General features: G+C 41.2%; 48 protein-coding genes. 37 read left to right on the top strand and 11 right to left on the bottom strand.

Annotation, left to right across the window (positions count from 1 at the left end; all coding sequences use genetic code 11):
- The first annotated feature begins 718 nt into the window (after positions 1-718).
- The 24 genes from ABLA85_RS01320 (at position 719) to ABLA85_RS01205 (ending at position 23,411) form a co-directional block, all read left to right on the top strand.
- On the top strand, positions 719-2,116 hold the full coding sequence (locus tag ABLA85_RS01320) for a cobyrinate a,c-diamide synthase (protein WP_367960681.1): 1,398 nt from the start codon (positions 719-721) through the stop codon (positions 2,114-2,116).
- On the top strand, positions 2,113-3,087 hold the full coding sequence (gene cbiB / locus ABLA85_RS01315; protein WP_367960680.1) for an adenosylcobinamide-phosphate synthase CbiB: 975 nt from the start codon (positions 2,113-2,115) through the stop codon (positions 3,085-3,087). The genes ABLA85_RS01320 and cbiB overlap by 4 nt, the downstream gene beginning before the upstream one ends.
- A 12-nt stretch (positions 3,088-3,099) precedes the next feature.
- Complete coding sequence (locus ABLA85_RS01310; protein WP_367960678.1) at positions 3,100-3,741, top strand: cobalt-precorrin-8 methylmutase; 642 nt, start codon at positions 3,100-3,102, stop codon at positions 3,739-3,741.
- Positions 3,734-4,909: a cobalt-precorrin-5B (C(1))-methyltransferase CbiD gene (cbiD, locus tag ABLA85_RS01305; RefSeq protein ID WP_367960676.1), complete on the top strand. Its 1,176-nt coding sequence runs from the start codon at positions 3,734-3,736 to the stop codon at positions 4,907-4,909. Before ABLA85_RS01310 ends, cbiD begins: the two co-directional genes overlap by 8 nt.
- Positions 4,909-5,580 (top strand): cobalt-precorrin-7 (C(5))-methyltransferase, encoded by a 672-nt coding sequence (locus ABLA85_RS01300; RefSeq protein WP_367960674.1) that lies wholly within the window; start codon positions 4,909-4,911, stop codon positions 5,578-5,580. The genes cbiD and ABLA85_RS01300 overlap by 1 nt, the downstream gene beginning before the upstream one ends.
- Positions 5,570-6,175: a decarboxylating cobalt-precorrin-6B (C(15))-methyltransferase gene (locus ABLA85_RS01295; RefSeq protein ID WP_367960672.1), complete on the top strand. Its 606-nt coding sequence runs from the start codon at positions 5,570-5,572 to the stop codon at positions 6,173-6,175. The genes ABLA85_RS01300 and ABLA85_RS01295 overlap by 11 nt, the downstream gene beginning before the upstream one ends.
- Positions 6,168-6,956 carry a cobalt-precorrin-4 methyltransferase gene (locus ABLA85_RS01290; RefSeq protein ID WP_367960671.1) on the top strand — a complete coding sequence of 263 codons (789 nt, stop codon included), beginning with the start codon at positions 6,168-6,170 and terminating at the stop codon, positions 6,954-6,956. Before ABLA85_RS01295 ends, ABLA85_RS01290 begins: the two co-directional genes overlap by 8 nt.
- Positions 6,957-7,032: 76 nt before the next feature.
- Positions 7,033-8,115, top strand: coding sequence for a cobalt-precorrin 5A hydrolase (gene cbiG, locus ABLA85_RS01285; RefSeq protein ID WP_367960704.1), 1,083 nt, complete (start codon positions 7,033-7,035; stop codon positions 8,113-8,115).
- Positions 8,109-8,834 (top strand): precorrin-3B C(17)-methyltransferase, encoded by a 726-nt coding sequence (locus tag ABLA85_RS01280; protein ID WP_047683756.1) that lies wholly within the window; start codon positions 8,109-8,111, stop codon positions 8,832-8,834. The genes cbiG and ABLA85_RS01280 overlap by 7 nt, the downstream gene beginning before the upstream one ends.
- Complete coding sequence (locus ABLA85_RS01275; protein WP_367960669.1) at positions 8,831-9,616, top strand: cobalt-precorrin-6A reductase; 786 nt, start codon at positions 8,831-8,833, stop codon at positions 9,614-9,616. The genes ABLA85_RS01280 and ABLA85_RS01275 overlap by 4 nt, the downstream gene beginning before the upstream one ends.
- A 39-nt stretch (positions 9,617-9,655) precedes the next feature.
- Positions 9,656-10,447: a sirohydrochlorin cobaltochelatase gene (locus tag ABLA85_RS01270; RefSeq protein WP_367960668.1), complete on the top strand. Its 792-nt coding sequence runs from the start codon at positions 9,656-9,658 to the stop codon at positions 10,445-10,447.
- Positions 10,444-11,232: a cobalt-factor II C(20)-methyltransferase gene (locus ABLA85_RS01265; protein ID WP_367960666.1), complete on the top strand. Its 789-nt coding sequence runs from the start codon at positions 10,444-10,446 to the stop codon at positions 11,230-11,232. Before ABLA85_RS01270 ends, ABLA85_RS01265 begins: the two co-directional genes overlap by 4 nt.
- Positions 11,233-11,235: 3 nt before the next feature.
- Positions 11,236-11,967: a cobalt ECF transporter S component CbiM gene (gene cbiM, locus ABLA85_RS01260; RefSeq protein ID WP_367960664.1), complete on the top strand. Its 732-nt coding sequence runs from the start codon at positions 11,236-11,238 to the stop codon at positions 11,965-11,967.
- A 28-nt stretch (positions 11,968-11,995) separates the two neighbouring features.
- On the top strand, positions 11,996-12,280 hold the full coding sequence (locus tag ABLA85_RS01255) for an energy-coupling factor ABC transporter substrate-binding protein (RefSeq protein WP_367960663.1): 285 nt from the start codon (positions 11,996-11,998) through the stop codon (positions 12,278-12,280).
- The gene (locus ABLA85_RS01250) at positions 12,264-12,941 is read left to right on the top strand and encodes an energy-coupling factor ABC transporter transmembrane protein (protein WP_367960662.1); all 678 of its coding nucleotides are present in this window, start codon (positions 12,264-12,266) and stop codon (positions 12,939-12,941) included. The genes ABLA85_RS01255 and ABLA85_RS01250 overlap by 17 nt, the downstream gene beginning before the upstream one ends.
- Before the next feature lie 112 nt (positions 12,942-13,053).
- Complete coding sequence (locus tag ABLA85_RS01245) at positions 13,054-13,848, top strand: ATP-binding cassette domain-containing protein (RefSeq protein WP_367960661.1); 795 nt, start codon at positions 13,054-13,056, stop codon at positions 13,846-13,848.
- A gap of 72 nt (positions 13,849-13,920) precedes the next feature.
- Positions 13,921-15,471, top strand: a complete 1,551-nt coding sequence (locus ABLA85_RS01240) for a cobyric acid synthase (protein WP_367960659.1) — start codon at positions 13,921-13,923, stop codon at positions 15,469-15,471.
- A 79-nt stretch (positions 15,472-15,550) separates the two neighbouring features.
- Entirely contained in the window at positions 15,551-16,204 is a 654-nt protein-coding gene (locus ABLA85_RS01235) for an adenosylcobalamin/alpha-ribazole phosphatase (protein ID WP_367960658.1), read from the top strand.
- A 127-nt stretch (positions 16,205-16,331) separates the two neighbouring features.
- Positions 16,332-17,246, top strand: coding sequence for an Rpn family recombination-promoting nuclease/putative transposase (locus ABLA85_RS01230; protein WP_367960656.1), 915 nt, complete (start codon positions 16,332-16,334; stop codon positions 17,244-17,246).
- A gap of 250 nt (positions 17,247-17,496) precedes the next feature.
- Complete coding sequence (locus ABLA85_RS01225) at positions 17,497-18,219, top strand: Slam-dependent surface lipoprotein (protein WP_367960655.1); 723 nt, start codon at positions 17,497-17,499, stop codon at positions 18,217-18,219.
- Positions 18,220-18,354: 135 nt separating this feature from the next.
- Entirely contained in the window at positions 18,355-19,776 is a 1,422-nt protein-coding gene (locus ABLA85_RS01220) for a surface lipoprotein assembly modifier (protein ID WP_367960653.1), read from the top strand.
- A gap of 81 nt (positions 19,777-19,857) precedes the next feature.
- A complete protein-coding gene (locus ABLA85_RS01215) occupies positions 19,858-20,637 on the top strand; it encodes a lysoplasmalogenase (RefSeq protein ID WP_367960651.1) in 780 nt (259 codons plus the stop codon).
- Positions 20,634-22,037, top strand: a complete 1,404-nt coding sequence (locus ABLA85_RS01210) for a coniferyl aldehyde dehydrogenase (RefSeq protein ID WP_367960650.1) — start codon at positions 20,634-20,636, stop codon at positions 22,035-22,037. The genes ABLA85_RS01215 and ABLA85_RS01210 overlap by 4 nt, the downstream gene beginning before the upstream one ends.
- 453 nt (positions 22,038-22,490) lie before the next feature.
- Entirely contained in the window at positions 22,491-23,411 is a 921-nt protein-coding gene (locus ABLA85_RS01205; protein WP_367960702.1) for a tyrosine-type recombinase/integrase, read from the top strand.
- 101 nt (positions 23,412-23,512) lie between these two features.
- On the opposite strand, the gene uspE is transcribed toward ABLA85_RS01205, so the two are convergent.
- A complete protein-coding gene (uspE, locus tag ABLA85_RS01200) occupies positions 23,513-24,454 on the bottom strand; it encodes a universal stress protein UspE (RefSeq protein ID WP_367960648.1) in 942 nt (313 codons plus the stop codon).
- A 130-nt stretch (positions 24,455-24,584) separates the two neighbouring features.
- A complete protein-coding gene (locus ABLA85_RS01195) occupies positions 24,585-25,340 on the bottom strand; it encodes an FNR family transcription factor (protein ID WP_367960647.1) in 756 nt (251 codons plus the stop codon).
- A gap of 270 nt (positions 25,341-25,610) precedes the next feature.
- On the opposite strand from ABLA85_RS01195, the gene ABLA85_RS01190 reads away from it, so the two are divergent.
- The 3 genes from ABLA85_RS01190 (at position 25,611) to tyrP (ending at position 30,001) form a co-directional block, all read left to right on the top strand.
- Positions 25,611-26,513, top strand: coding sequence for a dimethyl sulfoxide reductase anchor subunit family protein (locus ABLA85_RS01190; protein ID WP_367960645.1), 903 nt, complete (start codon positions 25,611-25,613; stop codon positions 26,511-26,513).
- A gap of 311 nt (positions 26,514-26,824) precedes the next feature.
- Positions 26,825-28,774 (top strand): aspartate aminotransferase family protein, encoded by a 1,950-nt coding sequence (locus ABLA85_RS01185; protein ID WP_367960643.1) that lies wholly within the window; start codon positions 26,825-26,827, stop codon positions 28,772-28,774.
- 18 nt (positions 28,775-28,792) lie between these two features.
- Positions 28,793-30,001, top strand: coding sequence for a tyrosine transporter TyrP (tyrP, locus tag ABLA85_RS01180; protein ID WP_367960641.1), 1,209 nt, complete (start codon positions 28,793-28,795; stop codon positions 29,999-30,001).
- A gap of 254 nt (positions 30,002-30,255) precedes the next feature.
- Here the strand turns inward: tyrP and ABLA85_RS01175 are convergent, their stop codons facing one another.
- The 3 genes from ABLA85_RS01175 to ABLA85_RS01165 all read right to left on the bottom strand — a co-directional run bounded on the left by ABLA85_RS01175 (position 30,256) and on the right by ABLA85_RS01165 (position 36,380).
- Positions 30,256-31,449 carry an MFS transporter gene (locus tag ABLA85_RS01175; protein WP_367960639.1) on the bottom strand — a complete coding sequence of 398 codons (1,194 nt, stop codon included), beginning with the start codon at positions 31,447-31,449 and terminating at the stop codon, positions 30,256-30,258.
- A 169-nt stretch (positions 31,450-31,618) separates the two neighbouring features.
- Positions 31,619-33,139 (bottom strand): serine protease, encoded by a 1,521-nt coding sequence (locus ABLA85_RS01170; RefSeq protein ID WP_367960637.1) that lies wholly within the window; start codon positions 33,137-33,139, stop codon positions 31,619-31,621.
- 175 nt (positions 33,140-33,314) lie between these two features.
- Entirely contained in the window at positions 33,315-36,380 is a 3,066-nt protein-coding gene (locus ABLA85_RS01165) for an autotransporter domain-containing protein (RefSeq protein WP_367960636.1), read from the bottom strand.
- Between the two features lie 672 nt (positions 36,381-37,052).
- Here ABLA85_RS01165 and ABLA85_RS01160 point away from each other — a divergent pair.
- Positions 37,053-37,745 (top strand): class I SAM-dependent methyltransferase, encoded by a 693-nt coding sequence (locus ABLA85_RS01160; protein WP_367960635.1) that lies wholly within the window; start codon positions 37,053-37,055, stop codon positions 37,743-37,745.
- A gap of 233 nt (positions 37,746-37,978) precedes the next feature.
- On the opposite strand, the gene ABLA85_RS01155 is transcribed toward ABLA85_RS01160, so the two are convergent.
- Positions 37,979-38,575, bottom strand: a complete 597-nt coding sequence (locus tag ABLA85_RS01155; RefSeq protein WP_367960633.1) for an NADPH-dependent FMN reductase — start codon at positions 38,573-38,575, stop codon at positions 37,979-37,981.
- A 317-nt stretch (positions 38,576-38,892) separates the two neighbouring features.
- Between ABLA85_RS01155 and ABLA85_RS01150 the strand changes: the two genes are divergently transcribed.
- Positions 38,893-39,384: a MarR family winged helix-turn-helix transcriptional regulator gene (locus ABLA85_RS01150; protein WP_047681498.1), complete on the top strand. Its 492-nt coding sequence runs from the start codon at positions 38,893-38,895 to the stop codon at positions 39,382-39,384.
- A 153-nt stretch (positions 39,385-39,537) separates the two neighbouring features.
- Here ABLA85_RS01150 and ABLA85_RS01145 read toward each other — a convergent pair whose 3' ends face one another.
- Together ABLA85_RS01145 and ABLA85_RS01140 are read right to left on the bottom strand one after the other, a co-directional pair.
- Positions 39,538-41,583, bottom strand: coding sequence for a TonB-dependent copper receptor (locus tag ABLA85_RS01145; RefSeq protein ID WP_367960631.1), 2,046 nt, complete (start codon positions 41,581-41,583; stop codon positions 39,538-39,540).
- A 124-nt stretch (positions 41,584-41,707) separates the two neighbouring features.
- Complete coding sequence (locus ABLA85_RS01140) at positions 41,708-42,133, bottom strand: DUF2946 domain-containing protein (protein ID WP_367960630.1); 426 nt, start codon at positions 42,131-42,133, stop codon at positions 41,708-41,710.
- A gap of 291 nt (positions 42,134-42,424) precedes the next feature.
- Here ABLA85_RS01140 and ABLA85_RS01135 point away from each other — a divergent pair, with 291 nt between their 5' ends.
- The 4 genes from ABLA85_RS01135 to ABLA85_RS01120 all read left to right on the top strand — a co-directional run bounded on the left by ABLA85_RS01135 (position 42,425) and on the right by ABLA85_RS01120 (position 50,885).
- Positions 42,425-43,708 carry an aspartate aminotransferase family protein gene (locus ABLA85_RS01135; RefSeq protein WP_367960700.1) on the top strand — a complete coding sequence of 428 codons (1,284 nt, stop codon included), beginning with the start codon at positions 42,425-42,427 and terminating at the stop codon, positions 43,706-43,708.
- A gap of 228 nt (positions 43,709-43,936) precedes the next feature.
- Positions 43,937-44,140 (top strand): hypothetical protein, encoded by a 204-nt coding sequence (locus tag ABLA85_RS01130; RefSeq protein ID WP_340622406.1) that lies wholly within the window; start codon positions 43,937-43,939, stop codon positions 44,138-44,140.
- A 56-nt stretch (positions 44,141-44,196) separates the two neighbouring features.
- The gene (locus tag ABLA85_RS01125) at positions 44,197-45,843 is read left to right on the top strand and encodes an ATP-binding cassette domain-containing protein (protein ID WP_367960628.1); all 1,647 of its coding nucleotides are present in this window, start codon (positions 44,197-44,199) and stop codon (positions 45,841-45,843) included.
- A 401-nt stretch (positions 45,844-46,244) separates the two neighbouring features.
- Positions 46,245-50,885, top strand: coding sequence for an amino acid adenylation domain-containing protein (locus ABLA85_RS01120; RefSeq protein ID WP_367960626.1), 4,641 nt, complete (start codon positions 46,245-46,247; stop codon positions 50,883-50,885).
- Between the two features lie 148 nt (positions 50,886-51,033).
- Here ABLA85_RS01120 and ABLA85_RS01115 read toward each other — a convergent pair whose 3' ends face one another.
- The gene (locus ABLA85_RS01115; protein ID WP_367960624.1) at positions 51,034-52,569 is read right to left on the bottom strand and encodes a hypothetical protein; all 1,536 of its coding nucleotides are present in this window, start codon (positions 52,567-52,569) and stop codon (positions 51,034-51,036) included.
- A 193-nt stretch (positions 52,570-52,762) separates the two neighbouring features.
- On the bottom strand, positions 52,763-53,260 hold the full coding sequence (locus ABLA85_RS01110; RefSeq protein ID WP_367960623.1) for a GNAT family N-acetyltransferase: 498 nt from the start codon (positions 53,258-53,260) through the stop codon (positions 52,763-52,765).
- Between the two features lie 99 nt (positions 53,261-53,359).
- Here ABLA85_RS01110 and ABLA85_RS01105 point away from each other — a divergent pair, with 99 nt between their 5' ends.
- The 3 genes from ABLA85_RS01105 (at position 53,360) to ABLA85_RS01095 (ending at position 56,238) form a co-directional block, all read left to right on the top strand.
- On the top strand, positions 53,360-54,463 hold the full coding sequence (locus tag ABLA85_RS01105; RefSeq protein WP_367960622.1) for an alkene reductase: 1,104 nt from the start codon (positions 53,360-53,362) through the stop codon (positions 54,461-54,463).
- A gap of 118 nt (positions 54,464-54,581) precedes the next feature.
- Positions 54,582-55,019, top strand: a complete 438-nt coding sequence (locus ABLA85_RS01100; protein WP_367960621.1) for a P1 family peptidase — start codon at positions 54,582-54,584, stop codon at positions 55,017-55,019.
- Positions 55,020-55,326: 307 nt separating this feature from the next.
- Positions 55,327-56,238, top strand: coding sequence for an alpha/beta fold hydrolase (locus tag ABLA85_RS01095; protein WP_367960620.1), 912 nt, complete (start codon positions 55,327-55,329; stop codon positions 56,236-56,238).
- Between the two features lie 124 nt (positions 56,239-56,362).
- Here ABLA85_RS01095 and ABLA85_RS01090 read toward each other — a convergent pair whose 3' ends face one another.
- A complete protein-coding gene (locus ABLA85_RS01090; protein WP_367960618.1) occupies positions 56,363-57,304 on the bottom strand; it encodes an acyl-CoA thioester hydrolase/BAAT C-terminal domain-containing protein in 942 nt (313 codons plus the stop codon).
- A gap of 81 nt (positions 57,305-57,385) precedes the next feature.
- Between ABLA85_RS01090 and ABLA85_RS01085 the strand changes: the two genes are divergently transcribed.
- Positions 57,386-57,671, top strand: a 286-nt coding sequence (locus tag ABLA85_RS01085; protein WP_367960616.1) for a hypothetical protein, incomplete at its 3' end; no start/stop codon positions are given.

Below are 57,671 nucleotides of genomic sequence, written 5' to 3'. Positions count from 1 at the left end.
ATTCATTATTTTATTAATGATATTTTCTTATTCTTAAAAAGGTTTTTATATCTGTTTTAATTTTTTTATCATTATTATCTCAATAGAAGATAGGTAAATTTGATTTATATCAATATTCTTATTTTTAAGTATGAATAATTTTCAAGTAGAAATTTGTTATCTGTTGAAAATATTTACCCATATAAAAGTAATTTTATCATATTAATGAATTGTATTTTTTCTCGTTAAAATAAATATGATTAAATTCAATGCATTATGTGTTTCTCCCTGTCTTTTTATTTATTGGATTATATTATTTTTTATTTTATCTAAACTAAAAAAAGTTTTTAAAAATCAGTAACCATGAACAAGATCACAAAAATAATAAAGGATGTTTTTATAAAGATGAAAAATGTGTATTTTGAAAATAAATTTATTTTCCTGTTGTATTCTTGCATGAAACTTGTTTTTTAAATCATGGCTTATTTGTTCAGGTGGGAATGAATTGTTGATTTTCAGACTGTTCATGGAATATTAATTGTTCTGTCAAAAGTGAATTAAAACCCTTTTGTTTGATACATATCAATGATTGAGAATATTACTTGAGGATCCTAATACTCATGCGATTTTAAAAAATCAATATCGTCTTAAAAGCTATACCGTCTTAAAAACGATGCCGACTTAAAAATAAGTCCGATTTTAACACCAATACAGGATTTGAATGTTTTGGGGTAAGCATATGCAACAAAAAAATGCTTTTGTCATCGCCGGTACAGGCAGTGGATGCGGTAAAACAACCGTTACGTTGGGCATCATGCGTGCCTTGATGAACCGTTCATTGCGGGTACAGCCGTTCAAAATCGGGCCTGATTATCTGGATGGTGGTTGGCATCGCGCTGTGACAGGGATTGTTTCGCGTAATCTTGATGCTTTTATGCTTCCCGAACCCATTCTGAATGGTTTGTTTAGCCAGGCTATGTCCGATAAAGACGTTGCGGTTATTGAAGGGGTCATGGGGTTATACGATGGCTATGGCACAGATCCCAATTATTGCAGCAGTGCGGCGATGGCAAAACAACTTAACTGTCCGGTGATTTTATTGGTGGATGGTAAAGCGGTTTCTACCTCAATTGCCGCTACTGTGATGGGATTTCAGCAATTCGACCCGACGGTCAATATTGTGGGAGTGCTGATCAACCGCGTCAATCGGGATAGCCATTTCCAGTTATTAAAACAGGCAATTGAAGGGTATTGCGGTATTCCTGTTTTGGGGCGGCTTCCTGTTATGCCAGAGATTACCCTTCCTTCCCGCCATCTTGGGCTGATCCCTGCACAAGAACAGGGCAAACAGTGCGATGACAAAAATCAGCACGAGGAGTGTTGGTCTCGTCTTGCTCAACAGATTGAAAACTCGGTGGATTTGAATAAGTTGCTGGCGCTAACCCGGTTATCTTCCTTACCAAAAGGAAGTATCGACTCTCTGGTCGAACCCTTAATAGGGCAGGGTTTGACACTGGCTCTGGCAGAAGATGAAGCATTCAACTTCTATTATCCCGATAACTTGTTGTTATTGGAAAAAGCAGGCGTGACTATCAAACGTTTCAGCCCTCTGCATGATCACCAATTACCTGAATGTCAGATGATCTATTTGGGTGGGGGATACCCTGAAATTTATGCCCGAACCTTATCTTCCAACGACGCCATACATACCGCATTACGTCAGGCGCATCAAAAAGGCATTCCCATTTATGCGGAATGCGGTGGTTTGATGTATCTCGGTGATGCCCTGATTGATGCTGACGGTGTACGGCATAACATGGTGGGCTTGATTGCCGGTGAAAGCCGGATGGGCGATCACCTGAAACGCTTTGGTTACTGCGAAGCCACTGCACTGCGTGATACGCCTTTAGTCGCTAAGGGAGGGATGCTGCGAGGGCACGAATTCCATTACTCGGATTTCATCACGTCTCAACCGCCTGTTTTTCAATGTGTTAAAGGGGCATCAAAAGAAACGCAAAAAAGCTGGCAGGGCGGCTACCAGAACGGCAATACGCTGGCGGGCTATCTGCATATCCATTTTGCCCAACGTCCTAATTTTCTCCATCGCTGGCTGATGATGGCACGGAGGCTGTTATGACAGTCTTATTGTGGTTTGCCGCTTTTCTTCTGGATATGAAATTGGGTGATCCCCCTCATTGGCCGCATCCCGTGCGTTGGATAGGGCAACTTATCAATCAGACTGAGCAACTTATCCGCCGGTTTTTCCGGTCAGAAACTGGCCTGAAGTGGGGTGGCGTACTGCTATGGTTGTTAGTCGTGGGGAGCACCTGGTTAGCGAGCTATTGGGTTTTGCAGTTGGCCTATGGCGTGACATTTTGGCTAGGGTGGTTAGCTGAAATTTGGCTGATTTATACCGTGTTGGCAGCACGTAGCCTGAGTGATGCTGCAAATGATGTTTATCAAGCTTTATGTCAGAAAAAACAGCATCAGGGGGATTTGAATGCCAGCCGTGAACAGCTTGCAAAAATTGTCGGCCGGGACACTTCTCAATTGCAAATGCCACAAATCAGCCGTGCCACGATTGAAACTGTAGCAGAAAACAGTGTGGATGGTGTGATTGCACCATTGTTCTTCTTAATGCTTGGCGGTGCTCCATTTGCCATGGCTTATAAAGCTATCAATACCCTTGATTCAATGGTGGGCTATAAAACGCCCCGTTATCGGGCACTGGGGATGTTTTCAGCGCGTATGGATGATGTGGCGAACTGGGTTCCTGCACGTTTGGGCTGGTTACTGCTGGCGATGGCAGCGAAATGGCAGGGGTTAGATTTTCGGCAGGCGCTGCATATCGGTTGGCGTGATCGTTATCAACACAGTAGCCCCAATAGTGGCTGGCCGGAAGCAACTGTGGCAGGGGCATTAGGCATCCGTCTTGGTGGGCCGAATGTTTACTTCAATCAACTTGTCGACAAGCCGTGGATTGGTGATGCAAGGCGCGAGGTCACTCCTGACGACATTCCCCAGTCTGTTCAGATGATGAGAGTGGCATCAGTAATGGCACTCCTGTTGTTTGCGCTGCTGCATAGTTTGGTCAGTGTGACGGTATAAGGAGAGAGCAACATGAACAATTACATCCGACAACCCCAACAGATTGAACAAAATAGCTTTGACATTATCAGCCGGCTTATTATCGAGTTGCGCCCTGATTATCATTTTGTCGATGCAGATCAAGAAGCTGTGATCAAACGGGTGATCCATACCACTGCTGATTTTGACTGGCTTGATATTCTCTATTTTTCTTCCGATGTTTTGCGCTTTATTCGCGACGGTATATTACGTGGTTGTACGTTATATACCGATACGACAATGGCGCTATCTGGCATCAATAAAGCCCGGCTGGCTCAGTACGGTAGTGAATGCCGTTGTTATGTCAGTGATCCCCGCACCATTCAAATGGCAAAAGCACAGCAAATTACCCGTTCAATGGCGGCAGTCGATTTGGCCCTGCAAGAGTCGGGGGAGAAGATTTTTGTCTTTGGCAACGCCCCGACTGCGTTGTTTCGTTTGATGGAACATTCAGTGACACCCATTGCTGTTGTTGGTGTGCCCGTTGGGTTTGTTGGCGCAGAGGAATCAAAAAATGCCCTTATCCATAGCGGATTAAATTGCATTGCTGCAAAAGGTCGCAAGGGAGGCAGTAATATTGCCGCCGCTATTATCAATGCCATTTTATACCGGATGCCGGAGGTAAGGCATGAATGAAGTCAGCGATAAATCGAATGATGATAAACCCGTTGATAACCTCGGAACGGTTTGGCACAGAGGAAAACAGTATCGCAAGGGCTACACCACGGGATCTTGTGCTACAGCCGCCGCACGCGTGGCTGCGTTAATGATTTTACGTCAGCAGATTATTCATCAGATTTCGATTGTCACGCCTTCCGGTGTCACATTGGCCTTGAATGTCGAACAGCCTTTGATTGAAGGACAGCAAGCGGTTGCCGCTATCCGCAAAGATGGTGGCGATGATGTGGATGCAACCCACGGTATGTTGATTTTTGCCCGTGTTTCCCTGAATGACAGTGGAGTGATCACGCTGGATGGTGGTGAAGGTATTGGCAGGGTTACGCGGGTAGGCGTGGGTTTGCCTATTGGTTGGGCGGCTATCAATAAAACCCCACGCCACACCATTGAAGAAGGGGTGCGGGAGGCGATTGGGCCGAACCGTGGGGCGGATATCGTCATCTTTGCCCCTGAAGGTGAAGAACGGGCAAAGCAAACCTATAACGACAGATTAGGTATTAAGGGCGGAATTTCGATTATCGGTACGACGGGCATAGTGATGCCAATGTCGGAAGAGAGTTGGAAACGTTCTCTGGCGCTGGAATTAGAGACTAAACGTGCCAGCGGGCTGGATCGCATTATTTTTGTGCCGGGAAATCACGGTGAGCGTTTTGTCAGTCAGCAGTTGGGTATTGATGCCAATTATGTCGTCACAATGAGCAATTTTGTCGGTTATATGTTGCAAGAAGCGGTACGTTTGGAGTTTCGCCATGTCATGCTGGTAGGGCATGTCGGCAAATTGATAAAAATCGCCGCCGGTATTTTTCATACCCACAGCCATATTGCAGATGGCCGCATGGAAACGCTGATCGCTAATCTGGCCTTGATGGGAGCCCCTTTCGAACTGATTCAGGCAGTGGATCAATGTGATACCACTGAAGCAGCGATTGAGTTGATTGCAGAGCAGGGTTGGCAGGCTGTGCATCAACAAATTGCCCGGAAAATCTGTGGGCGTATCGATCAAATGTTGCGTTTCGCCAAAGGCAAGCCACAGTGCGATGCCATTCTGTTCTCCTTTGATAATCAGGTGTTGGGCTGCAATCGGCCTGTAGACGAAATAGTGAAGGATTTTATGGAGGGTTGCTGATGATTACTGTTGTGGGTATTGGCCCAGGTGCCACTGCAAACCAAACGTTAGCTGCGTTAGAGGCAATCAGGCAGGCAGAAGTCTTGGTCGGAGGAAAACGCCATCTTGATGAATTTCCCTATTTTAATGGGGAAACCCGTCGTGTGAATGCTGATGTAGATGGATTAATGCAGTGGCTTGAACGGAATCAGCATCGGCAAATTGTTGTGCTGGCTTCGGGCGATCCGCTCTTTTATGGCATTGGCAAGCGAATTACCGAACATTTTTCTGGGTTACATATCCCTGGACTACATACTGGCGAGCAAAATGCGGGCAGACAAAATATCCGCATTATCTCTGGTATCAGCTCGATCCAATATTTGTGCGCCCAAATTTTGTTAGATATGAACGATATTTACCTCACCAGTAGCCACGGGCGCAAACCGGATTTTGACTGGCTGCTTCAACACGAAAAAATCGCCATGGTAACGGATGACATCATTGGTCCCTACCAGATTGCGCAAGAAATTCTGGCGCGAGGACAGCAACGTCGCATGGTGATTGGTAAAAATTTATCCCATGAACATGAGCAAATTACTTGTCTGGCCGCAGAAGAAGTCGTGCAACGCGGCGAGATTAATTATGGCCTGAATGTCGTGGTGATTTTAAATGGTGATCCTGATGAAAGATGAACTGTTTTTGCGCGGTCATCGTATCCCAATGACCAAAGAAGTCGTTAGAGTGCTGGCGTTAGAACGACTGGAGCTGGAAAAAGCCGGTCGTTTTATTGATGTTGGTGCAGGTACTGGCAGCGTCAGTATTGAAGCGGCATTGCGTTATCCCGCATTGGATATCCTCGCTATTGAACGTAAAGAAGATGCCCTGTCACTCCTTGCTGAGAATATTCAGCATTTTGGCTGCCATAAGATCTGCATCCAGTCAGGAGTTGCCCCTATGCCATTAGACAACATTGCGGATGCTATCTTCATTGGCGGAACGGGCGGACATCTGACCGAAATCATTGATTGGGCGTTATTGCACCTGAATTCCGGTGGACGTTTGGTAATGACTTTTATCCTGCTGGAAAACTTCACGCAAGCGTTGTCGCATCTGAAATCTTGTCGGGTGACAGCGCTGGATGGGCGTGAAATTCAGGTGGGAGAACTGACGGCATTAGGGCAAGGACATTATTTCAAACCTAACAATCCCACTTATTTGTTGTCCTGTCAGAAAGATTTTGCGCAAGTGCAAGAGAGGGATTGGCAAAAGGAGCGGGACGATGCCTGAATACATGAATAGCGCCAGTTTTGATACCGATAAAGTCTGGTTTGTTGGTGCAGGGCCGGGAGATAAGGGTCTGATTACCCTGAAAGGGTATCAATTATTACGTCAGGCTCAAGTGGTGATTTATGCCGGTTCGCTGATTAATCGGGAATTACTGGAGTATTGCCGTGCAGATGCCGAATGCCATGACAGCGCGAAGCTGACGTTATCGGAAATCACGGCATTGATGGTGAATGGCGTGAAAGCGGGAAAATTGGTGGTTCGCCTGCAAACAGGAGATTTGTCGCTGTTTGGTTCCATCCGTGAACAGGCGGAAGAACTGGCAAATCATGCCATTGGTTTTGTTTCTGTGCCCGGCGTGAGTTCATTTCTTGGCGCCGCGGCGCAATTGGGAGTGGAATACACCGTGCCCGAAGTCGCACAAAGTTTGATTATCACCCGGATGGAGGGCAGAACCCCGATGCCGCCACGGGAAACGCTGGAATCTTTCGCCGCTCATCAAACTTCAATGGCGATCTTCCTTTCGGTACAGAACATTACAAAGGTTGTTGCGCGATTGATTGAGGGCGGATATGCGCAGGAAACCCCGGTTGCTGTGGTTTACAAAGCAACCTGGCCAGATTGTCAGATTGTGCGGGGGACATTAGAGACGATAGCTGAACAGGTACGTAGCGCAGGCATTCGTAAAACGGCCTTGATTCTGGTAGGGGCTTTTCTTGGGGAAGAGTATCACTATTCGAAACTGTACGATGCGAGGTTCAGCCATGAATACCGTAGCGCCTGACATAATGCCTGAGCTAATGACAGATAATGCAATGGCATCTGACGCAATAGCATTTGACGTAACAGTGCCTAATAAAATGACAAGGCCACTTAACTCTATGTCACCTGACAAAGAATATGCCTTGTTTTGCCTGACAGAAGGTGGCATCGCGTTAGCTCGTCGTCTGCAATCCCATTTCGCAATGGATTGTTTCACTTCCCCTGAACTGGTGAATGCAGATAGCAGATTCATCCCGTTTGAAGGCGGTTTTGCCAGTACGGTACGTCAAGTTTTCACTCAATATGACGCGTTGATCATGATTGGTGCAACGGGGATCGCCATTCGGGTCATCGCTCCCTTACTCAAGGATAAAATGACCGATCCAGCCGTTGTCGTGCTGGATGAGAAAGGCCAGTTTGCTATCAGCTTATTATCGGGACATATGGGAGGCGCGAATAAACTGGCACAACAGATTGCAGATATTCTTGATGGTCAGGCGGTGATTACCACTGCAACAGATGTCAATCAGGTCGCGGCACTGGATCTGTTATCACAACAAGTTGATGGAAAAATGGAGAATTTCCGTGCCAATGTCAAAGCCGTTAATCAAATGCTGGTCAATGGCAAGCGGGTAGGAATTTGGTGGCATCCCAATTTGCACGATGAAAAAAAACGCTATGACACACGCGGGTTCATTCCGGTTGACGCTCTGGAAGATCGGCCTGAGCTGGACGCTCTGGTATACGTCAGTTATGAACGGACAAATCTGGCACTGGCAATCCCCACTTTTAAATTAATTCCTCGTCGTATCGTTGCAGGAATCGGTTGCCGACGGGGAGTTGAAGCTGAACGGCTCACCGCATTATTGGAACGCCATCTGCGGGAACATAACCTTGAACCTTTGGCGTTAAAAGCCGTCGGCAGTATCGAATTGAAAAAAAACGAATCTGCGCTCATCCAATTGGCGCAAGAACGTCAAATTCCATTCCAAACCTTTTCTGTTAATCAGCTTGCCGAGTGTGAACAAACATTCCCGGTTTCTGAGTTTGTCCGCAAAACGGTAGGCATAGGTTGTGTCTCCCAACCTGTGGCTTGGTTAATGAGCCAGGGTCATCTGGTTGGCCATACCCTGCGTGAGCAGGGCGTCACCATCACATTAGGAGTATTGCATCTATGTTAACTGTCATTGGAATTGGTCCCGGCAGCGAAGCCATGATGACGCAGGAAGCAATTGCTGCATTGAAAGCGGCTGATATCGTGGTCGGTTACAAAACCTATACCCATTTAGTGAAGCCACTGGTAGGCGATAAAGAAATTATCAAAACTGGCATGTGTAAAGAGATTGAACGCTGTCAGACCGCTATTGAGCTAGCCGAACAGGGTAAAAACGTGGCGGTGGTTTGTAGCGGTGATGCGGGTATTTATGGCATGGCTGGTTTGATTCTGGAGTTGGTCAGCCAGCAAAAGCGCAATGTCGAAGTCAGGCTGGTAGCAGGAGTGACGGCAAGTACCGCTTGTGCTGCTTTGCTTGGTGCGCCGTTAATGCATGACTTTTGTCATATCAGCCTGAGCGATCTGCTGACACCGTGGGAATTGATCGAGAAACGGGTACGGGCGGCAGCAGAGGCTGATTTTGTGGTCTGTTTTTATAATCCGCGCAGCCGTGGACGGGAAGAACATCTGGCACGGGCATTTTCTTTGATGGCTCCGTGGAAATCGGCGGAAACCCCCGTGGGGGTGGTGAAAGCGGCGGGACGTAAACATGAAGATAAATGGTTGACAACTTTTGGCTCAATGGATTTTTCCCGTGTTGATATGCGCAGCCTGGTGATCGTGGGTAATCAGTCAACTTATATACGTGATGGGCTGATGATCACACCGAGAGGGTACAAGTTATGAAACGGCCACTGATCCAAATTTTTGGCGGCACAAGTGATGCCCGCCAGATTTGCGTGATGATGGATACTGCCGGCATAGATTATTGCCTGTCGGTGGCTACACCCACCGGGGTACAGCAGGCGATGGGAATTCGTGGTGAAATTGTTACCGGCAGGATGGAAGCTGAGGCTATGGTTGAGTATCTGCAACAGCGCGGGATAAAAAGGGTCATTGATGCGTCTCATCCTTACGCCGAACGGTTAAGTCAAAACATTGTCAGCGCCTGCCAAAAGTTGGGACTCCCTCTTATTCGTTATATCCGTCCCAGTGACATTGATGCGGTTACACATCCTCTCATCTACAAAGTGACAACTATTGAGCAAGCTTGCGAAGTAGCGGTCAATCTGGGAACGCGTATTTTGCTGACAACGGGCAGTAAACAATTGGCTGACTATGTGTCTCACCTGAAAGGAAAAACGGTGTTGGCCCGTGTCTTGCCAACAGCAGACGTTTTGGCAATGTGTGAATCTTGTGGTTTATCGGTCGATCAGATCTTTGCCCTGAAAGGCCCATTCAGTGCCGATTTTAACCGGTCATTTTACCAATTTTGTCAGGCAGAAGTCGTGATAACCAAAGAATCTGGTGATCAGGGTGGTTTTATGGAGAAAGTGGAACCATGTCTTTCTCTCGGTCTGCCCTGCATTGTGCTCTGTCGTCCAAAGCAGCAATTTGAAGGTGAGGGGATCACGCAAGCCAATGGATTGGAAGAAATGGGGCAATTATTGGCGAATTTTCCCATGTAAATAGACCTATGTGTCAATAAACCAATAAGGAAAAGCGAAATGAAAAAGGCATTATTGGTGATAAGTTTCGGAACCAGTTATCCCGAAACGTTAAAAAACAACATTGAAGCCTGTGAGCAACAGTTGGCATCAGTGTTTCCAGACAGGGATCTATTTCGGGCATTTACCTCTGGCATGATCATTCGAAAATTACGCCAGCGCGATAACATTTATATTGATACTCCCCATGATGCGCTGACCCGATTGCATCACGCAGGTTATAACGATGTTGCTGTTCAATGTCTGCATATCATTAATGGTGATGAGTATGAAAAAGTGCTGCGTGAAGTTGAAAAATTTCGCCCTCGTTTTAAGCGCTTAGTATTGGGCACACCATTACTCAGCCATTTTGATGACTACCTGCAATTGATGCAGGCATTGCGTCATCAGCTTCCTTTATTGGCAGAAAATGAATGTGTCGTCTTTATGGGACACGGTACAGCGCACCATGCTTTTTCTGCCTACGCCTGTCTTGATCACCTGATGAACCATTACCATTTTCCGGCGCGGGTTGGTGCGGTTGAAAGCTATCCCGAACTTCCTTTGATCATAAAAGGATTAAAAGAGCAAAGGATTCATAAGGTTTATTTGATGCCATTGATGTTGGTGGCAGGCGATCATGCCATCAATGACATGGCTTCAGATGAAGAGGACTCCTGGAAATCACAGTTGGAGAAAGCAGGAATAATCGCTGTTCCCCGGTTACAAGGATTGGGAGAAAACCCGATGATTCGGCAGATGTTTGTCGATCACCTTGCTGACGCACTGAGTGATCAGGAGAAAGTCTTATGAACGAACAAGTAGAAGATAAACAAGTCACAGCAGGAAAGCTGTATGTTATGGGCGTTGGCCCCGGAGCCAGTGATCTGGTTACTGTACGGGCAGTACGTATTCTTTCTGAACTCGATGTGATTTATACCCCAACAGGAAAGAAAGGAGCCAAAAGCCTGGCTCACTCCATTATTGAAGAATACCTTTCACCGAAAACCGAAGTTTTCACTTATCACTTTTTAATGAAAGCGGACATGGCCGCAAAAAAAGCGGTGTGGGATGAAGTCGCACAGGTTTTAAAAGAGGAAGTGGCGAATGGCAGGAAAGTCGGTTTTATCACGTTGGGCGATCCGATGCTGTTTAGTACATGGGTATTTCTGTTACAGCGGCTGGTATCGGAACAAATGAACTCTCCTGCATGGACGGCACCACCGTGGCTGGAAATAGTACCGGGTATCAGCTCATTTTCTGCTATTGCCGCAGCCAGCATGATGCCTCTGGCAATGGAAGATCAAACATTAGCGGTTATTTCCTGTACCGCTTCTGAAACAGTTCTGGAGCAAGCATTGCTTAATCACGATTGCCTTGTTCTGATGAAAGTCTATTCACGCTTTCCGCTGATCCATAATTTGTTACAACGTCACAATCTCTTAGAACATGCACTGATGATGGCTGATGCCACTTTGCCGACTGAGCAATGTTGGCGCGATCTCACCACATTGTCTCTCAGTGAAAAAGAATGCAGGCAAGAATTATCTTATTTTTCAACGATTTTGATTAATAAAAACTGGCAATTATCGAGGTGAGTTATGCAACAGAAACTGACAAGATTTTCGTTACTTGGCGCAATTATTGCACTGTTTTTGGTGATGGCACCGCAAGAAGTTTTCGCGATGCATGTCATGGAAGGTTTCTTACCTCCAATGTGGGCTGTGGCATGGTGGCTGGCTTTTCTGCCTTTTCTGGCGGCAGGGTTGGTAAAGTTACGCCAAATTGTCCAAGAGGAGAGCAACCAGAAAGTTTTGCTGGCACTGTGTGGCGCCTTTATTTTTGTCCTTTCTGCCTTAAAAATTCCTTCTGTTACCGGAAGCTGTTCACATCCAACCGGTGTGGCATTAGCAGTGATTTTGTTCGGTCCTTCCGTTGTAGCAGTGCTTGGCGCAATTGTGTTGCTGTTTCAGGCTTTATTACTGGCGCACGGTGGTATCACTACGTTAGGCGCTAACGGGATGTCAATGGCAGTGATTGGGCCATTGGTAGGATATTTGATATGGCGTTTCTCCTGCAAAGTAGGAGTGCGCAAAGATGTTGGTGTCTTTTTCTGTGCCTTTGTCGCCGATATTGTCACTTATGCCGTCACTTCCATTCAGTTAGGTGTCGCTTTTCCTGATCCACAACTGGGTATGGGAGCGGCAATCCTCAAATTCATGGGTATTTTCTGTATGACTCAACTTCCTATCGCAGTGGCTGAAGGATTACTGACCGTACTGATTTATGACCAACTCGTAAAAAGACAATTAATTCAGGCTCGCAGTTTCTAGATACCGTCAATGAGCAGGAGTGTGGAAAATGAAAAAAACGTTGATATTACTGGCCCTTGTTGCGGCATTGTGCATTATCCCATTTTTTATTGAACATGGAGGGGAGTTCGGCGGGGCAGATGGTCAGGCAGAAGCCCAAATCATGGAAATAGCACCACATTATACGCCATGGTTTGAATCCTTATATAAACCTGCCAGTGGTGAAATTGAAAGCCTGCTGTTCACCTTACAGGGAAGTTTGGGGACAGCCGTGATTTTCTACATTTTTGGCTATTATCACCGTAAACGGAAAGAACATGATCGGAATAGATAAGCTCAGCTACCAGAGCCGTTGGTGTGATAAAGATCCCAGGGCGAAATTCGCCCTGTATCTCCTGTTTATGACTTTGGCAATGGTACTTTCTCCGCTATGGCAATCCCTGTTGTTAATTGGTCTTGCCTTATTGACTTGCTATCTGCTGCGGATCAGTTTGCTGCGTTACCTGAAATGGCTGTTAATCCCCATCGGATTTCTGGTATTTGGCTTAGTTGCCATAGTGTTGTCCGCAGGCACTCAGCCGGAGAGCTTGCTATGGGGATTCCGAGTTGGACAATACTGGCTCGGCATTGATCAGCAAGGCATTCAGATAGCTAACCAAACTCTCTGGCGTAGCCTTGCTGCGTTATCTGCAACATTTTGGTTCATGATGAATATGCCCTTTGAACAGATGATCAAGTTACTTAAATTTTGCCGCGTTCCTCATCTGCTGATTGAACAAATCCTTCTGACGTGGCGCTTTATTTTTATCTTTTTGGAGGAAGCGGTAGCGATTCATCATGCGCAATCACTGCGGTTCGGTTATCGCTCTTTACGAACAAGTTACCGATCACTGGCAATGTTGATCAGCATGTTGTTTGCGCGTGTGATGAGTCGTTATCAGCAAATGAGTGTGGCATTGGAACTCAAGTTATATCAGGGTGATTTTCATTTATGAATGAAGAGCATGAATTCTATGAATGATGTGCATGAATTGAGGATATAAGAGGTTATAGGAAACATAGGATAAAGGTTGGAAAACATGGATAGGAAAAACAGGAGGGGACAATATGTTAGAAACTCGGTCACTGTATTTCAGTTATCAGGATGAACCCATATTGAAAGGTTTGACACTTGATTTTAATCGCTACCAAGTCACGGGAATTATCGGGGCGAATGGTTGTGGTAAGTCAACTTTACTAATGAATCTTTCCGGCATCTTGCGTCCACAAAAAGGGGCAGTCTGGTGGAATAATGCTCCTTTGGATTACAGCAAAAAAGGGTTGATGGACTTACGTCAGCGGGTTGTCACCGTGTTTCAGGACCCTGACCAACAAATTTTTTATACCGATATCGAAAGCGATCTTGCTTTTAGTTTACGTAACCTGGGAATTGATGAAACTGAGATACAACGCAGGATTGAATATGCGTTGATACGAGTAAATGCACATACTTTTCGCAATAAACCGATTCAATATTTGAGTTTTGGTCAGAAAAAACGCGTGGCTATTGCAGGAGCGCTGGTCATGGAGTTTGATTATTTGTTACTGGATGAACCAACGGCGGGACTTGATCCTGCTGGTCGTCAACAAATGTTAGATATTATCAATACGATTGCTACTGAGGGAAAACGGATCATTATTTCCAGTCACGACATAGACTTAATCTACCAGATTTGTGATGGGTTATATGTGCTGGCAAATGGGGAGATGATAAGTTCCGGCAAGCCTGAGACAGTATTATTACAAAAAACACAGCTTGAACAAGCGGGTTTAGCACAACCGTGGTTGGTGAAAGTACACACTGAAGGCGGATTACCTCTGTGCAAAACAGAGCAAGAACTTTTCTCTATTACTGCAAAGTAATACTGTCAACGGCCCGTTACCACGGAATAAATCACGGTAGAAGAGTTATCTTAACATAAGGGAGAAAACAGAATGACATTATCGCTGATGGTTCAGGGTACAGCGTCTGATGTAGGCAAAAGTGTGCTGGCAGCAGGGTTTTGCCGGATATTTTCACAGGATGGTTATCGTTGTGCTCCCTTTAAGTCCCAGAATATGGCGCTTAATTCCGGGATCACCGCAGATGGAAAAGAGATGGGGCGAGCGCAGATATTTCAGGCGGAAGCAGCCGGAATGGCACCGGATGTGCGTATGAATCCTGTATTGTTGAAACCTACCAGCGATCGCAAGGCTCAGGTGATTTTTATGGGGAAAGTCATGTGCAGCATGAACGCGGTGGAATATCACGAGCATAAACCCCAATTGCTTCAGCAGATTTTGATGGCATATAACGGGTTAGCAGCAGAAACGGATATCATCGTGTTAGAAGGTGCAGGTAGTCCGGCAGAGATCAATCTGCGTGATCGCGATATCGTCAATATGGGCATGGCCGAATTAGTGGATGCCCCTGTCATTTTGGTGGCGGATATTGATCGTGGTGGTGTATTCGCATCTATCTACGGCACATTAGCTTTGCTTAAACCCAAAGAAAAAGCCCGCATTAAAGGGGTTATCATTAATAAATTTCGTGGTGATATATCCTTGTTGCAATCAGGAATTGAGCAGATTGAAGCCTTAACACAAGTACCAATATTGGGAGTATTGCCGTGGCTGGAGCTTGATCTGGAAGATGAAGACAGCGTCGCTTTGCAAGTGGGTAAATATGACCAACAGAAGCGAAAAACAGCAGATTGTCTGGATATTGTTGTTATTCAATACCCTCATATTGCTAATTTCACCGATTTCAATGCGCTGGCGGCTCAACCGGATGTGCATTTGCACTATGTCTCCGAGCCTTCTGAACTCCAGGACGCCGATCTTATTATTCTGCCCGGTAGCAAAAATACATTAGGCGATTTGGCATGGTTGAAGACTCAGGGCTTTGAGCAGGCAATTATCACAGCGCGGCAGAAAAATGTGCCGATTATTGGGATCTGCGGTGGTTATCAGATGTTGGGTCAGCAGATTGTGGATGGAGTGGAATCCGGCTTAATTCAAATGGCAGGTTTAGGTTTATTGGATACTGAAACAGAATTTAGTCGCGAAAAACAGACCGCACAGGTCAGGGGAGTCGTGTTACCTGTGTTATCAGGTATGCTGAAATTATGCAGCGAACAACCTATTGTGGGTTATGAGATCCATATGGGAACTACCCGGCTTGGTAAGCAGGCAATGCCTTTCGCCAAAATGCATTTACATAATGGTGAAGAAAAAACATGGTTTGACGGAGCTATTGCACAAGATGGTTTGGTAATGGGAAGTTACCTGCATGGTTTATTTGATCAAAACACGTTTACCCGACCGTTGTTAAATCAACTGCGTATCAGAAAAGGTTACGCTCCACTGGAAAATATGGCTTTTAATTACCGCCAACACAAAGAAAAACAATTTAATATATTGGCTGCCAGTATGCGCGAGCATCTGGATATTGCGCGGATTTACCAGTTAATGCATGGACACAAATCCAGTGAAGTCATGCCATGATATTGAAAGCAATAGACGTGGGTTGAAGGTAGTAAACGTTGACAGCACTAGACAAAATCAATAAGGAGAGAATAATCAGATGAGATTGTTTCTTGTTCGACATGGTCAGACACGAGCCAATATTGATAGTGTCTTTTGTGGCAAAACCGATTTACCTTTAACTGAAATTGGGATACAGCAGGGACAGCAAGTCGCTGATGCACTGAAAAACATCACTTTTCACGCTATCCACTGTAGTGAAATGCAAAGGGCACAACAAACCGCCCAAATTATTACGCAATCAAATAGATCTGAATTAACCATACAAAGTGAGCACCGTCTCAATGAGTTAGACTTTGGGGCCTGGGAACTGCGCCATCACACTGATATTGCCAATGAAGAGCCACAGGCTTGGTTACACTGGTTGGCAGATTGGCAAAATGGTTGTCCAACCGGGGGAGAGCCATTCCGACATTTTTCAGCGCGGGTAGAGGAATATATTGAAGATCTGCATTCTGCTATTTCTTGTTCTGATACTGCCCGGAAAAATCAGCTCATAGTTGCCCATCAAGGGGTTTTAGGTTTGATGATAACCAAATTACTTAAACTCCCCGTCGCTGCTATGTGGTCTTTTCCCTTCCAGCAAGGGGCTTACAGTGTCGTCAATAACTATGCAGGATTTGCCACTTTGCAAGCATTTAATGCCCGGACAGAATGTTGGCTGGATAAACATAACGTGACAAACATTGACTGAACTTGAGTGTTGTATAGAGACAAAACTGATTGATTGGTCGGATACAGGTATAATAGGTTATTTATGGATTACCTATTTTCCCGCGAGAGTATCGCCTTGAACAACCGACAAAACAGAGAGACGGATTGTGGCAAAGAAAGCAAAAAAGCCTCACCATGATGCGTTATTCAAACATTTTTTAACGCAGCCTGATACGGCCAAGGAATTTTTATCCCTGTATCTGCCCGAAGAGCTCCGCTCATTGTGCAATTTAACCACCCTGAAACTAGAGTCCGGCAGCTTTGTGGACCGTCAGTTACGTCAATTACACAGCGATGTGCTGTATTCAGTTGAGACAACACAGGGAGAAGGGTACATTTACTGTTTGATTGAACATCAGTCCACGCCTGACCCGTTGATGGCCTGGCGGTTAATGTATTATGCGATGTCAGCCATGGCGACCCATCTGAAAAAAGGCCATACAACACTGCCGTTAGTCATCCCTTTGCTGTTTTATCACGGTGAAATTCGACCATATCCTTACTCAAATCGATGGCTGGACTGTTTTGCGCTCCCGGAACAGGCGGCCTGTTTATACCATCAGTCATTTCCATTGGTGGATGTCAGTGTGCTCAGCGATGAAGAGATCCTGACGCACAAAAGCATTGCATTGCTGGAACTGGTGCAAAAACATATCCGCTGCCGGGATATGCTGGAATGGGTCCCCCATTTGGTGGCCCTGCTGAATGCGGGGTATAATAGCGACGAACAGCGTAATATTGTGTTAAGCTATATTTTACTGAATGGACATACGCTGAATCTTTCACAATTTGTCCATCAACTGATTGAACAATCCCCGGAGCATAAAACAATGTTGATGACCATTGCAGAAGAGCTTGAACAAAAAGGGCGCGAGCAGGGCAGGACAGAAGGCAGAGCGGAAGGCCGGGAGGAAGGCAAACTGGAAACAGCCCGCGCATTATTACGGCATGGTGTCAGCCTGGACATCATTGTCACTAGTACCGGACTAAGCCGGGATAAAATTGAAGCGTTAAAACATTAAATTAATCTCTTCTTTCACAGCAAAATGCCGATGTTCAAGATCGGCATTTTTGTTTTTCATGCCAACGATGTTTGCTCTTTGAGGAGGCATCACATCACCAAGGAATATGACGCCTAATAATTATTAACCAATTATTAACAAGCTATCACTTGTTATTCACATCGATATTTTCTGAGTGTAATTTATTCAAAGTGGAAAACTAGAGAAACTATTTATAAATGAATAATATTATACTTAAGTGAGGTTATTAATGAAAAAGGTCAATATATTAATCACCATATTAACCATATTAGGTGCCTTGGGAGTGATAACACAGGCTCAAGCAAAAGTTGGGTATGGTATAAGCCAAACAGAAACTACACCACATCTTATACTCGGAGAGAAAGATAATGAACCCGCCATTGGTATCTCTCTCCCCATCGTAAAAGGTAAGCTCTTCACTGCATCTAAACTGAAACGCCTGGCCGAACGTGACAATAATGGCATCTATGATTTCAAACTGGAGGGTGTTCCAGGTATTGAGAATCAGTATATTGATGTTGCTCAAGTTCCTAATGCGGAGGTTTACTTCGGTGAATGGGCACAAAAAACGTCCGATAAATCAGATAAGACTCACACTGTTTTTTATACAGGTAAAGATGTTACAACCAATATGCCAAAAGGCGGCACTGCAACCTATATGGTGAAAGGCCTAAACCAATATAATGGCCATAACCTTCTCTCCGGTCGGCTAGTCGCTAATTTTGATACTCAAAAACTGAATGGCTCACTCAGCAATAATTCTCTCAATATAGGTATTGATGCCAATATCAATCAAGATGCTAGCTTTTCAGGCAAAGCCACAGCCAATGGAAATATTAATGGTGTCACTGATGGGAAATTCTACGGTGATTCTGCCTCTGCTTTGGCAGGATATGTCAAATTTGATAGTGACAGAAGTAAAGACACTGCTTTTGGCGGTAACAAACAGTAGATGTTAATTTCGCAAAGATAACAGTGACATTTTGACGCTGTTATCTTCTTCTTTTCCTCATCTTCTGCCTTATTTATTACGGCCTTGTATCGTTATTTCTGCTCAGAAGATGGATGTTGCAAGCGGGCTTCCCTTATGACTGGCAAGAGAAACGTGCCTGTATTACTTATGTCACTACTGACATCATTTCTTTTTTCAACAGGCTATGCCAATGATATATCAAATGCGATTTCGCCAAAGGGTGACATTTCGTCGATTGTTTTTTGTAAATCGATAAAGATTCATGGGCAAGAATTTAAGGTTGAAAATAATCTTAAGGATATCAGTCAAGCGCTGTACCTTGCCATTAATTATCAGCAATGGCCAGATGTAATATGCTTTTTGTCGGTTTACCAAAAATTGCCGGGACATGATGTTATATTGGTCAATTTTGCCCAAGGTGGACTGGCACGTCGTGAGGGAAATTTAACTCTCGCTGCTTCCCTCTATCAAAAAATCCTGCGTCAAAAACCGGATTTCACCCGCATCAAATTGGAATTGGCCCGTGTCTATTTTGAGGATCACAAAAATCGGGAAGCTAAACAATTAATGGTTGAATTAAGTAAACAGCATCAACTACCTAAAATTGTTTTGAAAAACATTGACGGTTATATAAAAGCAATAACCCAAAGAAACCGCTGGCACAGTTCGTTTTCACTCAGTTACATCTATGACGATAATATAAATATGTCTCCAAATATGAAACCGGACTGCCTGCTTGTCTCAAAAGGAGAATGTAAAATTGAACGGGAAATACCCAAAGCGATCAAAGAATGGGGAAGTGCTTATCATGTTACATTAAACCGGCGTTACCAACTTGTTGGTCACCATGGCATTTTTGGTCGCGGAATGATTGATGGTGAGGTCTATCCTCATTACCATAGCGGAAACGAAAACACGTTTTTGCTGGTCAGTGGCTACAACTTTAAAAACAGGAATCATAGCTTATCTTTTGCTCCCTTGTTTGAATATAAACAACAAGCCGGGATTACCGAATACCATGCTGTTGCTGCCAAAATAGAATGGCAATGGGCTATCTCTGATCAAACCTTCCTCAGCGCTGAATTTGAACATAAGTGGCTCAGTTACCAGCCGCTTTATCATTGGAAAAACGGGGAACTTTCCTCATCTTATTTCAATCTCTCTCATGCTATCAGTAACGATTTTATTCTGTTTGGCGGCACTGGCTGGAGCCATCGAAACAATCAACAACCCGCAGCTCGCTATCAACAATGGGGAGTTACTGCGGGGATAGCCGGGACACTTTATTCCGGTATTGATGGCTCGCTGTTTGCCACATTGAAAACGCAACATTTTGGCGCCTACAGCGCATTACTGGGTGCCAAACGTCAAGATAATGAACAGATCTATACCGCTTCCATTAAATTTCCTGCCAACAAAATCTTGGGAATGACTCCTTCTGTCACTTTCCGCCACTTGCACAATCGTAGCAATGTAAGCTGGCAATACAGTTACGATAAAAACGAAGTACAAATACAGCTAGAAAAATATTTTTAGTCGAAACGATTAAGTTTTCTGGCACACTGTTGGAGACATTGAAATGCAACATTTAATTACATGAAACAGTGGGAGAGGCATATGCCATCAAATAATTGCACTCCTCGGTATGGTTTGCATCACAAAATCGGATTGCTCTATACACTCCTTTCAATTAGCGCCATAACAGGTGCATCACTCAGTGCTTCTGTCAATCCAGCATGGATTTGGCTCCACTATCTGACTAAACCCACCGCCACCGCACTATTAATATTTTGGATTCTGTTGATCCGAGCACCTTTCTCAATGCGTTATCGTAACGCCATTACTTTTGGACTTGCATTTGCCGTAGGGGGTGATTTTTTTTTAATGTTACCGCAAGACTATTTTTTGGCTGGACTATTTTGCTTCCTGCTCACACATTGTGCTTACATTTGTGCTCTATGTTGCGACAGTATTTATGCTTCTGATATTAAAAATAACTATTTCAGTTCAAAATTTATAATCCTTCATACGATTTTCATTATAATTGCAGTTTTTATCATATTTGTAGTCATCGCATTATTAATAGTCATCGGACTGTGGAATAATCTACCTAACAGTATGAAAATGCCGGTTGCCATCTATGCTGCGATTTTGGCTTTCATGGCCGGGTTAGCGGTTAATAGAGCAATTATTTATCCATTTAAAATCCCGGTGCCTCCAGCACAACATGCGGCGAATATTGCAGCGCTTGGCGGTATCTTTTTTGCTATCAGCGATAGCATGCTCGCTTATAGCCATTTTTACTTTGAAACTCCGTTAAGTCCGCTTTTGGTACTCAGTACTTATTATATAGCTCAATGGTGTTTTGCCAGCTCTGTGCGGAGGCATGATCAATGACAGAATTAATCAACACCAAATTTAACGCACTGCGCCAAGCATGGGAACATAATCGACCTGATGAATGCCAACGCCGGGATGATCTGCTGTGTTTGCGCGCAAATTTTAAAGACAGCCTGAATGAAATGGTGGAAGCAGTTTCCTACGATTTCGGCCATCGTTCTAGCCACGAGAGCATAATGGCAGAAGCGTTAATTGTGTTGAAGGAAATTGATCTTTGTCTGCGGTATCTTAAAAAATGGATAAAACCGCAAAGACGTAAGGCTGGATGGCAGTTGTGGCCGGCAACGGCTGAAATACGCTATGTGCCGCTTGGCGTTGTTGGCATCATGGCGCCGTGGAACTATCCGGTTAATTTGACTCTCACACCATTAGTATCGGCTCTTGCCGCAGGTAATCATGCATTTATCAAACCTTCAGAACATACGCCACATACCAATGCCTACTTAGAAAAACTTCTAAGCAAAATTTTTCCTGAAAACCGTGTCAGTATTGCACAAGGTGGAGCAGATATTGCAGCCGCTTTTTCTGCCTTACCCTTTGATCACCTGTTTTTTACTGGCTCCAGAGCGATCGGTAAAAAAGTAATGGCCGCTGCCGCACAAAACCTCACTCCTGTTACGCTGGAACTTGGCGGTAAGTCTCCAGCACTGATTGCCCCCGATGCCGATCTGAAAAAAGCGGCTGCTCGCATTATAAACGGAAAGCTTTTCAATTCTGGACAAACCTGCATAGCCCCCGATTACGTATTATTGCCAGAAAGTGTCATTGAGTCGTTTATTACAGAGGTTAAGGAACAGATTTCGCAACGCTATCCCCAATCCAACAACTTTCCAGACTATACAAGTATTATCAATAACAACCAGTATCAACGTCTTATTAAATTACTTGAAGATGCAATCATACGCGGTCATCAGATCATTCCGCTTATGCCTCTTATTGATCCGGGACAAGCGCTTAAGCAGCGTATTCTTGCTCCTACACTGGTTCTCAACCCTGATGATGACAGTGCTATCATGCAGGAAGAAATTTTCGGTCCACTGATACCGATTAAAACCTACCGTTCTTATGATGAAGCAATCCATTATATTGCAAGCCGTGATCGCCCATTGGCCTTTTATTGTTTCAGCAAAAATAACAAGCAAATTGAGGCGGCTTTATTGCACATCGTCGCAGGTAGCATTTGCATCAATGACACACTGTATCAATTTGCATGTACAAATTTACCCTTTGGGGGCGTAGGCCAGAGCGGTATGGGGCAGTATCACGGCTATGAAGGCTTTAAAACCTTTTCCAAAGCCATGCCTATTTTGCGCAAATACAATCTGGCACTGACAGATCAGCTACGTCCTCCCTATGGTAAGCGTGTTAATATGCTTATCCGCTTTCTCACACGATAAAAAAACTGCTGCAATATTTCAGTCAAATTTGAAATAGTCAGGGCGTATTCACAAGCTGACTAGCACAAGCAAATTTGTTTGTGTGAGTTCATAATGTCAGCTTCATTCAAGCATTAATCCGGCGTTTTTGATTCTATAAAATCAGAAATATCAATAGGTTGTGCGTCAGTAACTATCCCTTGTGTACAAACTTTATTGCTCTTACACACGTTCACACTTCCTACATATCTTTTCTACTTATTAAAATACACATTTGAAAAAGTAAGGTTTGCACCATAATATGGTGTGGGTCATAAGTCCCAGTTTTTACGTAGCACAATCAACAGACATTGGAGTCAGAGGGCGGTTATGCACCATAAAGATGAGAAGAACGATAAAAATAAAGAGGAGAAAAACTCACTGATTGTGCTTTCTGGTGAGCGGCAGAATTCCGGCGACTACCAAAAGCAGAGAATGGTTATGCCATTGTCTGCATCTGATCAGATATATGACAATCCTGCCATTGCCTATCTTGTCAGTCTTGGTTCAAAGCGAAGTCGCCAAACTATGAAGTCATTTCTTAATATTGTGGCAAAAATGTTGGGTTACCAAAATGTGCAGGATTGTTTATGGAGTAATCTACGGCGTCATCATATTCAGGCCATTATGGAAATGCTCTCTGATTCAGGCAAAGCACCCGCAACAATCAATACTTATCTTTCTGCATTGAAAGGAGTTGCATTAGAAGCCTGGACAATGAAACAACTTGACACGGATAGTTTTCAACACATTAAACAAGTACGTTCTGTCAGGGGAAGTCGCTTACCCAAAGGGCGGGCGCTTGAGCGTTATGAAATTAAGACCTTATTTTATACCTGTGAAAACGATCTCAGTACAAAAGGCTTACGCGATGCAGCCATTATCGGTATTTTGATAGGTTGCGGTCTGCGCCGTTCAGAAATTGTCTCATTAGATCTGAAACACATCATTTATCGTGAACAAGCATTAAGAGTAATGGGGAAAGGAAACAAAGAACGTTTGTCATATATGCCGGAAGGGACATGGAGGCGATTGAATTGTTGGGTAGATGAAGTTCGGGGGGAGCATGCCGGACCATTATTTACTCGCATCCGCAGGCATGATGATGTAACAGAAGATCGCCTTTCCGATCAGGCTATTTATCACATATTGGAAACTCGCAGGATTGAAAGTGGAATAGCAAAATTTGCTCCTCATGATCTCCGCAGAACCTTTGCCTCGGCTATGTTGGATAATGGCGAAGATATTGTGACCGTCAAAGATGCAATGGGACATTCAAGTATTACGACAACGCAAAAGTATGATCGGCGTGGGGATGAACGCCTGAGAAATGCGGCCAGAAATTTGAATTTTTGAATTAGTAATTTTCATATAGTAATCACAATAATACAAATCATAGTTTGCCCGAAATTTGAATAAATCCTATTTCGGGCAAACTATCGAATCATTTTCGATGATTATTCATCCACATCAATCGGACAAATGAAACCATCAGGTTTAATTGCCAGAAGATCACATTTTAACCTATCAATAACATGTTCTGCAGTATTACCAAGAAATGCAGCAGATAAACCTGTGCGCCCAAGAATGCCTAAAACAACCACACCAGCATTAATCTCTTCGCAGATTTCAGGAATGACTTTTTCCGGCAAGCCTTCCTGAACATGCGTTTGCTCTTCGCTGATACAAAATTTCTGTCGTAGTTCTTTCATTGCGACCAAATGCTGACCACGTAAAGCCCGATTATATACATTGGGATCAAAATCAGGCAGTTCGGTTGCAATGTTTAAAGGCGCAGCGGGGTAGGCACTGACAAGGTGGATAAGAGGTTCTTTTACAATCCTGTTAGCAAGTTCTTGTGTTTCACGAACTAATTTTAGATTAAGTTCATTATGATAGGATTCTTCGTTTGATAAATTCACCGCAACAACTGCCGACCCTTTTTCTGGCCATATCTGGTCTTTAACCATCCAGACAGGACAAGGGCATTTACGTAATAAATGCCAGTCGAGCGGTGTAAAAATCATCGACTCTAACAGAGAATGCTGATGTGCCATCTTCAATAGCAAATCATGTTCTCCAGAAATAACTTCCTGAATGATCGCTTCATAAAAACGATTATGCCAAACTACTTTGATTTCAATATCAATTCCTGATTCAAGGTAGTAATGTGCTTGTTGTTTTATCCAAGCAACCCGTTGACCAATAACACCTTTACGCATAGCGTTTCTTTCTTCGGGAGAAAGTAACGTAGTCATATCATAGGATAGATCATAAATGGGCAAGAAAGCCTTAATCCGGCCACCATTACGTTGCACGATATATACCGCACGTCTTAATGCTGGCTGATCATCCTGATTCGGATCAATTGCAACTAAGAGGTTTTGGTAGTTTGCCATATATTAATACCTCGCAGAGGCTGGATGTGCCTTTCGTACAGAAAGATAAACTAATATGGACAACTATAACAGTGTAGGAGAGTGCCAGATCAGCAAAATATAGTGATCTGGCTTAAATTTTGAAATAACTTTATGCCACATTTACGTGAGCTTTACCTGCCAGCTCAGTTAATTTTTCCATGTTTTCTACAGTGATGTACTTTCCTTTAACACTTAAAATGCCATTTTTCTGAAAACGGCCAAGCAGACGGCTGATAGTTTCAACTGTCAAACCGAGATAATTACCGATATCACCACGTGTCATAGTCAGACGGAATTCACGGGGGGAAAAACCGCGTTGTGAAAAACGGCGGGACAAATTATAAACAAATGCCGCCAGCCTTTCTTCTGCATTCTTTTTGGATAATAAGAGGATCATTTCCTGATCACCTTTAATTTCACCACTCATCAGACGCATCATTTGCTGGCGGAGATTCGGCATTTTTCCGGAAAGATCATCTAATGTTTCAAATGGGATTTCGCATACCATTGAAGTTTCCAATGCTTGAGCAAAACTAGGATGTTCTGTATTGATGATGGCATCAAATCCGACTAAATCGCCGGCAAGATGAAAACCTGTGATTTGTTCATCACCTTCTTCAGTGATTGTATAGCTTTTAATAGTTCCAGAACGGATAGCATAAAGCGATTTTAATGCGTCACCCGCTTTAAAAAGAGTTTGTCCTTTTTGGATAGGTTTTTTACGCTCAATGATATTATCAAGCTGATCGAGTTCATGTTCGTTTAAAGTGAAAGGAATGCATAGTTGGTTAATACTGCAATCCTGACAGTGGATTGCACAACCACCTGATTGAATCCGCCTAATAATGCGTTTTTCCGGAACCATAGGAAGTGCTCGTTAGAAATGATTGATGTTCGTCAATTTAACATATTTAATTGGCTCTGATAAGAGCCTGATTTTTTGTTAATCATTATCTTTGTCATTGACGAAAGAAAAAAATGAAATTTTGCTGTGATTAAGGCTTAACTTGCGTAAAATTCTGCACACTCGATATAACACACCAATAAAACTGAAATTATATTAATAATATAATGTTACGTTGATGGTAGTGTATTGACGACAGAGGTGGGTTTACAGATAAATGGATGGATTAGCATGAGTGAATGGCTGTTAATTGCATTTACAATGATAGTGCAAAGTTCTATTGGCCTGGTACTGATGAGTGCACTTTATATTTATTGTTTTAATCAAAAAACAAATACAGGGCAAAAATCAACAGTTGTCCCTGTCCGCATAGCTTTAGTCATTAGTAGCATACTGTCTGGAATAGGTTTGCTATCTTCTTTGGATATTATGGGATATCCATTCAGTGTGTATCATTTATTACAATTGCATAACATAATACATCGGCGGGAGTGGATAAATATAGAAACAACGTTTGCTGCCATCTACTTTGGTACTTTGAGTTTATATACACTTTTTGTTTTGGTCACCAAGCGGGGACATGTATATGTTATGACAGGGATCGGTATTATTGGCTTAGCTGATATTCACTATATGGTCAGTATTTATTTGAACAGTGCCATGCTCATCTGGACAAATATTAACACTTATTTTTTGTTCTATGGTGCAGTATTTACGTTGGGGCCAGCACTGGCTTTGTCGTTTATTAGTCAGTCGGGCAGAAAACTTATGCGGGAAAAAATCCCTACCAAACTTATTATGTCAGCGCTGATTATTGTGTTTATCAGTGTGACAATCCGATTGATTGAACAACCAGCATACATGGGATGGTTAGTAGAGACGGCATTGGAAAGTGAAGGAAAAAACACCATTTTTCCCCATCAACCAGAACTTAACTTCAAAAGTGCATTTGGTTTCAGAATGATAACATGGTGTTTATACATTATTGCTATGGCGATCTGGACATATACATTATGGAAAGGGCGAAACAGAACACGCATTCGAACAGGTTATTCTATTCTGTCAGGTACAGTCATTATGTTTATTGCTGAAATCATTAATCAGTATATTTTCTTTATCATGTGCAATTTATAATATTAATATCATCATAAACCATATACTCTATTTATTCTAATCTGCACAATAAAAAATGTGATACCACCACTGATTTTATGTGCAGAAAACCACATTATATTCATGGTCTTAAATTTATAAGTCATCCTTAAAGCACGACTGGATTACATTTTTTCTTCGTTATTTTTTTGTTCTGGCGCACAAAATTAAAGTATTTATTAACTTGTTATTAATATTTCAAATCATATGTTTTATATCTGTGTTCATAGCTTGACTTAGTTAATGAATAAATAGCTAACAAAGAATAATGAACAATCGAGGATATTGTGATTATGACTAAGCCACTTAATTCTAACTTAAATGTGGATGCTCTATTTTTAGGTCCAAAATCAGAAAATGCTGTGTTTTTCAGGGAAATGATGGATTATGCGGTCAGTGAGCATATGCATTGGCGTTCAGGTTTTCATCCTGAAGATTCCGCTCTGGTTACATCAGTTGATCGCTATGAGCATAACTACAGAGAAACATTGTATCGGACAGAAGGAATATTAAATCAATTATCGGCAAAATTAAAAAACACCTCCATTCCTTTCTTCTCTCCCCGTTATCTTGGACACATTAATGGTGATACTTTGATGGTTTCCAATCTCGCTTATGTCATGGCGATGATGTACAACCCGAATAACTGTTCTTATGAAGCATCACCGACCACAACAGATCTTGAGCTTGAATCCGGGTTAGATCTCTGCCGAATGTTTGGCTATGACACGCAACAAGCCTGGGGACATATCACCTCAGGAGGAACCGTGGCTAACTATGAAGGTCTTTGGGTAGCCAGGAACTTAAAAACACTGCCTTTAGCCATCTCCCTGCATCCCGAAACCAAAAATCTGCTCAGTCACAAGTCTCAAAAACAATTAATGAATATTCCAACAACAGAATCTATTGATTTAATGAGTGAGTTAAAAAGGCAGGGAATATTTAATGAAATACGCAATATGACATGTCGTGGCATAGGCGTTAAACCGGAAATTTTAGGCAAGCTACTTGTACCACAGTCTAAGCATTACTCTTGGATAAAAGCAGCCGATATTTTGGGTATTGGACAAGAAAATATTATTCCATTGCCCGTTAATGAACATTATCAGACTGATGTTGCCAAAATGCGTGAAATCACGCTTTCTCTTATTGAGAAAGGAGAAGCTATTTTGGCAATGATTGCAGTGGTAGGTACAACAGAAGTAGGAGCAATTGATCGCATTGATGAAGTGATAAAGCTGAGGCAAGAATGTGAAGAGCATTATGGTGCATCGTTTTATATCCATGTTGATGCTGCCTATGCAGGTTATGCCTGTTCTTTGCTCCTCAATGAGCAGGGAAAATTTATGGAATACGATGCATTAATAAAGCAGCATCATGAACTTGGCCTGATCCCTGAAAATATTAATTGGCCTAAACCGGAAATCTATCAGAGTTTCAAGGCACTAAAACATGTCGATTCGATTACTGTTGACCCCCATAAGATGGGGTTCATTCAATATTCGGCTGGTGCTATCTGCATGAAGGATAAGCGAATTCTCGATTTAATTTCTTCCCATGCTGCTTATGTCTTTGAAGATAATGATGTTCATAACGATTCACCAACCAGTAATCGAGGAATATTGGGAGCCTCTATAATGGAAGGTTCAAAGGCAGGAGCAACTGCCGCAGCTTTATGGGCAGCTCATAGATTATTACCTTTGAACATTCATGGGTATGGTAAAGTGATTGCTGCCGGAATCGGCACTGCCAATCGATTATTGGATAAAATAACCAATATGCAACCCATAAAGGTTGAAAAATATCAATTTGAAATCCACATCATGCCAACACCTGACTTTCATATGATTAATTTTTCTTTCAAGGAAGTCGGAAATACCAGCCTGCTGAACCACAACGCTCTCAATAAACGGATCTATGAACTATGTTCCTATTCCACCGGACGTGCTTATGCCAACGATCTTCTCACATCATCAACAATACTGGATTACAAAGAGTATGGCGATACCCCCAGGTATTACGCTGAACAATGTGGTTTTAGTTATAGTGAATGGAAGAAAGTACATCATATATATGTATTGCGGGCAGCCGTCATGACATATTGTCTGCGTAATGAAGAACATTTCGAAGAATATTGGGAACAATTAAAATTTATTTTTGTTAGAAAACTGACTCAAATTGTTGATGAAAAAGAAAAACAATTACATCAAAGATTAGATTTTGATACTTCATTTCTAAGTTGATACTAAAGGGATATAGATATGAAAAATCGTACCCTGGGAAGTATTTTCATTGTCGCCGGGACAACGATCGGAGCAGGTATGCTGGCAATGCCACTTGCTGCATCTGGTATAGGTTTCAGTGTTAGTTTTATTCTGCTAGTTGGGATATGGATTTTAATGAGTTATACCGCATTATTGCTGGTTGAAGCTTATCAATATGAATCATTTGATACCGGTTTGGGGACACTGGCTTATCGTTATCTTGGAAAATATGGAAAAGTCATTACTGGTTTCAGCATGATGTTTTTGTTGTACGCCTTAACGGCGGCTTATATCAGTGGGGCAGGTGATTTACTTACTGCCAACATTAATAAATGGTCAGGTGTTTCATTTCATGGTGCTGTAGGTGTACTTCTATTCACCTTAATAGGTGGCGGGATAGTCTGTGTTGGCACCAGCTCTGTCGATTTTATAAACAGAATATTGTTTAGTGCCAAGATTATCTTTCTGGTATTGATGCTTGGTTTGATGCTTCCACACATTCAGCATGTAAATTTATTATCCATGCCTGTTGAGCAAGGTCTTATTTTATCTGCTATTCCTGTTGTTTTCACTTCATTTGGTTTTCATGGCAGCGTACCGAGCATTATACGATATATGAAAGGTGATATCCGTAAATTACGATGGATATTTATTATCGGCAGTGCAATTCCTCTGATAGCTTATATACTTTGGCAATTAGCTACATTAGGAAGTCTTGATTCAACTACACTATTGGGAATTCTAGCTGAAAAATCCGGATTAGATGGATTGATCCGCTCGATTCGTGATGTAGTTGCATCACCAAAAACGGAATTTTCAGTGCAAATATTCGCCAACCTGGCGTTGGCAACGTCTTTTTTGGGCGTCACTCTTGGGTTATTTGATTTTCTGGCAGATCTTTTCAAACGCCAGAATAATGTAGCAGGACGCTTACAAACCGGATTGCTGACATTTGCACCTCCATTAGTGTTTGCTCTGTTTTATCCAAAAGGATTTGTCATGGCGTTGGGATATGCTGCTATTGCGTTATCAATCCTTGCTTTGTTATTACCTACGATTTTGATTTTTAAAGTTCGCCAAAAAAATATATGTCAATATCGGGTTTTCGGCGGAACACCTGCATTGGTTTTGGTATTTCTTTGTGGGATCGCAGTAATTTCTATTCAAATAGGTATTGTGACAGGAATATTACCCGAAGTTGGATAAGTTCATTGACTCCTTATCTTTGTCGAAAGGCTTTGGAATTTCTCCAAAGCCTTTTAATAAGTCATTTAATACCTGTCCAAATTGTCCAGTAATCTTTTTCGATGATATTTAGCAGAGAGGGAAGGGATTTTCCTGCGGACTAAGGGTAGTCTGTTTAGCCAAGCTCAGTTCAAAAAAATCAAATATCGTATTTTACAGCTTCGCTTCCACTAGGCCATTTTGCTACGTTTATTGGTCTTGATTTAGTGACAGTGTCACCAAAAATCTCTCAATATCATCCCAATAGCTATTATCAAGCAGCTTCCCAGTATTATCATTGCAGCCATGATACCGTGCAGGGTTAGTTGCATAGTCGCAATGGGGAGTAAAAATAGGATAGCCAGATTATTCAGGCTCTCAGATATTGCCAATATTTGGCCTTTATTCCGCTTCGCTCGATTTGCCAGAATAGAAGTGCTGACAGGGGCTGCAAGTCCGAGTGCATATCCCCATAACATCAGACAGCCAAGGCTAAAGAATAAAGACAGTGGTAATAGCATGAATGCAGAACTGGATACGAAAAGTGTTATTACTGTCAACAATAGCGTACATTCTTCCCGGCTCCGTAAGTGCTTCACAAAATATACAGATAGATTCCCCAGACCAAGCCCGATGCCAAATGCAGAAACGGAGATACCAACTGCGTCTGTTTCTAAATCATAATGTCGTCTTAATACTTCTCCGGCCAATATAAAAGCAGATACTGCTGTACCATTCCAAAACCCTTTTGCGACAAGAGGGCGGATTAAATTCCCCTGGTATATCCATTGAAAGGTTATTTCTGTTTTTCTTATTCGAAGATCCTGGGAAGAGTTTTTCTTCAAGTTTAAAGGCAATTTTCGGCTTAAAACATTTCTGCTTAAAATAAAAAGCAAAATACATCCGATCGCACTCATCAAAAATGGTATCCGCCAGTTAAAAATTGCTGTTAACACTCCTGCGAAAACAGGGCCGATTGCGATACCCACAGTCATGCCAAGCATAACGATTCCCATTGCTGAGGTTTGTTTATGGGCGGGGAAAATATCTGTAATCAACGCAAAGATAGTTGGGATCAGAGCTGCCGAAGCAATCCCTCCGAAAATACGCAATCCGATGGCAATTTCTAAATTGGGGGCTATAGCCAATGCCAGCCCATCAAATGAAAGAAACAGCAAAGATGTCAGCAACAATTTATATCGACTTATTCGATCAGATAACCAACCAAAAATTGGTGCTGAAAGTGCGTAGGCGAGGGCATAACTGGATACCAGCCAGGTCGCTTTATCTGTTGTTGTTTCAAACGATTCGGCCAATGGTTTGAGTATAGGGGATAGCATAAACTCTGTCACACCGATGAAAAATACAGCAAATGAGAATATCGGTAAAATTAATGGTGAAACTTTAGGCAAAATAATACGTGATGACATATTCAGGCCTTCTCTGATAAAAATTGGATTGGGTAGAAATAGATAAAATTTTTAGCTGTTTTTAGCTACTACATCATGTGTTGGATAAAAAAATAGGAGGAGTGAAGGTAGAAGGTAGGTAGTGTGTGGTGTTTCACTGCCAGCAATCGCTGACAGTGAGGTTGTTTATTTATTTAGCAGCAGTGACTTCAATGTCAAGTACACTAATTTGGCTATCATTTTTTGCCATATCTTGACCATATGCACATACACGCCATGGAGCTTCAGATTTCGCTAGAGCTATAGGTCTCCAGGCAAAGCCGTAACCTGATTTATCATCACAGTGAGTTGTTGCTTTAGGACCATATTTCACTTGAACATCCATGAGTTCATATTGTTGAGCTCTAACAGTTATATACCAGTTGTCACTCCCATGGTCATTTTTATGGATAGTTGGCTTAATTGATGGAGGAACATTATCAATTTCTCGCAACATCACTGAAGCATCTTTTGTTTTTTGCCATTGACCATCGTTGTTCTGATGGATAACACAGAGTTTATAGATACCGTCTTTTTCAGGCAGTAACATGTTTTTCAATAGATTCTTGCTCGCTGAAACTGGAGCACTATATCCGATTTGATTTGTACAATCCACTTCGCTGATCAACCCTGTTTTATAGCGGATATTTTTGACATCAGCACCTTCTTTGATAATGACATCCCATTTTGCTTTCTCTCCGTCAACAACACTTTGAGTAATCCAAGGTGACCACAGCAGACTTCTTTCTAAAATGTCACCGCTATTATTTTCCAGTTTAGATAGATCCAGTTTGTTGTCCTTAGTGATTGCATCAGCAATGGTATCTACAGGAATGAAATAGCTGGCTCCTTCTTCTGAAACTCCTTTATTATTTTCGACAGTACAAGGTCTGCCGAGTCCACAACCCGTCATACCTGGTGTTGTGGTTGTATTAAGAACACCAATAACGTCTGTTTTACCTTTTTCAAAAACAGGAGATCCAGATGTCCCGCCGACTACACCAGCACAGTTAACAGAGAAGACCGGAGACCAAATCCATGGTGCAGAACTTTCATACAATAATGGTGATTTCCCGGTAATATCACATTCAGACTTTCTGAGGTAAGCAAAATTATAATCAACATTATTAACAGGAATATGAGTCAACACGATAGGCTGATGTTTCATCTTTAGGTTTTTCTTCAGCTTCAAAGGATGATAGCCTTTCTTAGCCAGATCGCCATAAGTAGCCTTCAATTGTAAGACAGCGATATCTTGGTGTTTCATCGTTGAATACAGAATACGGTCAATTTTTATTGGTGAAAGGTTATCTTTTTTATCAATAAAATAATCCGGAGTATATTGCCAATACTCCATTTCTACTGGCTGATCAACGATCACTTCATTTGTTCCTACATTGCTATTAACGCAATGTCCTGCTGTTAGAATCAAGGCCGGAGTTTCTGGGCTTGGCTCATTTTCACCAGCAATCAGGGTTGCAGTACAGCTTGCTCCCCCCGAAAATTTACCGACAGTTCTGAATTTATCGGCACCAGGATCGGTTGATTTCATTAATGGAGCACCATTATCATTGGGTTCAGAAAAATCAATAGATGTATCACTCAACGCTAAAGCATTTGAACTTGCTGTGATAGAAAACAAACTCACTAACAGAGCCTTACGATAAGTCATAATTATCCTCCTTTAGGTTATGTAGATGACTCGAAAGTCATTATCCGATTGATAATGCATAAGCTCTATTTAACTATTTTGTATTGCCATGGATACAAGGCCACTAAATGAAGAAGAAAAACTCACTGCCAGCTCTTGCCAGCAATGAGTTTGTTTTTTATGGAATTTTTATTGCTCAGAATTTCCAGTTGGCATTGAAGAATACACCGTTATCTTTGTGATTGCCTGATATGACACCGTTATATCCCAGGGATAATTGAGCATTTTCATTAACGCCCAATGCCATACCTGCTTTGATGACAGCGGCGTCACGGGCTGCTGAGACACTGTTGACAGTAAATACTGCATTGCTATTGCTGAAACTTAATTTACTGCCACGATCGACATTGCCAAATTGATGTTGCCAACCCAATTCACCATACATACCTACAGTAATTTGATTTTGCGTCTGCCATTTTTGGTCAACGCGTAAACCTAATGTGGAGAGAGTTGCATTTTTTGATTGTTTTTCACCAGATAATGCCGCAGCACCACCTTGCTCATTAATACCATCATGACGGAAATTAATGTGAGACAAATTGGCAAATGGCTCCAAATTCAGCCAGGGAGCATTCATACTGTAAGCTGCTTCAGTAAATATCTGCCCGGTTTGTGCGCCATATTTGGCTTTCAGATTGTCGGACTGACTGCCAAAAGCAACCGAACGTTTAGTATCAAAACGATGCCAGCTATAGGCCACACCAGTACGCAATGCCAGAGCATTAAACTGTTTACTACCATATAATGCCAGATGGAAATTGTTGCTGTCGGCTGAGGTATTATAACCACCACGCAGAGAAGAGCGGGTATAACCCGTAGACAAACCGATACGCCAGTCATTCGTTAACGCTTTGTCTGCGCCCAGTAACACACCATAATTAGACATACGATAGCCGTTGACTTCACTGGTATTGTCAGCGCGTTGCCAGTTGCTGGTGATTTGCGCCCAAACACCATTTTTATCTGCTTTGATATCCTGATGAGTGGTTCCACCACCCGCCTGACGTAAGCGTGTATTCAACGTATCGCGCAGATAGCGGCTGCTATTCATTTGTGCAGCAGTGATATCGGCATGGATCTGTCCAGAAGACAACTGTTGGAATGCCTGGCGAGCCTGAGCAGGCGTATCAGACATTAAGATACTCTCATAAACCGGATGACCCAGATTCAGCTTATCAGCAGCATTGGCTATCGCACGTTCGTTAGCGGTTTTACCCATACTGGCGAATGTAGTGGCATTACGTTTTATATCTAACATCACGCTATTAGGTTGATAGTTAAGATGAGTACCAACGAACAAATAGTTAGGTGCAACGGTAGTAAATTGACCATTGATACCACGGTTTGCCTGTAAGATATTGTATTGCTGACCAAGCAGGCTACGAACCTCATGTTTTGAAAGTAAGTTACTGTTGTTTTCTAACGTGACCTGTACAGATCCACCTTTCAATATCGCTGAACCATTGCTGGAAATGCGATCACTACGTCCCTGGGCATTGGGTGCAACTTCAACCAGATAACGAGAACCTTCCTGGAAAGTAACATCACGATCAACATTCAATATTCCGATTGAATTTAAATTGCCTGGTGCAATATTGGCACTGGCATTGGCCATAAGTGAGCCAACAGTACCACTTCCACTCAGTGTTGCATCATTTTGCACAGTGACATCAGAAGTTATAGAGCCACTAATTTGCAACTGGCCTTGTTCTACCCTGGTTGGCCCTTTATAAGTGCTATTTTTACCAGCAAGTTCAAGCATTCCTTTACCGGTTTTAGTCAATCCACCATGACCTGCAATATCATTACTCCAATAGTCATAGGCGCACTCAAGGCTATCGCATATCCGCTCTACAGTAGTCCCTTTTTCCACTATTCCCCCAATTCCGGGGATATTTGCGACAAACTGAGTTTCCGTATATGAGCCGGGAATATAGAATTCAGCAGGAATATCTTTCTCAGTGATAAACATTTTGGGGCCATCAATGGCATCTTTCAGGTTCAGCATTCCCCAACCATAGAGTCGGTCAATACCTTTTTCCCCCAGATCAGTCGCAGTTGTTTTGAGAACATCAGAGATTTGCCCCGCTGTCATATAAGGAAAACGCTGCATCAAGACAGCCGCAGCTCCAACGACATGCGGGGATGCCATAGATGTGCCCGTGTAAGCCTCATAAGTAGGATTAATCTCTAGTTCACCTTTACTTAAGGCATCTTCGTCTATTTTTCCCTTATTTTTAGAGATAAAATTACCTGTGCTACTGTAAACTCTGGTGCCTGGTGCGGACAAACAATAACTAGCAGTATATCCGCAACTGGTTGATGAGACGTTAATTCGGTTGTCTCTGGTCAGGTTGGCTACGCTGAGGTAATTCTTTAATACATCAGGGAAGAAAAACGGCATCCCCGCGTGTAACCAGGTAACGTTATAGTTGTTGGCATTGCCCGCAGCAAAAACAACTAATTTATCTTGACGTGCTGCACGTAATAAGGATGCTGATCTGATGGTTCCAAATATTGGATACAAATCTTCCTCTGGGATTGGAGATTTACTTAACTTATCCAACATTTCTTTAATCGGGGTGGCATATTTAATGACATCGTCTAATGTGACTTTATCGTATTTTACTGTTCCATTTGGAAATCTTATAGGATTGCCTTTGCTGTCAGTAGCATAGCCAGGACGAACCCCCCAACTATTATTGATAACCCGAACATTACTCTGAATCATGGCTTCTGTACGATTAAACTCATTTTGCAAATATTTTGCAGTCATTAAACCCGAATCAAATGCCACGCCGTGCATCCCTTTACCGTCCCTGTTTGCGGCAATAATTCCTGACACATGATTACCGTGAGCACCGAAGACGATCGTTCCATTTTGCATTTCATCATAGTTCCACGTATCTTCAGGACTTAATATCTTAAGTTTTCCTGCAAATTCAGAATGCTGAGTAACAGCCTCATCCAGCACACCAACATTAATCCCTTTCCCAGTATAACCACGTGCATAAGCATAATGCGCACCAATTGCGGTTAATCCCCATTGACGCTTGAATTCCTCTGATAGCCAACTATCAGGCGAGTTTTTCTGTCCCTGTTCCTGATATCCAGTATCAGCCATTGAAGCATTAATAGGTAATAGTCCATAAAATAATGTCACCCACAAAAATATAGGTTTTACTGTATTGTTTTTTTTCATAAGAGCAGGTCCATTTTTTACATGATGAAATCTTCCGATTCGCTATTCAACAAATAACTCTTCAGAAAACACTTATATTTAACTGGTCATTTAAGTTCATATAACTGGCAGAATTAAGTTATTCCCAAAACAGATGGACGTTGCAGAATAATCTTTAAATAATTAATTAAAGATATCGAAAAAATATCTATGACTTGCCAGTAAGTTTCTATGAAATGATAACTAAACACCAAATGCAAGAATTTATTTAACCCACTGATAACATTTGATTTACAATAATTTAATTTTATTTTCTTTTTAAATTCATATAGATAAATTTAAATTTTAGTTATTTTACACTGATATACAGTTATTTATTATTAAGGGAAAAATAAAAAAAATACTTCTCCGTACTTTAATTAAGCGATCTTTTATTTATTAAATGGATATTTATCAGGGTAATAAAATAAGTATTATCAATATAAAAACACAGTAGAGATGACAGGTTTTTATAAATTATTATTCGTGTAATAATTTATGTCATATATAAAAATTATAAAACGGCTTTATTCTTTAAACGGGATTAAGAACATAAATTCTCAACAAAAGGAATCATTAAAGAAGCTATAATATTAAATTAAACTGATTATTAATTTCTTTCACGGCTTTATAAAAACAATAAGAGGTGAATATATGAGTAAATGGGAAGAGAAAGAACTTTCTGAGTTTTTTTCACAATACAATGATGTTTTTGAAAAGAAATATGCATTCACAACTATTTGTGATTTTATTAAGCAACATAATTCCATAAAAAAAGTTCTTGATCTTGGTTGTGGATCAGGAGCATTAATTCCTTTTCTTACGTCAATTGTGCCTCAAGTAATCGGTGCAGATATTTCAAAATATGCTATTGAATTAGCAAAAGAAAGATATAAAGAGAGTGGGGCTATATTCACTTATCCCACTGAGCTTCATCACTATACGAATGACATCCCTTTTGATACGGTAATCAGCTCTTTTGTGCTCTGCACACTAAAAACAGAAGATTCGTACAAAGCTATTTTTCGTCAGGTAAATAGCTACTTAGTTAAACATGGTTACTACATGACTCTTGATTTTAATTTGGATGCTTTCGGCATAGATTTTGGCCCATTCAAAACAGGAGAAGCAGGAAAGAGTTACCGTGACGGAGAGACATTGTTAACGACTTTGTGGACTAAAACGGGTAAGCCGTTCTCTTTTAATGATACGTACTGGTCATTAGGAAAACGGATAGCATGTGCAGAAGAGGCAGGGTTTTCTCTTCACAAAAAATTAATTCCTCATGTTCCAAATTTTAAGCCTCCATTTATAATATCTGTCTTCAAAAAAGAAGAAGAATTATAAGAGATTGAACGCAGTACTTTACCCAGTCCAGGGCGTATTCTCAAAGAACTCAGTAAAAATGAGTTTGATGGTGCTAGATACGATGCAGAATTACCTCAACGGCTTAAAGACAGTTTGTATTAATTCATATAAAAGATCGGTAACCCGATCTTTTATACTCGACTCATATCATTGAGCCGAGCTTAGTTTTTTAATGTTTTGATTTTTAATCAAAATAGTTATTATTGTCTATTTTACATACCATAGTGATACTTTTTATTTTCCTCTCCAATAACTTCACGTACATGTTTCAGAGCTTCGGCATAAGATTTTAGTAGTTTCAGTGTGTAGTGAACTCGTACCTCAAATACAGCATCATTACAAATCAAATCTGGGGAGATTAAGCTTCCACTTTGACGGAAAATTAGATGATCTGGCAGGAAGCAAACATGGTTATTTTTAAAACCGGTCATACGTAATTCCGAAAGCGGGTAAACACCATTTGGGCCAGCAGAAACGCTAGTCAATAATGCTGGTTTATGCCCCAGTTCCGTCACAGAGCAATATAACAATAGATTTTTTAGCGCTGGTGGCACCATTCCATGCCATTCAGGAGACACAAAAATAAAGGCTTCACTTTCTCTTAATTGGTGAGCAATTGCCTGCCACGGATGTGACTCTGCTGATATATCTGTGGTATAGCCATCATGAAGAGGAAGTTCAACATTGCACAATTCGAGGAAATTAGTATCCGTAAATCCATATTCATTACTGAGTTTTTGCAAATAGCGGGCTACACGTTGACTGCTGGAGTTTTGACGCTGGCTGCCAGATATCAAAGTCAATTTCATACTGTAATTCTCCTGAATTATATGGGGTTATGAGGCTGTTTGAGTACGAATTCGAGGAATAGAAAACCAAACAGCAATCATAATGATGCAGGCTCTGACAAATTGGAATAGGAAAAAACACCGTCGTTACAAACCTAATTGCTTCTCTGTTTGTTTTTTTAATCTCATCACAAGTAATGTAATTCCGATAATACCCAGAATAACTAGTGTAAAATTCATTACAAAATGTATCTTTATGTAAAGATAAATTAAAATAATAGCCTATATAAATTTTATCAAGTATCTTTTCTCAAAAATAAATGAATAGGGAAAAAGACATGAAGTACGATCACGTTGACCGTTTACTCATACAATGGGAGCAACAGCGCCCAGACCTTGATCCTTCACCAATGGGTGTGATTGGGCGTTTATACCGTGCAAATAAAATTATCGAACAGCGATTACAGCCTATATTCAAGGCATACGACTTAAGCGCTATTGAGTTTGATATCCTTGCGACACTACGCCGTTATGACACACCAATTACACCCACTGAGATGTATCAATCCGTTATGTTGACTTCGGGGGCAATGAGTACCCGCATTGAGCATATGGTACAGCGAGGACTGGTTGAGCGTGTTGCAAATGCTAAAGATCGACGCAGTTGCAAAGTCTCTTTGACTACGGAAGGAAAAGAACTCATAGATAAAGTGGTTGAAAGCCATCTGGAAAATGAGAGAGAAATTCTTGGGGCACTATCCAGTGAACAGCAAGAACAACTTGCTATGTTATTGCGTCATTGGCTATTGACGAATGAATCCGATATTTAGGATTCCTCTGATAATTATAGCCCCATAAAAGTATCTTTCCAGGAAGATATTTCTTAATGCTATGTAAAAATAACTTTAATAAAAAAGTTCATTAAGAAATGGTAAAGACTTTGCCCCGACATAATTCAGGGCAAAGTCTGAGGGGCTAATGTGTTAGAATTTCACGTTAAATCTGGCCCAATAAGTACGACCAGGTTCATTTACTGGCGTATTGGCCGAATAACCAAAGCCGCTATTTCCTGCCAGATTGAGGTGTTCGCTGTAAGTTCTGTTAAAGATATTGTCAACACCAGCACTAACCTGAATATCTTTGGTCACTTTATAGGCAGCATTCGCAGAGAAAACGGCAAAACCAGCACTACGGTTAAAATCTTTCCCGACAACGTTACCTTCGTTGATTGCAACCCGATTCTGACTGTTGACTAATCGCAGCAAACCGCTACTTGTCCAATCACCCTGTTCCCAGGTCAAACCCAAGCGTGCTTCCAGTGGCGGAGTTTGGGGTAATGGACGATGATTGGAAGTATTTCGTGCCCAGGAATAAGCCAGACTTGCATCCGTTTTCCAGTTATCATTCAGATGGTAAGCAACTCCCATTTCTCCACCCCAGATGGTAGCATCCACATTACTTGCCTTACTGACTTTATTGTCTGCATAGTGAAATAGAATAAAGTCATCAATCTTACCAACGTAAGCTGAAATCCAGCCTTTCAGGTTCTGATCGTTATAATGTGCACCGATATCTAACTGCGTTGTTTTTTCTGTTTGCAGTTTCTTGAATGCATTACCTTTAGAACGGAATAGTTCCCAATAATCAGGGAAACGTTCGGTATAACCTACGCCGGCATAAAACATAACCGGGAGCTCTTTCAGGTTATGTTCAAATCGGACAAAACCTGCGGGTAAAGTATTTGTTCGTGCTTCCTGAGTATCTTGAGTGTATTTATCGACTAAAACACGATCCAAACGCGCACCACCGGTAACTTTACTTTGTTCAGTTGCATCCCAGGTCAGCTCGCCGAAAACGCCATAATCACGGAATCGTGCATCCTTTTGGGATTGGTTGCGGTGGGTATTGGTCTGCATATCCACACCACTCTGTAATCTGAAATCTTCCCAGAGCCATGTTCCCATCATACGTCCACCAAAAGTACGGCGATCCAGTTGATGAGCCATCTTCATATTCATACCATGGCCACCGCCGTGCATAGAGTGATTACCCTGTTTCATATGGCTACCATGTCCCATGCCCATTGCTGGAAGAGAAGGGCGGGATAAATTATCCATCACATGGCGGGTAGAGTTGTAATAAAAGTTGGTTTCAAACTTATCAAATACATCTCCGATATTGGACTTTTCAAAGCGTACTCCCAAACTTTCACGTTTGAATTTGGAGCCATCCATCCCACGTCCGGCATAACGTGCTTTTCCATCACCTTGCCCTGCGCTTAATTCCAGTAACGTATCTTCATCAGGCGTCCAGCCTAACGCGACATCGGTATTCCATTTATTCCAGTGGGAAGGGACACGGTATCCGTCACCATCTTTATAATCATTAGAGCGAGATTTATTGCCAATAAAACGCATATAACCATGCTGATTACCAAAACTCAGATCTGCGTTACCATCCCAACGTCCGTTAGAACCAACAACGGTGCTGGCATTGCCTTTAGCACCAGGTCCTGCAAATTGCGGTCGGGAGCGTTCGAAGCGGATAGTGCCTGCGGAATTTCCCGGTCCCCAAAGAACAGTTTGTGGCCCTTTGACCAGACTCAGTACATCATAACTTTCTGGTGAAATGTAAGAACTTGGAGCGTCCATTCTTGATGGACAAGATCCCAGAACTTCACCATCATCAATCAACATACGCAAGCGAGAACCAAACATACCGCGAAATACAGGATCACCATTAGTTCCACCGTTACGGATCTGGGAAAATCCGGGGATAGTTTTCAAGTAATCCGAACCATCGCTGGCGGGGACAGGTTGACGAGGTGTTTTAAGTGAAGAGAAAACACTAAGTGGTGAAACAGCCGGTGCGGTTACGGTTATCACTGATTCACTCTCATGGACGGTGTGTGAGTCTTTTGTCTCTTCAATTTGATCTTTCGTGACCGCTAAGCTGCTGGCCGGCATAAAGAATGTAATCGCTAACGCTGTGGCCAGAGGAGAGACGCGAAATAATTGTGTGCTAGACATGAAAATATCCCTTAATTAATGAGTAACAAATCCTGTTTTTGAATTTGTTTAAAGCAATACTAATTTGCCTTATGAAAAACAACTTAAGGCAAGGAAAATAAATGATTTATTTCAAGTAAGCGGATTAATTAAGGGGTGGTGCACGTGGTTGTGACTCGCCGTAGAACAACCGGATCGTCGGGCCAGAAAAACCTAGTGCTGGTGGTGCACGGGAAATCGTCAATGTCAGCAGGAGAAAAGGAACGAATGTTCCCGATAGCAACGGCAGATTAATCAGTAACTGGCAATAACCACAGGCAATATCGTCCATCAATCCCATATGGATATGAGCGACGCCATGATGATTCATGGTATCTGATAAAAAAGATGCCTGATGATGATTACTGTTTTGCATATCAGGCATCGACATACCATGACATGCTTCACTTTTTATACCACGGCTGTGCTCCAGTGTTTTTGATACCACCGGAGCGATGAACAACATCATAATCGCCAATAGAGCAATTAACGCTGGTGTTCTGCGTTGTGATAGATGAAAAAGTGATAACAAACTAATAACCCAGATCAATGCTGACGATTGGGTGCCAATCTTACTGCATTTTTATTGGTTTTGTTAAAATATTTTGGGGGCTTTTGATGAGTACGTCTGCGTGAGTAAATTCATAACTAATGATTCGATAAATGAGATTTAACTTTAATATCATTTTGTTGCAAACTTATCGTTACAACTTTTTGTTACAATTCTAATATGAGGAGTTACAAAATGTCAGATAACAATACCATTCAAACTCATTCCTTACATGCTGATTCTTTCCAAGACCTGAACCTAAAAGCACATTGGATGCCGTTTAGTGCTAATCGTCAATTTCAACAAGATCCACGGCTGATTGTCTCTGCGGATGGGCATTGGCTAATAGATGATAAAGGCCGTCGTATTTATGACAGTTTATCGGGGTTATGGACTTGTGGAGCGGGTCACTCACGTTCGGAAATCCGTCAGGCTGCTTCAGAACAACTCGGTACGTTAGATTATTCTCCAGGTTTCCAATATGCTCACCCTCTGTCATTTAGATTGGCAGATAAAATCGCTCAACGGATGCCCGGTAATTTAGACCATGTCTTTTTTACCAATTCAGGTTCAGAAACTGCTGATACAGCGTTAAAAATAGCGTGTGCCTACTGGCGTATAAAAGGACAAGCGACAAAAACCAAATTGATTGGCAGAATGCGTAGCTATCATGGTGTCAATGTTGGTGGGACAAGTCTTGGTGGTATTGGTGGAAATCGTAAGATGTTTGGTCAAATGATGGATGTTGATCATCTGCCACATACTTTGCAGAGTGATATGGCATTCACCAGAGGTATCCCATCAACGGGTGGCCCTGAATTGGCCGATGAGTTATTGAAACTCATAGAACTACATGATGCCAGTAATATTGCTGCCGTTATCGTTGAACCTGTTGCCGGCTCTGCTGGCGCGATTATCCCGCCACAAGGTTATTTACAACGTTTGCGGGAAATATGTACCCAACATGATATTTTGTTAATCTTTGATGAAGTTATTACCGGTTTTGGCCGTATGGGATGTTGGACAGCCGCAGATTATTTCGGTGTCACTCCGGATATCCTCAATTTCGCCAAACAGGTTACTAACGGGGCTATCCCTCTTGGTGGAGTCACTGTTTCCAGTGACATTTATGATGCTTTCATGTCACAACCACTCCCTGAACACATGATCGAATTCAACCACGGCTATACTTATTCGGCTCATCCCGTTGCCTGTGCTGCTGGTTTGGCGACTTTAGAAATATTGGAAAAAGAAAACCTGATCCAACAAGCCGCTGAATTAGTCCCTCATTTTGAACAAGTACTGCATGGACTTGAACATTGTCCGAATGTTGTTGATATTCGTAACTGTGGTTTGATTGGGGCAATTGAAATCGCACCACGTGACAATGATGGCAATGTCCGTCCTTTTGAAGCGGGTATTGCGCTATGGAACGCGGGTTTTTATGTCCGGTTTAGTGGTGATACTCTGCAATTTGGTCCGATGTTTAATGCTAAACCCGATGACCTTGACCGTTTGTTTAATGCAGTGGGTGATGTTTTACATCGGATTAAGTAAAAGAAGTACCAATCTGAGCGGTATCTTACCGCTCTTTCCTCTTACCTGTGTTGTCAGAATCATGGCTCTGCATTTAAACGGTGTCGTCAAGGCAATGTGAATCTCTGCACAAAGCCTGATGCAGATCTCAAACTTAAAATAAATTTTAACTATTATTATCTGTCGTGTGTTTATGTAGTTCATTGAATGTATTCTTCATCTTAAACCTAAAAATTAGCTGAGGCGAAAATGAAATTACGTAAGAAGATTGAAACCCTGATTGAACTAAATGAAGATTCCAAAATAGCAGCAGATAAGATATGTAAGCTTTTTGAAAAAGAAATGACTGGAAGTATGAGCGGGAATGGTTGGCTAGATGAAGACGAATTATTAGAAATACTAGAGGAAATATTCGGTGATGACGATGATGAAGACGAAGGTTTATTCTCATAAACTGAAAAAATTTTCTTCTTACCTCTCCTGACATGCACGCGTACAAGGTGAATTAAATGAGAAATCATGAACAAAATACAATTGAAATTCGTGGTGCAAGACAAAATAACCTTAAAGGAATTGATCTATACATTCCTAAAAACGTTATCACTGTATTCACAGGTGTTTCAGGTTCAGGTAAAAGTTCCCTTGTATTCGGTACAATTGCTGCGGAATCTCAAAGACAGCTTAATGATACTTTCCCGCCTTATATCCGGCATCGGTTGCCATACTATGGTCAGCCGGATGTGGATGAGATAAATAACCTCACTACTGCAATTATCATTAACCAAAAACGTATTGGTGAAAATATCCGCTCTACAGTTGGTACGGCGTCAGATATTTATACTTTGCTGCGACTTTTATTTTCCAGAATCGGTAAGCCCTTTGTCGGTTATTCCAATATCTTTTCATTCAATCATCCATCAGGGATGTGTCCAAACTGTGAAAGATTAGGTATTGCCAGCACTATAGATGTTGAAAGACTGGTGAATGAAAATAAGTCATTAAATGAAGGCGCAATTCAATATTCCACATTTGCTCCGGGGACTTGGCGGTGGCGCCGATATGTTCATTCTGGTTTGTTTGATAATGACAAGAAAATTGCTGATTACACGACAGAAGAGCGCCAACTTTTACTTTATGCAGATAACATCGTACCGGCCGCGCCTTCCCCTGATTGGCCTAAATCTGCCCGATTTGAAGGGGTTATTACCCGATTTACGCGCAGCTATCTGGTTAAGGATAGCAAAGAGCATAAAAGTGAAGAATTTCAGGGTATTGTCTCAATGAAACAGTGCCCTGTCTGCCACGGTCAGCGACTCAACAAACGTATCCGTTCATGTTTAATTCAGAGTAAAAGTTCCCTGATTATGGGGGAGGTTGTTCCTCGATATATAAATGCGGTTGTTATCGACCAAAAACCTCTTCATACCTCTAAGCGTTCTCATATTGCATCATGGAGCGGGGTTTTTGATCACATTCGAGAACGCTTTGCGTTGGCTAATAATGTGACCAAATCATGGTTTTCACCTAATGCCAAAGGGGCATGTCTTGAGTGTAATGGATTAGGCGTCATTGAAACTGATTTGGCTTTTATGGATTCTGTTACTTTACCTTGTGAGGCTTGTCACGGGCAGAAATACAATAAAAAATCTTTAAATTATAGGTATAAAGGGAAAACGATTGTTGATCTGATGAATATGAGTATTGCTCAGGCGACAAATTTTTTTGAGGGAGATAGTCAGATCCACCCAACATTAGTACATATTCAAGAGGTTGGATTAGGTTATATGCGGCTTGGGGAGTCTCTTGACCATTTATCCGGTGGAGAATGTCAAAGATTGAAACTTGCCTCTTACCTGAATAATACAGGTGATATGTATGTCTTTGATGAACCGACAACCGGGCTTCATCCTTCAGATGTGGCAGTCCTTATTAAGTTATTTCGTCGTCTTGTAGAACAAGGAAACTCCGTCCTGATCATTGAACACAACATAGACATTATTGCGGAAGCAGATTGGATAATTGATTTAGGTGAAGGTGCAGGAACTGATGGTGGGCGAGTGATGTTCAGTGGCACACCACAGGAGATGTTTGAACAGGGTAATTCATTGACAGCCGAATATTTACGCCAGCACTGCCATAAGAAAGTTTTATCTTAAGAATAGTTTTATCTTAAGTTTTGCCTTTAAACACTTCCTGATTGTTTAACTCCAGCATTATTAAAAATGGAGTTAAACATTTTATATTAATAGATTAATTTATCCTGCCTGAATAATATAAATGGTCTTTTATTTATCTATATATTGTCAATTTTTAAAATGCAACTGTTGTTTGTGATATTTATAATGTTGTGTTTTAATGAGGCTTTATCTTTTGAATAATAAAAAAGTCATTTGACTGATTTCAAAGTTGCGTTATGGAATTTGTTCTATTAATTTTTTCAGATAATTAAATCAATATTTAATTGAGAAGATATATCTAACAGGGTTATTTTTCTTTGAGTGTATTATTTAGTATAAATTGGCAACTCAATTAAGGAAAAATCGGCTGGAGAGAAAAGATGGAAAATGAGACTTTATACAAAGCGGTTAAGGATACATTGGATAACTTTTTACAACGGCATAATGAAAAAAAATGGCATAGTAACGAATATGACCTAAGTATTCTTTCTGTTAATGATGCCAATCGATGTGCAGATTTACTCTCTGAATTCTTGGACCTGTCGGTGAATACACAAATTATCTTTTCTTCTTCATCACTAGATAGTTTAGTTGATAACTTAATCGACTATGCGCCTGAATTGAGTAGCAGGGCATATATACCCAGTACTCAAGGACAAAAAGGATTGTGGCTACTTGACCAGGTATTGATCCAACCTGAATGTTACAATGTTCCATTACTTGTAGAAATAGGGACGCATTTAGATCATCATTTGCTGGAAAAAGCAGTCACTCAATTTGTGGAAATAACGCCTGTTTTACGTACACGCTTCGCATTTAACCAAAATCAGCTTTATCAGGTTATAGAACAGCCCAGTAATACTCAAATTATCCATAAAACACTGACTGAGATCATTCATCTGGAAACCGTTATTCAACAGATGGCTTCTAAACAATATGATTTGGCAAAAGGGCCATTATTCGATATCTGCTTGATAACAGGTGAATCAAAACAGTGTTGGCTGGTATGTTGCTTCCATCATATTATCGTCGATGCACCTTCTATACGTATTATTGTAAAAAATATTCTCAAATATTATTGCCACTTACTTGGAAGTGAATGGTTTGGAGACAAAGAATACCATTATCTGAAAACCGGTGCCGACTATCTGGAATTTACTCAATGGCAACAAAAACTATTGGCTAAACCTGAAACTTCCATAATGAAAGAATATTGGAAAGAGACACTGACTCCTTATCCTCCTATGATAGATCTTCCGACTGATTATCCCAGAAAAGAGAGTAAAGGAACTAAGGCGGGTTATCTTCACTTGCAACTTAGCCGTGATGATGTACTGAAAATATCTCAGCAAGCCCTAAACCTTGCAATGACACCCTTTATGTATATGGCCATGTGTTGGCAGTTCTTGCTGTATAACCTGTCTGGTCAGAAAGATATCACTATTGGTATCCCTTTTACGCTGCGCGATAACACTGATTTTGAGGAAACGGTGGGATATTTGGTCAACACACTACCATTCCGGTCGTATTTAGATGCAAATATTACAGTGAACCAATTTGCAGCGTCAGTGAGTGAGCGTTTTGTTCAGGCTCATTTAAACAAACAGTTACCTTTTGCTGACATGGTTGCTGGTACGGGTCAAAACTTTGGATCAGCTAACCCCGTGTTTCAGACATTGCTTGTCATGATTGATACCACCAATGATGTATTCCAGGATTTTCCTTTTCCAGTCAAACTTTCCGAACAATATATTCTGGCAGCTAAATATGATTTAACCCTCTTTATTAAAACAGGAACATCCAATCAGTTAGTGATGGAATTTAATGCCGAACTATTTGAAGGCAACACGATACAATATTGGCTGGAGCTATATAAGCAAATCACTTTATCTATGGGGAAATGGGGGGAAAAGACGCTAGGTGAAATTGATATCCTGACACAAGAAGAACAACTTTACATCGCTAATCGGTCAAGTACGCCATTTTCTGATACGGGTAATCAATGTGTTATCAGGGAGATCGAAGCGTATGCGAAAAATCACCCGAATCATATTGCGTTAATGACACGCTACAACCATTGGTCTTATGGATGGTTAGATCATCGGGCTAATCAGTTGGCTGAATTTATCTATACACATTACACCATCGGTGTAGGTTCGCGGGTCGGATTGTTGTTAAATCGAAATGAAGATTCTATCGTTGCTCTACTGGCCGTTTTAAAAACGGGGGCAGCCTATGTTCCTATTGACCCCGGTTATCCTTCGGAACGTATTGAATATATGCTTCGAGATGCAGCGGTGGATTGTATTGTTACCACAAGTGAACTTGTTGCAGCAACATCTGTATCTATCTCCAAAGTAATATTAGATGAAATGGTATTTGCACAGGATAGTCATTGGCAATCAGTACAGCGTAAACCGGATGATGAGTTATATGTCATTTATACATCTGGCTCAACAGGCCAACCTAAGGGAGTACGTCTACTGAATAAAACACTGTCTAATCTGTTGGAATGGCAAAAAGGGATCTCTGTCTGTAGTGAAGGTGATTGCACTCTGCATTACATGTCTCTGTCTTTTGATGTTTCCGTGCAGGAAATATTTGGTACGTTGTGTACCGGAGGAAAGTTATATATTGCAGATGAAGAAGAGCGTAAAGATCTGCATCATCTGCAAAATGTCATTGCGTTAAATGGAATTCACCGCGCATATTTTCCCTATGTTGCGCTGCAACATTTGGCTCAATTAACAGTCATGAATAAAGCCCAACTGCCGACGCTTAAAGAAGTCTATTCAACCGGTGAACAACTGGTTCTCACTTCTGACATTAAGCATATGTTTAATGCTGACCGAAGACTGATTAACCTCTATGGTCCGTCAGAAAGTCATGTCTGTTCTGCTTATATCATGCCGACAGATGTATCTTTATGGGGGGATAGTGCATCAATCGGATATCCACTACCTGGATTTACCCTGCTCGCGCTTGATGAGCACAAGCGCATGGTTCCGGCGGGAGTAACCGGCGAACTTTGGATTGTCAGTGACTTTCTTTCTCCCGGTTATCACAACAAAGAGCATGAAACCCAAACACGGTTTCTAACCGGAAACTGGCCAGGTGTAATTAGCCAATATGCTTATAAATCGGGTGATCTGGTAAGGCTAAAATCTGATGATACATTTACGTACCTTGGGCGTCTGGATAATCAGTTAAAAATTCGTGGATTCAGGATTGAACCAGCAGAAATAGAAGCGATACTCAATTCACTGGATGGTGTGAAAGTGTCTGCTGTTATTGGTAAAGAAACCTCCGCCGGTAATAAAATGCTGGTGGCTTTCATAGTGGCAACCACAACTGCGACATTAGAGCGCGCCAAGCTATTAACTGAATTACGTACTCATCTGCCAGATTACATGATCCCAAATGAGTTTGTATTTTTATCTGATCTTCCAACGACCCCAAGCGGAAAAATTGATCGTAAGGCATTACATGATGTTGAGATAAATGGTATTGAGATAAGCCAATTGTCAGATTTTGCAACGGATAAGTTTGAAAATAGTCGTATCTCTGAAGAACACCTGACTTCAATTGAACAAAAAGTAAAATCACTCTGGCAAAAAGTTCTGCCAAACCGACAAATTAAAGCAGGGGATAACTTCTTCAATATCGGCGGACATTCACTGTTAGCAACACAATTGGTGTATTTATTACGTAAACAATTTAATGTCGATTTTCCACTCAAGTTACTGTTCAGCGCTCCTACTTTACGTGATATGGCCGCTTCTATTGATATCTATCTGAATAGTGACAAAAAAAACAATAACGAAATGCAAAATACATTCATTAACGACGCATTCATACAGCACGATTGGACTTCTGTTCAGCAACTAAGCCTATCGGAAAGTGATGGTGTATTACTCACTGGCGCAACGGGATTTTTAGGTATCTACCTTCTTCGTTCGTTACTTCAGCAACTGACTGGTAAAGTATTTTGTTTAGTCAGGGCAACAGATCACCGTGCAGGGTTAAACCGTATAATAAAAAATGCTCATCGCTATGGTATCGATCATGATATCGATTTTTCACGTGTTGAAATTGTGCTAGGGGATATTACTGAAACCAGATTTGGCCTAAATGAGGAAGAATATCAATTATTGTCAGAGCAAGTGGCTAAAATCTATCATGCAGCCGCTCATATTAATTTTATTCTCCCATACAGTTCCGTTAAAGGGACAAATGTAGATGGTATGGTAGAAATCATTAATTTCTGTTGTCACCACCGACATAAGAAACTTGAATACATTTCTACTATCGCTGTATTTGCATCAGACTATCCTAAACAACCCATTACAGAGTATTGTTTTCCGGATCACCCGGATTCACTACCTATTGGTTATACCCAAAGTAAATGGGTAGCTGAACAATATATACAACAAGCCAGAACGCAAGGTGTCGACATCAATATTTACCGAATAGGGCGAATATCTGGTGACAGTGTCACTGGTGCATGTCAGGAAGATGACTTTCTGTGGCGTCAGATTAAAAGTTTTATCCAAATGGGAATTGCGCTATACCCAGAATTATTAAATACAGATCTATTACCTGTTGATTTTGTCAGCCAAGTCATTGTGACATTGTCAGTTTCCAATAAAATACCCGGTCATCATAACTTCCATTTATTTCACCCTAAAGGCACTGACTTTACCCCTGTGTATCTGGCACTGAAACACAAAGGCTATAACATCAAAACTGTTTCTCAGTCAGTTTGGTTGGAAAAACTCGAAGAAATGGTTGTCAACGGTGATGATGTAGCATTAGGTTCATTGATTCATCTTTTTAAAGAACAGACTTTGAGTGTTGGTAACAATACCTATAACAATCAAATGACACGTCAGATGATTAAAAATTGTGGATTTGATTTTCCGGATATCACTGTCAGAACTTTTACGAAATTAATTGATTATTTTATGGACAAAAAATACGAACCGGAATGCATCCAAAGTTCAGGTTATATAAGAAGGTAAGTTAAGTCAGAAGGGATTGATATTCTTACAGCAGCCACAATATCAGCTATATTGTGGCTGCTAATATGTCTCAAGGCGAAATTGCTCTCTTTACAGAGCTGTGTAATCGTGCAGCAGACCTTTTATATGCGCAAACACCGACTTGAAATTAATCCAGCTCAGCCAACTCAAGCGCATTTTTGTACAGCGATTTCTCTATCTTTGCGATCTTTGATTCGAAAACTAAAAACCTGACTCGCAGATCCTCCAATGCTGTCGATTTTTCCTCTGGGGTTAGAAAAGAGTATTGAATGCTATTAAACACTGTTTTTTTGATATCTGCATATGATGGTTTGTAGTTTATGGCAAAAGTTACAAACTCCTGAGTTAAGTCACTACGAAGAACCCCAGGGTCATCAGTTGATATCACGAAAGGAACGCCATGACGTTGATAAAGTTTTATCGGGTGGTTGTTTCCTTTTACTCCAAGAATAAAGCCATTACTTGTCAGGTTTATTTCGATAGGTATTTTCTTTTCTCTCAGTATGCGGAGTAACTCCAAAGCATTCTCCTCCCTGACGATAGCAACGCCATGCCCGATCCTATCAGCTCCTGCAATATCTACAGCATATTGAATATGATTTGCCAGCTCCTCTGGTGGAACCATTCCATTAACCAGTTCCCCTGCATGCAGAGATAAATGGACATCAGGGAAAAGCGTTTTTAAATACCGAAACATCAACATGTGCAACTTATAGTCACGCATTGAGATATAATCATTTTCCGCCCCAACGATATTCACACCGACAATCTTTTTGCTGGCATGTGCTGCTGAAAATGCTGAATATAAACTTGAGAATACAATAGCGCGGGGTTCATCACGATAAGCATAGGCTTGAATTCGAACACGAAATTTATCATCGTCCATGCCAGAAATTGCCGCTTCTCCTGTTTGGATGTAGTTAGATATACTTTTCGTAAAATTGGGGTCCTTAGCCATAGACTCCGCATAGGGAGCCAGCGCTGCGAAAACGACGTTTTCATCGGCATTTGGATCTAACGTATCAAGCACTTTCGCAAGATCTGGGTATTCAACAGAAGGCGCCTCTTGTAAGATAATTTCCAAATACTGAACATTTTCATATTTGGCCCGATTTTTTAATTTAGTAAATCCAGCCCTTAGATCTTGCTTTGCTAACGAGCTAAAATAATTAAAAGTGTCAAAAAAGTGCTGATCCGGGGCTTTCTGTATATCATAATGGTTATAGAAATCTTTAGTTGACCATACCTCCAATAATTCTCGGTAGAAGGTATTATTTGCGATGATCTGCTCTTTATCGAGACAAAATTGCTGATTTCCCTCCGGGAGTTGATTCTTCTGACGTGTTTCTACCTGATAAACCTCTATTTTAAGTTTCGGCTCAGATCTATCATAAATGCAATATCCTTTATCCCCTAACCAATCAAGATAACTCTCTACAAACATTGCACCAGAATAATGAAGATGAATATCTGCCCCCTTAGGCATCATTCTCATGGCCATAGTTAGTTCTGCAATATTCGGATTATTAGTCTCAATCAGATTACTGAAAAAACGTGCCGTTGCTGCTTCATTTTTCTTATCTAAGTCTGTGTTTACTTCATCAGCATTAACTAAACAAGAAAATAACATTAATAAAATGGCTACAATAGGTAAAGCATTCATGAATTTTTTCCTGGTTTCGATATTTGTTGAATGAATTACAGGTGTACCAAAAGAGAGGTGGTACTACCTATTTTGCTTTTTAATAAGGAAAATATTTCAATATCAACGCTACCCATAATGTCTTTGTCGGAAATTTACTCAACACCAAAATTTATCATTCTTAATTAAGAATTAAGTTGTTAAAAATAGATACCTACATTATCAGGTACATCAATACCATATTAACGTATATTGAGTCATTTTTGAGTGGCATGGGCTCAATGCCAAATATTTCGAAACCAAATTTTTTATATAAATTTATCGCTGATACATTTTCTTCAACAACAGCTAATGATACTTGTCTAACATTTCCTTCCAGAAGAACTATCAATTTTTCAATAAGTTTTTCTCCTATTTTCAAACCTCGACAGCCAGGTTTGACATAAAAACCCCAAATAGTTCCTTTATGTAAATTTTTATATTCAGTACCTCGTTGAAACCTGATCATGCCAACTAATTCACTATTTAAATAGGCACCTAACACCAGAGAATCCGTTAATATCGTTATAAATTCTTGTTCACTTTTGGTATGCTCTTCTTCATATGTTAAACCAAAAGCATCAGGATCAGAACGTAGAGCTTCGAATCTAAGTTGTTGATATTCTGAAACATCGCTTGCTGATAATACTCTGATAAGTGGTGAAAATCCCATACTGTTTCCTGGTTATATTCTAACTAAAATATGTTATAAACAAATCTTGTCAAAATAGCATTAATATTTGTGATTATGTGATTAAAAAAAGGAAATCTTATGTCTGACAATAGCATTCGCACCGATCTTTTTTCACCCACTAAACTAGGAGAAATTGAACTCGCTAATCGTATAGTTATGGCCCCGTTAACACGCAGCCGTGTGAATAGGGAAGGTGTTCCGAATGAACTCAACGTAACATATTACGTTCAGCGGGCCAGTGCAGGTCTGATTATTTCAGAAGCAACCAATATTTCACTACAGGGACGCGGCTATGCGATGACTCCCGGTATCTGGACAGAAGAACAGGTAGCTGCGTGGAAAACAGTCACCGATGCTGTGCACATTGCTGGTGGCAAAATGGTGATGCAATTGTGGCATGTCGGGCGTTGTTCTCATGTCGATTTGCAACCTAACGGAGAACCGCCGGTAGCACCGTCTGCCATTAAAGCCGATGGTAATGTTTACACTGAGAACGGAATGCAGGAAGTTTCCATGCCACGCGCACTGGAAACCAATGAGATCCCCGGCATTATCGAGCAATACAAACATGCTGCTGAATACGCCAAACGGGCAGGATTCGACGGTGTAGAAATCCATTCAGCCAACAACTATCTACTGGAACAATTCATACGTGATTCAACTAACCACCGTACTGATCAATATGGCGGTTCTATTGAAAACCGAGTTCGCTTGGTTCTGGAAGTTGTTGAAGCTGTCACCGGAGTTTGGGGCAGTGGTCGGGTTGGTATCCGGTTGTCCCCAGTGACAACTGAAGCAGGAAACACACCGCTTGATAGTGATGTAATGGCAACTTATGGCTATCTGATTAGGCAACTCAACCCGTTCAAATTGGCTTATCTGCACTTTGTTGAAGGGACTACAAAAAAAGACCGTGTGATTCCTGAAGGCATTGATTTAGATAAATTAAGGTCATGGTTTGAAGGTGCTTACATTGGCAATAACGACTACAATCTGGAAATGGCTATTTCCCGCCGGGCGGAAGGAAAGGTTGACGCGGTTGCATTTGGTCGTCCGTTTATTTCCAACCCTGATTTGGTCGAACGTTTGCGTTATGACATTGAACTGACCAGTGTCAATCAGGACGCCTATTATGGTAATGGTGCAAAAGGTTATACCGACTGGCCGAAAGCGAATTACTAATCTGATGCTGACAGGCGGCTTAATTGAGCTGTTTCAGTGGGGCCGCCATATTTTCTCTTCTCCTTCTTTATCATTTTTTTGTAACTTAATTCGATAAATATCAAAAATAATTAACTTCGTGATTTTTTATAAAATAGTTCATTTATACCATGGAGATAAGAAAAAAATAAAAGATGCTGGATCTATAATAGCTGTGGTAGCTACAGATGCGCCATTAGCGCCTCACCAATTAGAAAAAATTGCTAAAAGGGTCTCTCTTGGGCTTGCAAAAGTAGGAGGTGTAGCCCGCAATACCAGTGGTGAAATATTTATTGCATTTTCCACTGCAAATAATGGTGCATTTTCCAGAGAGGAGATAAAAACAGTAGAAATATTGCCAAATGACAAACTGGACCCGTTATATGAAGCAACCATAAATGCAACGGAAGAGGCCATCATTAATGCAATGTTCGCGACCGAAACAATGGTAGGTAGAAATGGTAATACTTCTTATGCTATTCCTAAAGACAGAGTTAAAGAAATATTAAAAAAATATAACCTACTCAGTAGGATCTGAAACAGATTAGTTCAAAATAAATTTAAAAATTTTGACTTAAAAATAAACGAGTTATCAACTTTGATTAAAAGATTTTAAATTTAAGTTGGTAACTTTCATGCTTCATTAGAATCTACTACCAACAGAATAACAATACTGATGCTTTTCAACTAGTCAGGGAGCATCTTACGGAGAAAGAGTTATAAAACTAGCTTATTCACGTTATATTAGATGTTTTTTAATTTTATCAATACATGAACGGCTATCGCTAGCTCAATTTATTAAAGTGTGTTGGAAGGGAAGAGCTAAGTCACTCCGGGAATAATAATTGACCATTTATTTTGAGGGAAAAATGGCCGAATACAACATAAAACCAGCGACAAGAACTGGCAACCTATCTCTTCCTGATACTCGTACTCTTCACTGGTACGAATGGGGACCAATTACAGGCAAGCCTCTTGTTTTCTGCACTGGTGCTGGAATGAGTGGCTCATTAGGCTTTGGAGAAAAGGAACTAGACAGATTAAATATCAGATTAATAGTGCCAGACCGCCCCGGATTGGGTAACTCATCCCAACATAACCAGAAAACTCTGATTAGCGTTGCTGAGGATGTAACAGAGATATTAAAACATTGTGGTTTACAAAAGTGCATGGTTTTAGGTTTTTCACAGGGCGCTACCTTTGCAATAGCATTAACTAAAATCTGCAAAGTCACTGGGCTGGCAATCATAAACGGGCAGGATCAGTTTAGTTACCCAGCAACACATAAACTGTTAAATCAAGATGTTGCTAACATGGTTAAGCAGAGAAATGAAGCACCAGAAAAGTTTAAACAGTGGATTTCTGAAAATATGACTGCTGACTGGTTAATCAATTTTATTATGGCCAATAGTTCAGAAATAGATTTGGAACTATATTCACAGCCTGATTTTTCAAATGCTTATCGTCAGTGTGTAAATGAAGGTTTCTCTCAGGGATCGGCTGGCTATGTTCAAGACTTGCTAATTGCTTTAGGGCAATGGCCTTTTGAACCTGAAGATATTACTTGCCCGGTACATCTATGGTATGGAAGGCAGGATACCAGCACAGTTCATTCACCAGACTTTGGGGCTATTCTGTCAACACGTTTTCCTAATGCAGAATATTTTGTTCTAAATGAAGAAGGGGGATCTTTACTTTGGCGGAAGTCAAAAAATATTCTTGAAAAACTGGTCTTAACATACGCAAACGAAAAATAGTGCAAATTTCTGATGATTAATTGAAGCAATGTAATTAGAAAACAAAAAATTACAGTCATCTAAGTGATTACATAAGATGACTGTTTTCGTATTACTATCCTATATTCATAATCTAGGACGATGCTTAATTACTGTTTGCAACAGCTTTCTTGCTTTGTAACTGATACCAGTTTTTAATATCTTTAGTAATTATTGCAGCATGATAATTTCCGTCGATATCCTTGAAAAAGTGATCTAACCCATCATAAGTCTTAAAAGAAACCCTTGGGTTATCAATAGCTGCCATCACCTTTAGTATTCCAGCCGCATCAGTATTATTATCACTCATACACTGGATAACCAATAATGGTATTTTACTGGATTGGATCAATTTCTGATTATCAATGGATAACGACTCATACCACCAGTTTGCACCATGTCCACTGACTACCATGCCTGCAGGTAAGTTATTTTTCTTTGCTGCTTCCGCAAAAGTTCTAAAACTGTTAACTGCTTCATCGGACATTTCTGCCGGAGTTTCGTGCTTAATGCTATGGATGACATCATCAATAAAAAAACGCCCACCACCATTAATCGAAATCGCAGCAGTAATAAAATCTGCATCAGACGCTATCATATTGGTAACAAGAGCGCCTTCACTTCCTCCAATAAGGACAATATGACGGTATTTGTTTTTTAATTGATTTAATACGGCAAGATAATCTTTAACGCGTTTTGATGGTGAATCATTCTGAATATATACCTGTGGACATGCCGAATCATTAACTTCAATCGCATTTTTACCAATACTACTATCGAGCCCTGCTTTTTCTACTAAAAGAATATCATTCTCAGGAAACGTAGCGCCAAAATTTTCTATCATTTTCCGGTTATTGATAACACTGTTACAATCAGAACCCTGAATCAGAACAAGAAGATTTTCAGAAGGTATGCTATTTCTTTTTATCAAATAATAAGTAATTTCTTTGCCATCATTTCCCCGTAAACTATATGTGGTCTCTTCAGCCATAGATTGCATAGACATTGAAGTTAAAACAAATACGATGTAAATAAGTATTTTTTTCATAATATCCTGACCATTCTAATATAAGATAAAGTGATGTGAGATAACCACAATACACAAATTAACGGATAAGGTAGCAATCTTATGACAGAATTTCAAAGTAACCAAGTTCACTCTGTATTTGATCATTATCCTGAGTTATATCAAGTGCCGTTATTAACGATAAGAGAGTTAATATTTGACATTGCAGCAAAAACAGAAGGGGTAGGTTTCATTACCGAGACTTTGAAATGGGGGCAACCCAGTTATCTTACTCTTGAGACTGGAACAGGAACAACCATCCGATTAGGTCGTTTCAGTGATTCACGTATGGCTATCTTTTTTCACTGCCAAACCACATTGATTGATAGTAAGCGCCTAATTAACCCCA

Origin of the sequence: Xenorhabdus sp. SGI246, assembly GCF_040838225.1 — a bacterium.
Classification (GTDB): domain Bacteria; phylum Pseudomonadota; class Gammaproteobacteria; order Enterobacterales; family Enterobacteriaceae; genus Xenorhabdus; species Xenorhabdus indica.
Note: the sequence above shows the minus strand (reverse complement) of the source record. Positions and strands in the feature narration are given on the sequence as shown.

What these genes read in the sequence shown, in the direction of transcription:
- ABLA85_RS01320 (WP_367960681.1), top strand. Translation starts at nt 719, where the DNA reads ATGCAACAAAAAAATGCTTTTGTCATCGCCGGTACAGGCAGTGGATGC.
- cbiB (WP_367960680.1), top strand. Translation starts at nt 2,113, where the DNA reads ATGACAGTCTTATTGTGGTTTGCCGCTTTTCTTCTGGATATGAAATTG.
- ABLA85_RS01310 (WP_367960678.1), top strand. Translation starts at nt 3,100, where the DNA reads ATGAACAATTACATCCGACAACCCCAACAGATTGAACAAAATAGCTTT.
- cbiD (WP_367960676.1), top strand. Translation starts at nt 3,734, where the DNA reads ATGAATGAAGTCAGCGATAAATCGAATGATGATAAACCCGTTGATAAC.
- ABLA85_RS01300 (WP_367960674.1), top strand. Translation starts at nt 4,909, where the DNA reads ATGATTACTGTTGTGGGTATTGGCCCAGGTGCCACTGCAAACCAAACG.
- ABLA85_RS01295 (WP_367960672.1), top strand. Translation starts at nt 5,570, where the DNA reads ATGAAAGATGAACTGTTTTTGCGCGGTCATCGTATCCCAATGACCAAA.
- ABLA85_RS01290 (WP_367960671.1), top strand. Translation starts at nt 6,168, where the DNA reads ATGCCTGAATACATGAATAGCGCCAGTTTTGATACCGATAAAGTCTGG.
- cbiG (WP_367960704.1), top strand. Translation starts at nt 7,033, where the DNA reads ATGACAAGGCCACTTAACTCTATGTCACCTGACAAAGAATATGCCTTG.
- ABLA85_RS01280 (WP_047683756.1), top strand. Translation starts at nt 8,109, where the DNA reads ATGTTAACTGTCATTGGAATTGGTCCCGGCAGCGAAGCCATGATGACG.
- ABLA85_RS01275 (WP_367960669.1), top strand. Translation starts at nt 8,831, where the DNA reads ATGAAACGGCCACTGATCCAAATTTTTGGCGGCACAAGTGATGCCCGC.
- ABLA85_RS01270 (WP_367960668.1), top strand. Translation starts at nt 9,656, where the DNA reads ATGAAAAAGGCATTATTGGTGATAAGTTTCGGAACCAGTTATCCCGAA.
- ABLA85_RS01265 (WP_367960666.1), top strand. Translation starts at nt 10,444, where the DNA reads ATGAACGAACAAGTAGAAGATAAACAAGTCACAGCAGGAAAGCTGTAT.
- cbiM (WP_367960664.1), top strand. Translation starts at nt 11,236, where the DNA reads ATGCAACAGAAACTGACAAGATTTTCGTTACTTGGCGCAATTATTGCA.
- ABLA85_RS01255 (WP_367960663.1), top strand. Translation starts at nt 11,996, where the DNA reads ATGAAAAAAACGTTGATATTACTGGCCCTTGTTGCGGCATTGTGCATT.
- ABLA85_RS01250 (WP_367960662.1), top strand. Translation starts at nt 12,264, where the DNA reads ATGATCGGAATAGATAAGCTCAGCTACCAGAGCCGTTGGTGTGATAAA.
- ABLA85_RS01245 (WP_367960661.1), top strand. Translation starts at nt 13,054, where the DNA reads ATGTTAGAAACTCGGTCACTGTATTTCAGTTATCAGGATGAACCCATA.
- ABLA85_RS01240 (WP_367960659.1), top strand. Translation starts at nt 13,921, where the DNA reads ATGACATTATCGCTGATGGTTCAGGGTACAGCGTCTGATGTAGGCAAA.
- ABLA85_RS01235 (WP_367960658.1), top strand. Translation starts at nt 15,551, where the DNA reads ATGAGATTGTTTCTTGTTCGACATGGTCAGACACGAGCCAATATTGAT.
- ABLA85_RS01225 (WP_367960655.1), top strand. Translation starts at nt 17,497, where the DNA reads ATGAAAAAGGTCAATATATTAATCACCATATTAACCATATTAGGTGCC.
- ABLA85_RS01220 (WP_367960653.1), top strand. Translation starts at nt 18,355, where the DNA reads ATGACTGGCAAGAGAAACGTGCCTGTATTACTTATGTCACTACTGACA.
- ABLA85_RS01215 (WP_367960651.1), top strand. Translation starts at nt 19,858, where the DNA reads ATGCCATCAAATAATTGCACTCCTCGGTATGGTTTGCATCACAAAATC.
- ABLA85_RS01210 (WP_367960650.1), top strand. Translation starts at nt 20,634, where the DNA reads ATGACAGAATTAATCAACACCAAATTTAACGCACTGCGCCAAGCATGG.
- ABLA85_RS01205 (WP_367960702.1), top strand. Translation starts at nt 22,491, where the DNA reads ATGGTTATGCCATTGTCTGCATCTGATCAGATATATGACAATCCTGCC.
- uspE (WP_367960648.1), bottom strand. Translation starts at nt 24,454, where the DNA reads ATGGCAAACTACCAAAACCTCTTAGTTGCAATTGATCCGAATCAGGAT.
- ABLA85_RS01195 (WP_367960647.1), bottom strand. Translation starts at nt 25,340, where the DNA reads ATGGTTCCGGAAAAACGCATTATTAGGCGGATTCAATCAGGTGGTTGT.
- ABLA85_RS01190 (WP_367960645.1), top strand. Translation starts at nt 25,611, where the DNA reads ATGAGTGAATGGCTGTTAATTGCATTTACAATGATAGTGCAAAGTTCT.
- ABLA85_RS01185 (WP_367960643.1), top strand. Translation starts at nt 26,825, where the DNA reads ATGACTAAGCCACTTAATTCTAACTTAAATGTGGATGCTCTATTTTTA.
- tyrP (WP_367960641.1), top strand. Translation starts at nt 28,793, where the DNA reads ATGAAAAATCGTACCCTGGGAAGTATTTTCATTGTCGCCGGGACAACG.
- ABLA85_RS01175 (WP_367960639.1), bottom strand. Translation starts at nt 31,449, where the DNA reads ATGTCATCACGTATTATTTTGCCTAAAGTTTCACCATTAATTTTACCG.
- ABLA85_RS01170 (WP_367960637.1), bottom strand. Translation starts at nt 33,139, where the DNA reads ATGACTTATCGTAAGGCTCTGTTAGTGAGTTTGTTTTCTATCACAGCA.
- ABLA85_RS01165 (WP_367960636.1), bottom strand. Translation starts at nt 36,380, where the DNA reads ATGAAAAAAAACAATACAGTAAAACCTATATTTTTGTGGGTGACATTA.
- ABLA85_RS01160 (WP_367960635.1), top strand. Translation starts at nt 37,053, where the DNA reads ATGAGTAAATGGGAAGAGAAAGAACTTTCTGAGTTTTTTTCACAATAC.
- ABLA85_RS01155 (WP_367960633.1), bottom strand. Translation starts at nt 38,575, where the DNA reads ATGAAATTGACTTTGATATCTGGCAGCCAGCGTCAAAACTCCAGCAGT.
- ABLA85_RS01150 (WP_047681498.1), top strand. Translation starts at nt 38,893, where the DNA reads ATGAAGTACGATCACGTTGACCGTTTACTCATACAATGGGAGCAACAG.
- ABLA85_RS01145 (WP_367960631.1), bottom strand. Translation starts at nt 41,583, where the DNA reads ATGTCTAGCACACAATTATTTCGCGTCTCTCCTCTGGCCACAGCGTTA.
- ABLA85_RS01135 (WP_367960700.1), top strand. Translation starts at nt 42,425, where the DNA reads ATGCCGTTTAGTGCTAATCGTCAATTTCAACAAGATCCACGGCTGATT.
- ABLA85_RS01130 (WP_340622406.1), top strand. Translation starts at nt 43,937, where the DNA reads ATGAAATTACGTAAGAAGATTGAAACCCTGATTGAACTAAATGAAGAT.
- ABLA85_RS01125 (WP_367960628.1), top strand. Translation starts at nt 44,197, where the DNA reads ATGAGAAATCATGAACAAAATACAATTGAAATTCGTGGTGCAAGACAA.
- ABLA85_RS01120 (WP_367960626.1), top strand. Translation starts at nt 46,245, where the DNA reads ATGGAAAATGAGACTTTATACAAAGCGGTTAAGGATACATTGGATAAC.
- ABLA85_RS01115 (WP_367960624.1), bottom strand. Translation starts at nt 52,569, where the DNA reads ATGAATGCTTTACCTATTGTAGCCATTTTATTAATGTTATTTTCTTGT.
- ABLA85_RS01110 (WP_367960623.1), bottom strand. Translation starts at nt 53,260, where the DNA reads ATGGGATTTTCACCACTTATCAGAGTATTATCAGCAAGCGATGTTTCA.
- ABLA85_RS01105 (WP_367960622.1), top strand. Translation starts at nt 53,360, where the DNA reads ATGTCTGACAATAGCATTCGCACCGATCTTTTTTCACCCACTAAACTA.
- ABLA85_RS01090 (WP_367960618.1), bottom strand. Translation starts at nt 57,304, where the DNA reads ATGAAAAAAATACTTATTTACATCGTATTTGTTTTAACTTCAATGTCT.